Origin of the sequence: Mycobacterium sp. IS-1264 (assembly GCF_001954195.1) — a bacterium.
Classification (GTDB): domain Bacteria; phylum Actinomycetota; class Actinomycetes; order Mycobacteriales; family Mycobacteriaceae; genus Mycobacterium.
Genome location: NZ_MBES01000076.1, coordinates 1 through 57671 on the forward strand (window position 1 = coordinate 1; position 57671 = coordinate 57671).

Sequence of the window (57671 nt, forward strand, 5' to 3'; positions counted from 1 at the left end):
CAACCACCCCCACCCCAACAACCCTGGAACCAACCACCCAAACCCAAACGCAACCCCTGGCCCATCATCGCCGCGGTCGCGGTTGTGCTCGTCGTCGCCGTCGCCGGCGTGGGTATCTGGCTGATGATCCGGCCCAAACCGGCGCCACCGCCGCCGGACCCGATACCGGCCGACCGCCTCAGCGCGCTCCTGTTGGGCCCGTCGGACATCAACTCCATCATGGGCTCGTCGACCATGGAGCCCGGCAAACCCATTCAGTCCATGGATACCTCGTCGGTGACGCTGTCGTCGCCGGACTGCCAGGGCGCGCTCTACACCAGCCAGGATCCGGTGTACGCGGGCAGCGGCTATACCGGGGTGAGCGGACTGGTGTCGTCGGAGCCGGGGGATAACTACGACCATTGGGTCAACCAGGCCGTAATTCGCTTTCCGTCGGCCGATAAAGCCAAGTCGTTCATGCAGACCGCCGCCGGCAAGTGGAAAGGCTGCGCCGGTAAGACGGTGACCGTGACGAACAAGGGCAAGACGTATCGGTGGACGTTCGCCCAAATCAACGGCAGCCCACCGAAAATGACGGTGCTGGATACCCAAGAAGGCGCCGACGGCTGGGAGTGCGAGCGCGCGATGAGCCAGGCGAACAATGTGATCGTCGACGTCAACGCGTGCGGCTATCACATCACCGATCAGGGCGGCCAGATCACCGACAAGATCGTCGGCAAAATCGAGACCGAGTAGTCTTAACGAAAAGTCATACGGCTTGGTCGATTACAGGTCCGGCCCCTCCGCGCGCAGATCATCGACCGCCGACATCGCGTCGCGCAACTTGGCGAGCCACTCCTCGGTGTGCTCACCGACCAGCTTGACCGCCCAGGCCAATGCGTCGGCACGGGACCGGGCGACACCGGCGTCGACCAACGTGTCGAGCACCTGGCGTTCTGGCTGCTTCAAACGCGTCATCACGGGAACAGCGATGTGCGTGAACAGAATTCGCTCCGTGCCGGTCTTGGAGCCGACCTCGACGCCCCAGGAAACCTTGCGCCCGTAGCGATCCTGCGCTTCGTCGGCGATGTTCATCCGCTCGGAGCGCGTCTCCTCCCGGAACCGCGACACCCGGCCTTCGGCGCGGGCCTCACTCTCATCGCCCTCGGGTTCGGCCAGCTTGCCGATGACGGTGATCTCTTCGCGGTCGACGATGACGGTGGGATCGCCGTCGAACCAGCTTTCGGGTAGGCGTCCGGCGAACCATTCCGCGGCGCCGCTGGCATCCGGTTGCTGGGCTTGGTGCCAGCCCCCGGGGCGGCCGTAGCGCCGCCCGCCGGTGTGATGTGATTTCATGATTACATAATTACATGCTTACACCAGTAAGGGAACCGTGTTCACCCGGAGCGAACCGGGGCCGAGGTCGCGCACGCCGGCGACGGCGGCGAGTAGCACCGACGCAACGCGCTGTCCGCCGCGCGAACGATCGCGTCCCGGCGCGGGAAAACCGTTGATATGCAGCGGCGGGGGGCGTATTTTTGGGAGCGAAGCAGGCCCGGAAGCGACCATCTCGAAGTGCCGGAAGTAGGGGAAAGAAACCGGCCGCGTAGGACGTAAAGTCAGACGCCCCCCAGGAGTCGCCCGGGCCTGCCCCTACGTGTCGGAGACTTGTCCGCCCCGGCGAATCCGGAAGAGTTTGACTTCGTTCTTGATGCCCTTGAGGCGGCGCGCCCCCGCGAACGACCCCTGGAAATCACCGGCATCGGCGATGGCCTCCCAGACCGAATCGGCGACCAGCACCGTGCCCGGTCGCGCCACACCCGTGACGCGGCTGGCAACGTTGACCGGACTGCCGAACCAGTCCCCGGCCCGGCTGACCGCCATCCCGGAGGCCACTCCGGCCCGCAACCGGGGAAAGTCGTTGTCGGTGTCGACGGTTTCGACCAGCTTCACCACGACATCGAGCAATGGCGCCGGTTCGGGGCAGACGAACATCACCGCGTCGCCGATCGACTTGATGAACCGCACCGGCGGTGTGGTCACGTCGCGGGCGAGGTAGCCCAGCCGGCTGGCGAGCTGGCCCAGGTCTTCGGCCGGAATCGCCTCGCCGAGCCGGGTGAACCCGACGAGGTCGGCGAATGCGACGGTGACCTGGCGCGCGCCGGGCAGCGGCTTGCCGGCGGCCCGCTCCGCGGCGTTGACCGCCTCGGTTTCCATCGTGTGGCGCAGCTGCATGAACAGCATGTTCTCGACGAGCGGTCCGAGCAGGTGCGCGATCCGGCCGACCAACGCCTTGGAGGCCTTGGCGATTTCCAGCTCGGTGGCTCCTGGCCGCATGATCGCCGAGAGTGCGGTGAAGCGCATGACCTCGGCGGTGCGCGACAGGCCTTCGGCGAGCACCCGGACCACGAGCACTAGTTTGTCGGGATCCAGGCCGAGTTCGAGGAATCGCTGGGTCAACGCGGCGGCTTCGCCGTCGGCGCGCATGTGCACGGCCGCATCGGGGTCGTCGACCCGGGCCAGACCGATGGCACGCTGCACTCGCTGGAGCAGATCCAGGTCGATGCCGTAGGTCTCGCTGATCTCCCGGGTGGACACGTACGTGCCGTCGTCGCCGATCAGGCGGCGGCTGGCCAGCAGCAGCGGCGGGTGGGCCGTCCGAATTTCTTCGGCGGTGATGCCCTGCTCGAGCAGCCATTCCACGAGCTCCGCGCGCTCGGCGCGCGCGGTGCCCTCGAGCCCCTCGAGCAGATCCTCGTCCACGTGGTCGTCCACGTGGCCAAAGTACAACGCCGACGCGCGACGAGGTGAGTGATGACGTGAGTGATGATGTGCGGTGATGAGCGCACCGCTACTCCAGGGGTTCCCGCCGGTTGTCGACGAGCGCGCCTCAGTGCTGGTCCTGGGGTCGTTTCCGAGTGTCCAATCGCTGGCCGCGGGCCAGTATTACGCGAACCCGCGAAATGCGTTCTGGCCAATCATCAGTGAGCTTTTCGGGGTCGACGCGGCCGCGCCGTATGACTCGCGGCTGGTCGCGCTGCTATCACACGGTGTCGCGCTCTGGGATGTGCTGCACCAGTGCCGTCGGGTCGGCAGCGCGGATTCGGCGATCGATCCTAAAAGCTTGGTGGCCAACAACTTTGCCGAGCTCTTCGCCAACTACCCGGCCATCGCGCGGGTTTACTTCAACGGAGCCAAGTCGGCCGACCTGTATCGCAGGCTGGTCCCTCCGGTCGAAGGGATCCACTACGAACGGCTGCCGTCGACCAGCCCGGCTCATGCCGTGCGCCCCGGCGACAAGCTCGCGGCCTGGCGGGTGATTTCGGCGTGAGAGCCAGCACTGTCACGACAGCGGCGGGCGCCGATGGGCCCACGGTCTCGCCGCCTCTATCTGAGCGGACAGCGACAACAGCGTCGCTTCGTCGTAGGGCCGGCCGACCAGTTGTATCGCCAACGGCAGCCCCTCGCCGTCGAGGTCCCACGGCACCGCCGCGGCCGGCTGGCCGGTCAGGTTCCAGACCTGTTGATAAGGAACGCGCTGCCCCGCCGCCAGCAGCGTCCAGGTGGCGCCGCGGCGTTGATAAGCGCCGATCCGCGACGGGCCCGTCGCGTTGCCCGGCGTGACGACGACGTCGACATCATCGAAGATCGACTGGACGCGGTTGCTCAGCGACGCCTCCGCTGCGCGCAGCGCAGCCATCCGCCGATCGGAGAAGAACGATCCCGCCCGCGCCAGATTTCGGGTGCGCGCTTCGAGGCGTTCCGGGTGGGCCAGCGCGTCCGCGTCGTCGCAAATGCCGCGGAGATAGCGGGGCAGGTAGTTCGTGTAGAGCGTGGGTGGATATTCGGGGTCGCGCGTGATGACCTCGTGGCCCAGGTCGCGTAGCAGCGCACCGGCCTCGTCCACCGCCGCGAGCTGTTGCTTGCCCACCCTGGCAGGAAACGGCGTTGGAACCTTGGTGCTCAACGCGATTCGCAGCTTGCCGGGATGACGAGCGGCCGCGGCCACGAACTCTCCTTCGGGACCGGGCACCGTCGTCGTCGCGTCGAGGAACAAGGCGGCGTCCATGACCGACCGGGCGATCGGGCCGTTGACGCTCAGGCCGTACCAGGCGTCGTCATGCGGCTCCAGCGAGATCCGATCGCGTTGCGGCTTCAGCCCGAACAGCCCACACCAGGTCGCCGGGATCCGGATGGAGCCACCGCCGTCGGATCCCAGCGCGAGCGGCGCCAGCCCAGCGGCCACCGCCGCCGCACTGCCGCCGCTGCTGCCACCCGGCGTGCGCGTCAGGTTCCACGGGTTGCGGGTCGCGCCGAACGTCAACGACTCCGTGTAGGGAAACATCATCAGCTCGGGCACATTGGTCTTGCCGATGACCACCGCACCGGCGGCGCGTAGCCTGCGCACCACCTCCCCGTCGGACGTCACCGCGGGACGGTGTCCCCCGCTGCCGAAGGTGGTCACCTCGCCGGCGACGTCGACGTCGTCCTTGATCGCGATCGGCACCCCGAGCAACGGCAACCGCTCGCCCGCGTCGAGGCGGTCCTGCGCCATGGCCGCCTCGTGACGCGCAGTGTCCGAGAGCACCACGCGGTAGCAGCGCAGCTCGCTGTCCAGCCGCGCAATCCGTTCCAGGTAAACCTCGAGCAGCTCCGGGGCGGTCAGTTCACCGTCAGCCAGCATCCGGGCCTGTTCGGCCGCGCCGGCAAAGGCCACATCGCGGGCCACCTCGCGAGCGTCCACTGCGGCAGCGTATCGCCCCGAATGAGCCAGCCAGTACCGTAGGCGACATGTCCTGCGTGTTCTGTGCCGTCGTCGCCGGGGACGCACCGGCCATCCGGATCTACGAAGACGAGGAGTATCTGGCGATCCTCGACATCCGCCCCTTCACCCGTGGACACACCCTGGTGCTTCCCAAGCGCCACACCGTCGATGTCACCGACACCCCGCCTCAGACGTTGGCCGAGATGATCACCATCGGCCAACGAATCGCACGCGCGGCCCGCGCGACCGAGTTGGCCGACGCGACGAACATCGGGATCAACGACGGCCCCGCAGCTTTTCAGACCGTGCGCCACATTCATCTGCACGTGCTGCCGCGGCGCAACGGCGACAAGCTTTCGGTCGCCAAGGGGATGCTGCTGCGCCGCGACCCGGACCGGGAAGGCACCGGCCGGATTCTGCGGGAGGCCCTCGCCCGGATCGACGCGAGTCAGTCAGACTGAGCCGATGGACAATCTGACACTGATGGAGCGCCTGGTACTCGTCCCGTTCCTGCGCATTCACGACACCGTCTACCGGAAGACCGACGGCCGCATCGGACACCGGATACCGGGAATGCCGCCCAGCCTGCTGTTGCACACCGTGGGCGCGAAGACCGGTCAGCCGCGGAGCAGCACGCTGACCTACGCCAAGGACGGCGACTCGTATCTGGTCGTCGCGTCCGCCGGCGGCAACGACAAGTACCCCGGCTGGTACCACAACCTGCGGAAACAGCCGAATGCCGAAATCAACGTCGGGTCCAGGCGATTCCCGGTCACCTCGCGCACGATCGCCCCTGACGACGCCGACTATCCGAGGGTGTGGGAACTCGTCAACAAGAACAACTCCAATCGGTACAGCGGCTACCAGAGCCGGACGTCGCGGCCGATCCCGGTCATCGCGTTGACGCCCGCGTAGAAACTGCACGAGCTGCGGAAAAGCATCAGCAAACCCCGTCGGGCGGTTTATTCTGCCCTAGCGCGGTGAAGCCGGGATGCGTTCACCGCAGAGCGCGGATCGGCTGGAGCGGCGATGACACGCTGGACGGGAAATCCCTGGCGGCGCATCGGCCTGCCCGCGCGCGTCGGTTGGCTCGTCGCCGGGGGCTATGGCGTCGCGGGGCTTCTGGTCGTGGCCTCGTCGATCTCGGGGTGGGAGGGCGCCGACGCGACCCGGCCGGTGGACGAAGCCGTGTTCGCGCTGTGTCTGGTGGCGGCGGCGGCATGCGCCGGCTATGCGGCTCGCTGCTCGACGGAGCGGCGCCGCCGATTCGGCTGGCTGGCACTGGTGGCGGCCCTCGCGGGCTGGGCGATCGGTGAGGTCCTCTGGTCGGTGTACGAGGTGCGCCCGGTGATCGAGCACGCCACTCACCCCGCCGCGGCCGAGGCCGTGTTCACCTTGTATCCCATCGGGGCACTGGCGTCATTGGTCCTGTTGTCCAAACTGTCTCGCCACAGTCCGCGCCGCCTGGTGCTGGACGGTCTGATCGTGGCGACCTCGCTGTTCGTCATCTCGTGGGTATTCGTCCTCGACAAACAGCTGCGCGAGGACACCGGCTCACGGCTGGCCACGCTGGTGGAGGTCTTCGCCGACGTCGTCATCCTGTCGACGGCGATCCTGATGCTGTCACGGGCCCGTCCCGGCGAACCCCCGAGCCGGGCCCTGCTGGGTGGCGGGATCGGGACGATCGCCATCGCCGACATCGCGATGGTTTTCCAGACCGGGGTGGGCAGCTATCACTTGGGCGATCTGTCCGATCTGGGGCGGGTGGCCGGCTTCGGCATGATCGCGCTGGCCGGCCTGACCAGCGTCCACGAGTCACCCGTGGTGTCGCCGCCTAATCAGACACCGTTGCGCGCCCTGCTCTGGTTGCCCTACCTGCCGCTGCTGCTGGCAGCCGCGGTGGGGCTGGGCCACGCGCTGGGCCAGATGGCGCACGGGCCGCTGCTCGCCGCCCTCGGAATCCTCGTCGCCGGCGTGTTGGTCCGGCAATTCGTGGTGCTCCTCGAAAACCAGAGATTGTTGTCCGAAGTCGCGCGGGAAGCGTTTCGTGACAGCCTGACCGGTTTGGCCAATCGGACTCAATTCCTGCGCCGATTGGAACAAGCCGTGGCCCAACGACTTCCGGACGCGACACCCATCGCGGTGCTGTGTCTCGATCTCGACAACTTCAAGTTGGTCAACGACGCCCTGGGCCACCCGGCCGGCGACGAACTGCTGATACGTGTCGCCGATCGGCTTACCGCCGCGCTCGGGGAAAAGGGCACCGTCGCGCGCCTGGGTGGTGACGAATTCGCCGTGCTCATCGAGGGTTCCGTCGAAGAATTGCAAGAGGCGGCGCACCGGGTTCTGCAGGCCTTCACCGCGCCGATCGTGATCGAAGGTGTGCCGGTGGCGGTCCGACCGAGCATCGGTTTCACGATGGCCACCGCCGACTCCAATTGCACGGTGGACCAGCTCATCCGGCACGCCGACTTGGCGATGTATGCCGCCAAACGCGAAGGCGGCCAACGTATCCGAAGCTTCGTGCCCGATCTACCCTTGTCCCATGGGTTCCAGCAGTTCGGTGACCCACCGATGGCGGCCAGCCAAGATCGGGCTAGCGAAGATCGGCTAGCGGATCGACTAGCCACGGCCGTGCACCATGAGAGGGAGCCCGCGGCCGAGCCGATCGCCGAAGTCAGGGCGGCGGCACCGGACCAACCGCACGACACGGTCGACGGCATTCGGTGGCCCCCGACGCCGGTACGAATTGCCTTGGTGCTGTTGCTGATTGGTGTGGTCGCTTTCGCTGCGACGAGCATCCTCGACCCGAATGCCGGTCACAACGTTTTCTCCAAATCCGCCTGCGCGGCGTTGAACCTGTTGGCGGCGGTGGTGATTGCCTCTCGCGCGTATCGCGTGCCGGCCGACCGTTTGGGTTGGGCCCTGATCGCGGCCGGCATGGCGGTTTCGGCGCTGGGTGACATCGTCTACGACTTACGCGTGCCGGACGGACAGTCACCCTCGGTGGCCGATCCGGAGTACGTGCTGTTTTACCCGTTGGTTTATGCCGGCCTCGTGGTAGTCATGCGGGCGCGCCTGACACGGGTGCCGATCCCGATCCGCCTCGACGCGCTGGTGTGCGGGCTGGCCACGGCCGCGGTGGCCGTGGCGCTGTGGACGGGACCCATCCACGCGGCCGCGACCCGGGCCCCGGCGACCGTGCTGATGGGGCTGATCTATCCGTGCGGCGATCTGGTGCTGCTGGCCCTGGTCGCCGGGATGCTGCCGATACTCGGGTGGCGCAACGGATTGCGTTGGGGCCTACTCGTTTTGGGCTTCGTCGGTTTCGCTGTTGCCGACACCGCATACCTGTTCCAGACCTCCGAGGGCACCTACCGAGTCGGCAGCGCGCTCGACGCCCTCTGGCCCGCCGCGTCGCTACTGGTGGCGACGGCGAGTTGGACCCCCAGGTCATCAGTCGTGCCGCTACCGAGGCGCGGACTTGGCTACTACGCCATGCCGGTCGCGTGCACGGTCGCGGCGCTGGGAGTCGTCGTCTTGAGTCAGCACTCACGACTGGCCACGACCCTCGCCGCACTGAGCCTGATCGCGGTCACCGCGCGATTCTCGGTGACCTTCCGGGATGTCAGCATGCAGGCCGAAAGCCATAAGCTCGCCATGACCGACGAATTGACCGCGCTGCCCAACCGGCGTTCCCTGGCGACGGCACTCACCGCGCTGGCCGACTCCGTGCGCGCGGGTCCTTCGCCGGAAGTCTCGCCGGCGCTCTCACACGGTGTGCGGACCTCCTCGCGTCAAGCGCTTCTGATAGTGAAGCTCTGTGAGTTGCACAAGATCACCGACTCGATCGGCCGCCACTTCGGCGATGAACTGTTGTGCCGCATAGCGAATCGAATTGCGAACAGCGTCCGCCGTGAGGATGTGGTTGCGCGCACCGGTGAAGACGAGTTCGCGATCCTGCTGGGCGACGGGCCCGACGTCATTGCCGTTCGCGCACAGGCGGGTCGCTTGCTCGAGGCGTTGATCGAGCCGTTCGCGCTGGATCCGATGACCGTGCAAGTCGACGCCTGCATCGCGATTGCGCTCTACCCGGACCACTGCGACCACCCACAGGAGCTGCTGAACCGCGCCGAAGCGGCCATCCCGCAGGCCAAAACCGCCCACAGCAAGATCGCGGTGTACGAGCCGGCGTTCGAGCTGTATCGCGACAACGACCCCAACCTGATCGACGAACTACGCGCGGCGCTGTTCGAGGGCGACGAACTGACGCTGTATTACCAGCCAAAGATCAACGCGCGCGACGGCAGCGTGCACAGCGTCGAGGCGCTGCTGCGTTGGAACCATCCCACCCGCGGATTGCTGTTACCCGAGGAATTCCTGCCCGCTGCGGACCGCGCCGGGCTGATGCGAAAGGTGGCCAACCGCACGCTCAACCGCGCCCTCGAACAGATCCACTGCTGGCGCGTTCAGGGCCTCACGCTGGCGGTTGCCGTCAATCTCTCGACGACGAATCTGCTCGACCTCGATCTGGTCGGCACCATCGAACGGCTGCTGCAGACCTACGGCCTGCCTCCCGACGCCCTCATCATCGAGATCACCGAGAGTGCCCTCGTCGATTCCGTGCGATCCCGAAACACCGTCGCCGAGTTGCAACGCCTGGGCGTCCGCATCTCGATCGACGACTACGGCACCGGGTGGTCGTCGCTGGCACGCCTGCAGGACGTCTCGGTCGACGAGCTGAAACTCGACCGGATATTCGTGGCGCGGCTGGCCCAAGACCCGCGATCGGTCGCCATCGTGCGCTCCACGGTGGCGCTGGCTCGCAGCCTCGGAGCCGATCTGGTCGCCGAGGGAGTCGAAGACGAGATCACGCTGAGCGCGCTGCGACGATATGGCTGCACGATCACGCAGGGCTTCGTCCACAGCCCGCCATTGCCCGCACCCGAATTGCAGCGTTGGATTGCCAGCCACGCACCCGGTTCGGATTCGAAATCCGAAGCGGGAGTGAGCGACTGATCGGCTAGAAGAGCTCCTTCGCCAGCAATTCCAGGGTCGCCACGCGCGCCGGCGCGGTGGTGGGCTCGGTGCCGCGGCGGGCCGAGGCGACCGGGTTGACCATCACTTCGTCGACGCCGAACCGATCGGCAAGCGCCCGCACCTGTTCTGCGGCCTCCGCGGGCGCACCGAGAACGGCGCGTTGCAGGCCGCTTTCCACGATGCGCTGCTGCTGCGGTGTCAGCTCCGCGACTTGAGCTTCCTCGACCAAGGGCACCGGCCCAAGCGGTTGCCCGGTCCGTAGCTTCGCCATCATCTGCAGGTTGGGCAGCATCAACGCCGTTGCCTCGTCGCGTGTTTCGGCCACCGCGGCATTGACCGTCAGAAATGTCACCGGTTCCGCCGCGAGGTCGCTGGGCCTGAAGCGGGAGCGGTAGAGCTCGAGCGCCTCTTCGGTTCCCTTGCCCGAGAAGTGATGGGCGAACACGTACGGCAGCCCCTTGGCGGCGGCCAGATGCGCCGAATACATCGACGATCCCAGTAGCCACAATCGGGGTTCGGTCGCGGCGGCCGGGGTGGCCTTCAAGGTGTAGTCCCCGGAACGGAGTGGCACCCGCACACCGCGCGCGCTCATCAGTGCCGCCACGTCGTCGAGGTATTCGGGGAAGCGCTCGATATCTTCCTCGCCACGGCCGCCGCGCAGGGCATACGACGTCACGGGGTCGGACCCCGGCGCCCTGCCGATGCCCAAGTCGATCCGACCCGGAGCGGCAGCTTCGAGCAGCGCGAACTGCTCGGCCACCGCCAGCGGCGCGTGGTTGGGCAGCATCACGCCACCCGACCCGAGCCGGACCTGCGAGGTCTGCGCCGCCAGGTAGGCGATCAAGACCGGCGGGCTGGTGGCGCCCACCGACGGCATGTTGTGGTGTTCGGCGACCCAGTAGCGGGTGAAACCCAGACGATCGGCTGCCTGCGCCAATGCCACGGTGGCCGCCAGCGCATCGGAGGTCGTCTGGTCGGTGCGCACCGGGACGAGGTCAAGGACGGAAAGTCGCACGATCGCGTCAACGCATGCGGGCCGGTGAACGTTCCCGGCTCAGGGCTGTCGGGTGTGCACACACGGTGTCGAGTGTGCACTCACAGCTTTGGGCGTGAACACAGGGCGGGATTTTGGCCGATTTTTCGCCCAGGCCGCACACTCAACGCCTTCAGCGCACACACTCAACGCGGAGATCGTTGGCGTCGCACGCTCAGTAGTTTTTGAGGGTGAGCGAGTTCACGATGTTGTCGAAGACATCCTGCGGGATCGGCGCACCGCCGGGGATGTTGTCGATCACCAGCCACTGGTTGCGCTTGACGTAGTCGTGAAACTCCTTGTGGTAGTTGGAGAAGCCGAGCTCGTAGTCCTCACCCGCCGCGGCGAGCTCACCGGCCAGGACGTAGGCGCCCAGCAGCGCGACGCTGGTGCCCTGGCCCGACAACGGCGAACAGCAATACCCGGCGTCGCCGACGAGGGCCACCCTGCCCTTCGACCAGCGGTCCATCTTGATCTGCGCCATCTCGTCGAAGTAGAAGTCCGGCGCGCTCCGCATGTACTCCAGCAGCTGCGGCCGCACCCAGCCGTCGTCGGCCATCCGTCGTTCCAACTCGGCTAGCTGGGCCTCGGTGTCGCGGTAGTCGATCCGCAGGTCGGGCTCCATGAAGCCGACCATGGCCCGCGCCTCGGAGTTGTCGCGCGCGCTGTAGACGCCGACCATGGTGGAGTCCCCGTAATGCCACCGCTGCCAGTAGTCGAGGTCCAAGAAGTTGGGCACGGTGAAGATCGCCGCGTGGGTGCCCAGCCGCTCGATGAATTGCTCCTCCGGGCCGAAGGCCAATCGGCGCACGTTGGAGTGCAAACCGTCGGCGCCGATCACCAGGTCGAAGCTGCGTGCGGCGGCCCGCTCGAACGTCACCGCGACCGAGGCGCCGTCGTCCTCCAACGCGACGATGCTGTCGTCGAACACATACTCGGTGTTCAGTTGTGTTGCCTCGTAAAGCAATTCGACGAGATCGTCGCGCAGCAGTTCGATGTCGGGGTTGGCGATGAGCCCGCCGGTCGGCGTCGATTCGGTGTCCTGGGACAGCTCGTTGCCGTCGCGGTCGACCACGGATGCGCCTCTGATGCGGGTGCGGCGGTGATCGGCGGCGGCCCGCAGCGCCATGCGTTCGAGCACGCTGAGCGCCGGGCCCCGCACGTCGACGGCCTGACCGCCCGGCCGCAGCCCGGGGTGGCGTTCCACGACGGTGACCGAATAGCCATGGTGCGTCAGCCAATACGCCGCGGTCGTACCGGCCACGCTGGCGCCGGACACCAGAATATCGGTCACTTGATTCCTGCCAGCCTCTTCGCGTGGGCGAAGACGTCGTCGAGCATTACCGGAGTCAACCTACCGGTGAACATGTTTTGCTGGCTGGGGTGGTAGCAACCGAGCAGACGCACGCCAGACGGCAGCGTCGCGACGGCGCCATGCCCGAACCGCGGTTTGCGCATTCCGGCGACACCGGGCAGCCGCAGCGCGATCTGCCAGGCGAACCCGCCCAGGGCGACGACGACGCGCACATGGTCGGACACCAATCGCCATTCGGCATCCAGCCACGGCCAGCAGGCGTCCCGTTCCGCGGTGGTGGGCGCGTTGGCCGGAGGCGCGCATCGGACCGGTGCGGCGATTCGAATTGCGTTGGCCTGCAGGCCGTCTGCGGCATCGACGCTGATCGGTGAGTTCACCAGCCCAGCGCGGTACAGCGCCGCGTAAAGCTGGTCCCCGGACCTGTCGCCGGTGAACATGCGGCCGGTCCGGTTGGCGCCGTGCGCGGCGGGCGCCAACCCGACGATCAACACCCGCGGGCGCTCGGATCCCCACCCCGGCACCGGCCGCCCCCAATAGGGCTGGTCGGCGAAGGCTCGGCGCTTGATCACGGCGACGTCTTCCCGCCAACTGACCAGCCGCGGGCAGGCACGGCACACGCTGACCACCGCATCGAGCTCCGGTATCGAAGCGGCCCGGGCCGCCAGCGCCGAAACCTGCGCGGCGTCGGCGGCCACCGGGGTCTGCGGAGTGGCCGGGTCGCCCGGCCAACCGCTACCGGGCGCGACGGGAGAGCCGAACGCCTGGCCGGTATTCGGATGGACGAGCACATGAACATCCTGCATTCACGCGGTGCGGCCGAAAAATTCGGTCGCCCTAAGTGCGACTTTGGCATAAATTCAGCCGCGATATCCCATGAAAAGCACCGGCCCCGCGGTTCTGATCCTGTTCGCCACGCTGATGGCGGCGGCGGGCACCGGCATCTCGATCGTCGCGTTCCCCTGGCTGGCCTTGCAGCACAACGGGAGCGCGCGGGCAGCGTCCGTCGTGGCGGTCGCGATGACGCTGCCGCTGGTGCTGTCCACGCTGGTCGCGGGCACGGCCGTCGACTCCTTCGGGCGCCGCCGGGTGTCGCTGGTCTCCGATTCGCTGTCCGGCACCGCGGTAGCGGCGGTGCCGCTGATCGCGTGGTTCTTCGGTCCGAGAGCGATCAACGTCGTCGACCTGGCGGTGCTGGCCTTCTTCGCGGCCGCTTTCGACCCGGCGGGGACGACGGCGCGGGACTCGATGCTGCCCGAGGCCGCCGGCCGGGCGCGGTGGTCGCTGGACCGGACCAATAGCATTTACGAGGCGATTCAGAACCTCGGCTTCATCGTCGGTCCGGGCATCGGCGGTTTGATGATCGCCACGGTCGGCGGCGTCAACACCATGTGGCTCACCGCCGGGTTGTTCGGGTTGTCGATCCTCGCGATCGGGGCGCTGCGCCTCGAGGGTGCCGGCAAGCCACACCACGCAACCCGGCCGACCGGGCTGGTATCCGGCATCACCGAGGGGCTGCGATTCGTCTGGAATCTGCGGGTGCTACGCACGCTCGGGGTGATCGACTTGTTCGTCACCGCGCTGTACTTGCCGATGGAAAGCGTGCTGTTTCCAAAGTATTTCGCCGACCACCACCAACCCGCGCAGCTGGGTTGGGCGTTGATGGCGCTGGCGATTGGTGGCGTGGCGGGCGCGCTCGGCTATGCGGTGCTGTCGAGATACCTGCGGCGACGCGTGGCCGTGCTGACCGCGACCCTCACCTTCGGTGCGGCCACGGTCGGCATTGCGTTCCTGCCGCCGCTGCCGGTGATCCTGGCGCTGTGCGCGGTGACCGGCGTGGTCTACGGGCCGATCCAGCCGATCTACAACTACGTGATGCAGACGCGGGCCCCGCATCATCTGCGCGGTCGAGTGGTCGGCGTGATGACCGGGCTGACCTACGCCGCCGGCCCGTTGGGCCTGCTGGTGGCGGGCCCCCTGGCGGACGCCGCCGGACTGAAGGCCACGTTCTTGACGCTGGCGGTGCCCATCCTGTTGATCGGGCTCGTCGCCTGCGGGCTGCCGTCGCTGCGCGAACTGGACCGCGCGCCGAGTTCGCTGTCGAACCCTGAGCTTGAAACGGCCTAGGATCGGGCCCGTGAACTCGGATGCGCTGGCCGGCCTGATCGCCGGCCTGCCCGACGGGACCCTCGTCACCGACCCCGCCGTTACCGAGGGCTACCGCCAAGACCGCGCCTTCGACCCGTCGGCGGGCAAGCCGCTGGCCGTCGTCCGGCCACGGACCACCGAAGAGGTCCAGACGGTGTTGCGCTGGGCCACGACCAACCGGGTGCCGGTGGTGCCGCGGGGAGCCGGCAGCGGGCTGTCGGGCGGAGCGACGGCGCTGGACAACGGGATCGTGCTGTCGACGGAGAAGATGCGCGACATCACCGTCGATCCGGTCACCCGCACCGCGGTATGCCAGCCCGGGCTGTTCAACGCCGAGGTGAAGAAGGCCGCCGCCGAGCACGGCCTGTGGTATCCGCCGGATCCGTCGTCGTTCGAGATCTGCAGCATCGGAGGCAACATCGCGACCAATGCGGGCGGGCTGTGCTGCGTGAAGTACGGCGTCACCACCGATTACGTGCTGGGCGTGCAGGTGGTGCTCGCCGACGGCACCGCGGTGCGCCTGGGCGGCCCGCGTTTGAAGGACGTGGCGGGTCTCTCGCTGTCCAAGCTGTTCGTGGGCAGCGAAGGCACGCTTGGCGTCATCACCGAAGTGACGCTGCGGCTGCTGCCCGCACAGAACACCTCGAGTGTGGTGGTAGCCACCTTCGCGACGGTGGAGTCGGCGGTGGACGCGGTGCTCGGGGTCGCCGCACGGCTGCGGCCGTCGATGCTGGAGTTCATGGATTCGGTGGCGATCAACGCCGTCGAGGACACCCTGCGCATGGACCTGGACCGCGGGGCGGCCGCCATGCTGGTGGCCGGCTCCGATGAACGGGGGCGCGCGGCATCCGACGACGCCGAGGTGATCGCCGCCGTGTTCGCGGAAAACGGTGCGACGGAGGTGTTTTCGACCGACGACCCGGACGAGGGCGAGGCCTTCGTCGCGGCTCGCCGGTTCTGCATTCCGGCGGTGGAGGCCAAGGGCTCGCTGCTGCTCGAAGACGTCGGCGTGCCGCTGCCGGCCCTGGGCAAGCTGGTCACCGGGATCGAGCGCATCGCCGCCGAACGCGAGTTGATGATCTCGGTGATCGCGCATGCCGGCGACGGCAACACCCACCCGCTGATCGTGTACGACCCGGCCGATGCCGCCATGACCGAGCGCGCGCACCTGGCATTCGGCGAGATCATGGATCTCGCCGTCGCTCTCGGCGGCACCATCACGGGTGAGCACGGCGTCGGCCGGTTGAAGCGGCCATGGCTGGACGGCTACCTCGGACCTGAGGCGATGGAGCTCAACCGTCGCATCAAGAAGGCGTTGGATCCGCTGGGCATCCTGAATCCCGGTGCGGCGATCTAGCTCTTGCGCCGACTGTGAATCTGGCGACGCGTTCGCGGCGTGTCGCGTCGTGAAATTCACGCTCGGCGGTTGGGGCGTGTGGCTTAGAACGCGAAGCGGTTCAGCACGTCGTAATTGCCCAGTGGCGTGGCGTTGACCAGCCGCCAGAACAGGCGCAGCGGCGCCGACGGTATGCGCTCGTAGAGCGCCCCCACGGCGGACCGCTCGAGGAAACGCAGCCGCGGGTTCCAGCGCTCGAGTTCGCGGGCATCCCGGATGCCCCATTTGGTGATGCCCTTGGTGAGCACCTTGGACAGCCGCGGCCCCAGCGGCGAGGTCGTGTCGAAGAGGAGCTCGCCGCTACCGAACCGATCCGTGAGGCTCTGTAGCAGCGTGCGCACCTGGGGCTCGGTGAGGTACATGACGAGGCCCTCGGCGATCATCAGCACCGGGCGATCGGTCGGTATCTCGTCGAGCCAGTCGTCGGTCACCGACGAGCCGATCATCCGGTAGCCGTCGCGGTCGTCATACAGCTTGCGCCGCAACGCGATTACGCCCGGCTGGTCGACGTCGAACCACCGCACGGTTTCCGGTGGGTGCAGCCGGAACGCCCGGGTGTCCATGCCGCACCCGAGGTGCAGCACGACCGCGTCGGGATGCCGGCGCAGGAAGTCGCCGCTCCAGTCGTCGAACTGTCTGGCGCGCATGGTGACCAGGTACTGATTCGATCCGGGATGCATGACGCGGCGCATGCGGGCCCAGTCGTATTCGATGCGGTCTACCGCCTCCGCGGCCGCCGTGTCACCCAGAATCGGTGCCGGCGAACGGCTTTCGTACGCCCGCAGATACAGCGTGCACAGATTCGTCCATTCCACCGACCCCCACCGCACGTCGCTGAAGTCGACCTTGTCCGTCATTGTCATGACTTTCTCTTTTCCTCCCGATATTCGGTCCACATCCGCATCAGCTGGTCGCGATAGTCCCGGGTGCAGAACTCGCAGAAATCTCGGAAGTCCTCGACGCGCTCCCGCTGCTCGGCGCGGTCCTCCCCCAGCACCGACAGCGCGAACTCGGCGGGCTCGATGCCCAGGCGCATCAGCGACAGCTGCGTTTCCATCACGCTGGTGAACCCCCCCGGCGTGAGCCGGTAGAGGTGTTGACGGTTGGGGCTGGGCAATCGCTCCACCATGCCGCCTTCGAGCAGCTGCCGGGCGACGGTACTGATCGACGCCTTGCTCACCGACAACGCATCGGCCAGCTCGCCCAACGACTGCTGCGGTGGATCGCAGATCAGGAGCCACCCGTATATCCGCCCCATGGTGCGGGTGGCGCCGAGGAGCTCGAAGAACAGCCCCATGCGGTCGACGAATTCGGCCTCTTCCGGTGACATCGGACTCCTAAGTTCGTTCAGTACACACTGAACGTACTGTACGTGATTTACCGCTGCTCGGCATGTTGACATGGCGGCTGGAATGCCTTACACATAAGACATGTCGGTGGATCTGTCTCATAACGCACCCGTCGCGTTCCGGCTCGCCACCGCCGACACCTGGCCCAACCCCTGGCCGATGTACCGCGCGCTGCGCGACCACGACCCAGTGCATCACGTCGTGCCCGAAGGCAAGCCGGATCGCGACTACTACGTGCTGTCCCGGCACGCCGACGTCTGGGCGGCGGCCCGCGACCACGAGACGTTCTCGTCGGCGCAGGGCCTGACGGTCAACTATGACGATCTGGAAATGATTGGGCTGCAGGACAATCCACCGTTCGTCATGCAGGATCCGCCGGTGCACACCGAGTTTCGCAAACTGGTGTCGCGCGGTTTCACGCCACGGCAGGTCGAGGCCGTCGAGCCCAAGGTGCGCGAGTTCGTCGTCGAGCGCATCGAGAGGCTCCGCGCCGACGGTGGCGGCGATATCGTCACCGAGCTGTTCAAGCCGCTGCCGTCGATGGTGGTCGCGCACTATCTCGGCGTGCCCGAGGACGATCGGGCCCAATTCGACGGCTGGACCCAGGCCATCGTCGCCGCGAACACCACCGAAGGCGGCGTGAGCGGCGCGCTGGAAAGCGCCGGCGATGCCGTCGGGTCGATGATGGCCTACTTCACCCACCTGATCGAGCGGCGGCGGACCGAACCCGAGGACGACACCATCTCCCACCTCGTCGCCGCCGGGGTCGGCGCCGACGGCGACATCTCCGGCACGCTGTCGATTCTGGCCTTCACGTTCACGATGGTCACCGGGGGCAACGACACCGTGACGGGGATGCTGGGCGGGTCGATGCCCTTGCTGCACCGGCGCCCGGACCAACGGCGGCTTTTGGTCGACGACCCGGGCCTGATCCCCGACGCGGTGGAAGAACTGCTGCGGCTGACCTCGCCGGTGCAGGGGCTGGCGCGCACGGCCACGCGGGACGCGGCGATCGGCGACACGACCGTCCCGGACGGCCGCAAAGTGTTGCTGCTCTACGCGTCCGCCAACCACGACGAACGCCAATACGGCTCGGACGCAGGCGAACTCGACGTGACCCGCCGCCCACGCAACATCCTGACTTTCAGCCACGGGGCGCACCACTGCCTGGGCGCGGCGGCGGCGCGGATGCAATCGCGGGTCGCGCTGACCGAACTGCTGGCCCGCTGCCCGGATTTCGAGGTGGACGAGTCCGCAATCGTCTGGTCTGGCGGCAGTTACGTCAGGCGCCCGCTGTCCGTGCCGATCACGGTGAACTCCTGATGCCCGACTGGCTGGCCTCCCACCGCAGCGAGGCGGCGGCCGACCGGATTCTCGACGCCGCCGAGGAGCTTTACACGGTGCGCGACCAGGCATCGATCGGCATGAACGAAATTGCCCGGGCCGCAGGCTGTTCCCGCGCGACGCTATACCGGTACTTCGAGAACCGCGAGGCGCTGCGGACCGCCTACGTGCACCGCGAGACGCGCCGGCTCAGCCGCGCGATCGCCGACGAGATCGACGGCATCGAGGATCCGCGCGAACGCCTGATTGCGAGCATCACCGCGACGTTGCGGATGGTTCGCGACAGCGCGGCCTTGGCGGCGTGGTTCGCCGTCACCCGCCCACCGATCGGCGGCGAGCTGGCCGAAAAGTCGGAGGTGATCACCGCGTTGGCCGCCGCGTTCGTGAGCTCGCTCGGTCCCGAGGAGCCCGCCGTCGTCGAACGCCGGGCCCGCTGGGTGGTTCGGGTGATCACGTCGCTGCTGATGTATCCGGGCCGGGACGAGGCCGACGAGCGGGCGATGATCGAGGAGTTCGTCGTGCCGATCGTCACGCCGGTCGGCGCGCGTCGCTAGCCGTCGTCCGGCCGCCCAACGACGTCGCCGCCGCGCAACTATACCCGTGTCTACTAGGGCTTTTTCGTCCAAACCGCTGTCTTGGGCGGCTGCGCAGCGCTATGTTATGGCCCATCGAGTTGTCGCAGAGCGATCGGTGGGGAGCAGACCAGGAGTCGAAGTGCGGGTGTCCGTGTGCGCACGCGACGACGCGCTGCTACCGATAACCATCGGGGCCACTCAGGAAGGACCGACGTGACTTACCCCTGTTTGCCGCCCGAAATCAATTCGGCACGCATGCAAACCGGTGCGGGGCCCGGCCCCATGCGCGCGGCCTCGTCGGCCTGGAGTGGGCTCGCCGGCGAATTGCGGTCGGCGGCGGACTCGTTTGCGTCCGTGACGTCGAACCTCTCGGGCGAGACGTGGCAGGGGCCCGCGGCCGTGGCGATGGCGGCCGCAGCCGCACCCTATGCCGCATGGCTGAGCGCGGCGGCCGGGCATACCGAACGGGCGGCCGGCCAGGCCGCGGCGGTGGCGGCCTCGTTCGAGACGGCACAAGCCGCCATCGTGCCCACGCCGGCGATCGCGGCCAATCGGGCTCTATTGGTGACGCTGGTAAACACGAACTTCTTGGGGCTGAACACCCCGGCGATCGCGGCAACCGAATCACATTACGACGAGATGTGGGCGCAGGACGTGACCGCGATGGCCCACTACCACGCCGGTGCGTCGTCGGCGTGGGCCGGGATGGCTCCGCTCACGCCGCTGCAGGCGAGCCTCCCGCAACTCGTCAGTACGTAAACCTGGTCAGTCGCGCACGCGGGTGAACCGGTGCAGCAGCCAGGCCAAGGGGATGGTCAGGGCCAGCGTCGCGACGTAGAGATACAGCATCGAACCGGTGTAGACGTGGGCCCGGACCACATAGTCCATCGCGAACTCCATGGTCACCAGGTGGATGAGGAAGATCTCGTAGGAGATCTCGCCCAGCCACACCATGGGCCGGCTGGCCAGTAGCCGCGAATACCACCCCTGGTTGCCCAGGGCCAACGGTGCCACCGCCAGCACCGCGATCACAGCGTAGAAGCACGTCTTGTACAGCGCCTCCCCCAGCGTTGCCGGTGACGTGGTGGGCGCGCCCGCGATCGGGGTCGAGACGATGAAATAGCAGATGATCGCCAGCGGTATCGCCACGAACGCATAGCACCGCACGCCCATCCGCTGCAGCACCGTCAGCAGCATGCCGCCCAGGAACCAGGCCAGGTAGGTCGGTAGCCACAGCCGGGCGCCGTCGGGAAACCAGTGATCGGTATGCACCAGGACCAGCCATGCCGGGCTGAGCAACGCCAGCGCCGCCAGGGCGCCGACTACCAGCCTCGGCTGCCAGCGTCGCCGCGAGACGAGCACCAGCAGCACGTAGGCCAGCAAGGGCAGCACCACGTAGAAGGCCGCCTCCACCGCCAGGCTCCACATCTGGGTCAGGCCCTGATGCAGGTACTTGCCGAGATAGCCGTCGGTGTAGATCTGCGTCAGCGTCAGATTGCGCACCAGGCCCGTCCACGAATGCCCGGGATTCGGTCCCGCCTCCCGGAAGTGGTACAGCACGTAGGCAACGAGCACCGTGACGACATAGGCGGGCATGATGCGCCGAACCCGGTGCCACGCATAGCGATTCAGCGACGGCGGCGGGCCGTCGGTCGCGGCCGATTTGACCCACGGGCGGAACAGCAGGAAGCCGGACAGCACGAAGAAGATCGGAACGCCGATTTCCATCCGGGAGCCGACCAGACCCCAGTACCCGTGGGTGTACTTGCCGGTGGTGTAGGCGGCGTGGGTGCCCACGACCAGGAGGGCGGCGACCGCGCGGATGCCGGTCAGCGACGCGACTCGGTCCACGTGGGCGACCTGCTCGAGTCCGCCCTGGGCGTCTCTCTCCTCGGACAGCGTCATCCGGCGCGTTTCTTGCGTGGTTTGGTCTTGCCGGAGCCACGATCCGGCCGCAGGTCGATCAGCACGCCCGAGATACGCGTGCGCTCAAGCTTTTTCACGGTCGCCTTCGGCAATTTGGCCGGCAGCTCCACCAGGGAGAAATCCGGGCCGATGGCGATGTGGCCGAAATCGCTGCGATGCAGTCCGCCCTCGTTGGCGATGGCGCCGACGATCGCGCCGGGGCCGATCTTGTGACGCTTGCCCACCGAGATGCGATAGGTGGCGAAATCCCGTGTCTGCCTTGGTTTTTCATGGGGCCGTTCGCGCCGTTCCCGACGCTCGCGCCGCTCTGGCGGCGGTTCGGGCGCCATCAGGAACTCCTCGCCGTCGCGCGACTGCAGGGCCAGCGCGGCGGCGATGTCGGCCATCGGGATGTCATGTTCGCGTTCGTAGTCCTCGACCAGCTTGCGGAACAGCTCGATTTCCGGACCGCCGAGAGCGCGGGTGATGGAATCGCCGAATTTCGCCACGCGCTGCGCATTGACGTCCTCGACGGTGGGCAACTCGGCCTCGGTGAGCGTTTGGCGCGTTGCCTTTTCGATCGCCTTCAGCAGGTGGCGTTCCCGCGGCGCGACGAACAACAGCGCGGTTCCCGAGCGCCCGGCCCTGCCGGTGCGTCCGATGCGGTGTACGTAGGACTCGGTGTCGTGCGGGATGTCGTAGTTGAGCACATGCGATATCCGCTCCACGTCCAACCCGCGCGCGGCCACATCGGTGGCGACCAGGATGTCGATGCCCTTGGGGCCCCCGTCGCGCAGCGCGGCTATGGTCCGCTCGCGCTGCCCCTGCGGGATGTCGCCATTGATGGCGGCCGCGGAAAAGCCTCGGGCGCGCAGCTTTTCGGCCACCTCCTCGGTCGCCTGTTTGGTGCGCACGAAGACGATCATCGCCTCGAACGGCTCCACCTCGAGCACACGGGTGAGCGCGTCCATTTTGCGTGGCCCGGCCACCTGGATGTAGCGCTGCGAAATGTTCTCGGCCGTAGCGGTTTTCGCTTTGGTGGTGACTTCGAACGGATCGTGTAGATACTTGGCGGTGAGCTTGCGGATCTGGGCCGGCATGGTCGCCGAAAACAGCGCGACCTGTTTGTATTCCGGCGTTTCGGACAGGATGCGCTCGACGTCCTCGGCGAAGCCCATGGCGAGCATCTCGTCGGCCTCGTCGAGCACGAGGTAGTCCACCCGCGATAGGTCGAGCGTGCCGCGTTCGAGGTGGTCGATGATCCGGCCGGGCGTTCCCACCACCACGTGCGCGCCGCGCCGCAGTCCGGCAAGTTGCACGCCATAGGACGACCCGCCATAGATCGACAGCACGTTGATCTTGGGCAGCTGCGCCCCGTAGCGGCTGAAAGCCTCGGCCACCTGCAGCGCCAGTTCCCGGGTGGGCGCCAGCACCAGGGCCTGGGTCGCGTTGCTGGTCACATCGATCTTGGACAGGATCGGGATCGCGAACGCCGCCGTCTTGCCGGTGCCGGTCTGCGCCAGGCCCACCACATCGGAACCGGCCATCAGCGCCGGAATCGTCGCCGCCTGGATGGCTGTCGGTGTCTCGTAGCCAACGTCGCCGATCGCCCGCAAGACGGAGGGATGGATCTGCAGGTCGGCAAACGTCGTAGAAACAGCCTCGGGCGAGCTGTCGGGGAGGGTCATTGTCCCTGAAGTCTAGTGGTGACCGCGAGCTCAGCAGAGCTGAGCGTGGCGGGTCACCACCAGATAGCACCGTGGTGACCGCGAGCTCAGCAGAGCTGAGCGTGGCGGGTCACCACCAGACAGCGCCGTGGTGGTCATGCGCGCAGCGCGGCGGGCGCGGCACGCCTGCCACACCGTCGAGCCCGATGACGGTACGGTGCGCGATGTGTGGTCGCTACCGTGCCCTGCCGAGCCGCTGTCCGCCCTGTCCCTCGCGGTGGTGCTCGGCGCGGCGTTGACGGGCTGCGGCACGGGAGACTCCACGGTCGCCAAGACCCCGCAGGCAACGACGACCACGCCGGCGGCACCCGCCACCGCACCCGGCCAGGCGTCCGGCGCGGCGGCGACGCCCAGCGGCACACCGGCCGATCCGTGCGCGATCAATCTGGCGTCGCCCACCATCGCGAAAGTGGTCTCCGAGCTGCCCCGCGATCCCCGCAGCCAACAGTCCTGGAGCCCGGAACCGCTGGCCGGCAACTACAACCAGTGCGCCCAGCTGTCGGCCGTCATCATCAAGGCCAACACCAACGCCATCAATCCCACCACCCGGGCGGTGCTGTTCCATCTCGGTCAGTTCATCCCGCAGGGCGTGCCCGACACCTACGGTTTCAACGGCATCGACCCGGCGCAGACCACCGGCGACACCGTGGCGTTGACCTATCCCGGCGGCATCAACGGCCTGAACACCGACGTGCGATTCCACTGGAATGGCAACGGCGTCGAGCTCATCGGGAACACCCCCGGCCACTAAGCCGATCGCTAGCCCGGCGCCGCCGAATTGTCGGTCGCCTCACCTACAGTTGCTGCTGTGTTCGTCACCGGCGACAGCATCGTCTACAGCGCATCGGATCTCGCGGCCGCCGCCCGCTGCGAGTACGCGTTGCTGCGCGATTTCGACGCGAAGCTGGGTCGCGGCCCCGCCATCGTGGTCGAGGACGAGCTGCTCGAACGCACGGCCGCCTTGGGCGACCGGCATGAGCAACGCGAGCTCGACCGGCTGCGCGCGGAGTTCGACGATGCGGTCGCGATCATCGGCCGTCCGGCCTACACGCTCGAGGGGCTGACCGCCGCCGCCGAGGCGACCCGGCGCGCCATCGCCGACCGCGCGCCGGTGGTGTATCAGGCCGCGATGTTCGACGGCCGCTTCGTGGGATTCGCCGACTTCCTGGTCGCCGACGGCGAGCGATATCGCCTCGTCGACACCAAGCTGGCCCGCTCCCCCAAGGTCACCGCGCTGTTGCAGCTGGCCGCCTACGCCGACGCGCTGGCCGGCATGGGCGTCTCGGTCGCGCCGGACGCCGAACTGCGACTGGGCGATGGGTCTGTCGTGCGCTATCGCGTCTGCGACCTGATCCCCGTCTACCGGTCCCAGCGCGCGCTCCTGCAACGCCTGCTCGACGACCACTACGCCGCGGGCACCGCGGTGCGCTGGGAAGACGACGGGGTGCGGGCATGCTTTCGTTGTCCGCTGTGCGAGGAACAAGTGCGCGCCACCGACGACCTTCTGTTGGTCGCCGGCATGCGAGTAAGCCAGCGGGACAAGCTCATTGACGCCGGCATCACCACGGTCGCCGGGCTGGCCACGCACCGCGGGCCGGTGCCCGATCTGACGCCCGGCACACTGGCCAAGTTGACCGCTCAGGCGAAACTGCAAGTCCTGCAACGCGACACCGGTATCCCACGATTCGAGATCGCCGATCCCCAGCCCCTGGCGCTGTTGCCCGAGCCCGACCCCGGCGACCTGTTCTTCGACTTCGAGGGCGATCCGCTGTGGACCACCGACGGCCACGACTGGGGTCTGGAATATCTCTTCGGCGTCTTGGAAGCCGGGGCCGCGGGCACGTTCCGGCCGCTGTGGGCGCACACCCGGGTCGACGAACGCAAGGCACTGACGGATTTTCTGGCGATGGTGGCCAAACGCCGCAAGCGTCGCCCCAACATGCACATCTACCACTACGCGCCGTACGAAAAGACCGCCCTGCTGCGCCTTTCCGGTCGGTACGGCGTCGGCGAGGACGAGGTCGACGAGTTACTGCGCAGCGGGACGTTGGTCGACCTGTATCCGTTGGTGCGCAAGAGCATTCGCGTGGGCGCCGAATCGTTCGGCCTGAAGGCGCTGGAGCCCCTCTACATGGGTGCGCAGCTGCGCTCCGGAGACGTCACCACGGCCGCCGATTCGATCACCTCCTACGCCCGGTACTGCGAGCTGCACGACGCCGGCCGCGTCGACGAGGCCGCAACCGTGCTCAAGGAGATCGAGGACTATAACCACTACGACTGCCGGTCGACACAGGAACTGCGCAATTGGCTACTCGTACGCGCCTGGGAATCCGGCGTCACACCCGTTGGCGCGCAACCGGTTCCCGACGGCACCGCCGTCGAAGACCGCGACCAGTTAGCGGTGGCGCTGTCGACATTCGCCGGCGACGCCGCCGTCGGCGACCGCACCGCGGAGCAGACCGCTGTGGCGCTGGTCGCCGCCGCACGCGGCTACCACCGGCGCGAGGACAAACCGTTCTGGTGGGCGCATTTCGACCGGTTGAACTTCCCGGTCGAAGAGTGGGCGGACAATACCGACGTCTTCGTCGCGGACCACGCGGCGGTGGACGTCGACTGGCACCTGCCGCCCCGCGCGCGAAAACAGCAACGACGAGTCCGGCTGCGTGGCGAGCTCGCACGCGGCGACCTGATGACCAACGTCTTCGCCCTCTATGACGCCCCAGCCCCGACGGCCATGACCGACAACCCCGACCGACGGGCGGCCGGGCGGGCCGAGGTCGTCGAGGCCGACGATCCCGCGTTGCCCACCGAAGTGGTCATCGTCGAGCGAGTGGGCAATGACGGCAACACCTTTCACCAGCTGCCCTTCGCGCTGACTCCCGGCCCACCCGTTCCCACCCTGGCGCTGCGGGAATCGATCGAATCGAGCGCCGCCGCGGTGGCCGCCGGGCTGCCGCACCTGCCGCGCGCCGCGATGATCGACGTCCTGCTGCGCCGCGCGCCCCGAACCCGCAGCGGCGCTCCGCTTCCACGCGGCACCGACACGGCCACCGACATCACCGCGGCGGTGCTGGACCTGGACGCGTCGTACCTCGCGGTGCACGGGCCGCCGGGAACCGGCAAGACATACACCGCCGCCCAGGTGATCGAGCACCTGGTGACGCAACATTCCTGGCGCATCGGCGTGGTGGCGCAATCGCACGCCACGGTGGAGAACCTGCTGGACGCCGTGATCGACGCCGGCCTGGAACCCACCCGGGTCGCCAAGAAGCGCTATGACCGCCACGCCCCGCGCTGGCAGGAGATCGACAGCGGCGACTATGCGGCCTTCATCGCCGGCTCCGCGGGATGCGTGATCGGCGGCACCGCATGGGATTTCGCCAATCCGGCCCGGGTCCCGCACGGCAGCCTGGATCTGCTGGTCATCGACGAGGCGGGCCAGTTCTGCTTGGCCAACACGATCGCCGTGGCACCGGCGGCCACCAACTTGCTGCTGCTCGGCGACCCGCAGCAGCTGCCACAGGTCAGTCAGGGCACCCATCCGGAGCCGGTCGACACTTCGGCGCTCGATTGGCTGGTCGACGGCCACCGCACGTTGCCCGACGAACGCGGATACTTCCTGGACCGCTCGTACCGGATGCACCCGGCGGTCTGCGCCGCGGTCTCGGCGCTGTCCTATGAGGGCCGATTGCATTCCCATGACAAGCAAACCGCCGCGCGGCAGCTGGACGGATGTCAGCCCGGCGTCCATGTGCTTCCCGTTGCCCACCAAGGAAACTCGATCGAAAGCCGCGAGGAAGCCGACGCGATCGTCGCCGAGATCCAGCGTCTGCTCGGGGCCGCGTGGACCGACGAGCGCGGCACCAGGCCGCTGACCGCCGCCGACGTGCTGGTGCTCGCACCGTACAACGCCCAGGTGGCGCTGGTGCGCCGGCGGCTCGCGTCGGCCGGTATGGGAGCGGTCCGGGTCGGAACTGTTGACAAGTTCCAGGGCGGGCAGGCGCCGGTGGTCTTCATCTCGATGACGGCCTCATCCGTCGACGAAGTGCCGCGCGGGATCTCGTTCCTGCTCAACAGGAATCGGCTCAACGTCGCGGTCAGCCGGGCGCAGCACGCGGCCGTGATCGTGCGCTCGGAGCAGCTGACCGAGTACCTGCCCGGCACGCCCGCGGGCCTGATCGACTTGGGCGCTTTCCTGGCGCTGACGGCGACGGGCTAGCGACCGGACGAATGCCGACCGTAGCCGGTGGGCTCGTCGTCGGGATCGGGTCGGTAGTGCTGTCCTCGCGGCGCCTCGCCGGCGGACTCGAACGGCGCGGACTCGAAGGGCGCAAACTCGGCGACGGGGCGGAAGCTGCGCCCGATGTCAGAGCCGTTGTGCGCGAAGCCGATAGGTTGCGCTCGCGGCGCAGCTATCGGCGCCTCTGGTGGGGGCGCGATGTCCGGCTCGCGATGCAGGATGAACTCGACGTAGTCGTCGTCATCGTCGTCGTAGTCGTGGTCGACGAGGTCCTCATCGGCCGATGCCGACGACGCGACACCGACCACGAAGAGCGCGGCAACGATCCCGAACAGCGCGATGAACGCGGGCAGCAGCAGCGATTGTGACATCGCGGCGGAGAACGGCTCGCGGAGGAAGCCGGGCAGCTGCAGGGTGACAGCACCCTCGGCAGCGTCGCCGGTGGTTGCCCGCGCCGGCATCTGGGCACTGATCCGCCACGTCATGAACGCGGCCATCGCCGCGCTGCCGAGCACGGCGCCGAGCTGGCGCACCGAGTTGTATACGGCGGAGCCCGCGCCGGCCAGATGCCCCGGCAGGTTGCGCGTCGCGGTGGCGGTCAACGGCGACCACACGAACGCGCTGCCGATGCCGATGACGCCGAACGGCAACAGCAGCCGCCAGATCGGCGTGTCCGGGGTCATCTCGAACACCAGCCACGTGAGCCCGATCGCCACCAGCGAAAAGCCGAAGCCGAGCACGGGCCGCGGGTGATATCGGTCGACCATCACGCCGGCGAACGGCGCCAGCACGCCGTTGGCGAGCGCCACCGGCGCGATCACCAACGCCGAGCGCGTGGGCGAGAGCCCGCACACCGCCTGCGTGTAGAACATCAGCGGCAGCATCGTGGCCGTCGACGCGAACGCGATGACGGCCGCCCCGGCGTTGCAGAGGCTGAAGTCGCGGTCGGCAAAGATGTCCAGCGGTATCAGCGGCTCGCGCGTGTTGACGGCCTGCCAGTAGACGAACACCGACATGCATCCGACACCGGCGACGATCGTCGCCCAGATCCACGGTTGCCATTCCGCGGCCTGGCCCTCCTGCAGGCCGAAGACGATCAGGAACATGCCGATCCCGGACAGCGCGACACCGATCAGGTCGAATCGGTGCGCCTCGGTCGGCAACGCGGGCACCAGCCACAGCGCAATCCCCAGCCCGATGACGCCAATGGGGACGTTGACGAAGAAAATCCACTGCCACCCCAGGCCGCCGACCAGCGCTCCGCCGGCCAGCGGCCCGACCAGGGTGGCGACGCCCGCGGTGGCGCCCCACAGGCTGACCGCGACACCGCGCCGCTCCGGCGGGAAGATGCGGGTGATGGTCGACAGGGTCTGTGGGGTGAGCACCCCGGCGCCGATGCCCTGCACCACGCGGGCGGTGATCAGCATGGCGACACTGCCGGACAGCCCACACCACAGCGACGCCGCCGTGAACAACGCAAGACCGGCCAGGTAGAGGTTTTTGGTGCCGAACCGGTCCCCGAGCCGGCCGGCGACCAGCAACACCACCGCATAGCCCAGCAGATAGGCGCTGGTCACCCAGACCACGGAGGCGTACCCGGTGTGTAAGTCGGCCATGATGGTCGGGTTGGCGACCGCGACGATGGTCGAGTCGACCATGATCATGAAAAAGCCGATCATCATCGCCCAGAGCGCGTTCCACGGGTTGGCGTTTGACGGGAGCGTGAAACTCCAGCGCCCGGTGGGCTCGGCACGACGAGGCCCTGCGCGCCGGGTTTCCCCGGCCCACCTGGGCGACGCCGTGGTCATGCCCTCACCTCGCTTCAGCTCCCCGACGATGCTCTCCGGTCCATTCGGGCGCCGCATCCCCCGAACTGGTCGACCGGCGTGCCCCATGAGCGGGGTGCTACACCCTGTATCCAGCGTGCATTATTCCGCGCGAGGCAATTAGCGGCAGCCGCGGATCGAATGCCAGGCGAAAAGGCGCGCTTTCCGGCCCCGCTCGTGTGCAGCAAAATGCGCGTTAGCCTGAAAGGACGCAATAGGTCAGGGAGTTGGTCTTGAAAAGATCCGAGAGAAGGTCCGAACGCGGGTTTGCGCCCGATGCGCTGCCGGCCGCGGAGGGCGGTCGGCCCAAGGCATCCGCGCGCGCATTGGCGCAGGTCATCGAGCGTAGCTCCCGGCTCCAGGGCCCGGCCGCGGCGGCCTACGTGGCCCGGCTGCGGCGGGCCCACCCCGGTGCCAACCCGGCCGAAATCGTCGCCAAGCTGGAAAAGCGCTACCTGGCCGCGCTGACGGCCAGCGGCGCCGCGGTGGGTTCCGCGGCCACATTCCCCGGGGTCGGGACGTTGACGGCGATGACCGCCGGCGCCGGGGAAACGGTGTTCTTCCTCGAGGCCACCGCGGTGTTCGTGCTGGCGAACGCCGTGGTGTATGGCATTCCGGCCGACCACCGCGAACGGCGCCGCGCCCTGGTGCTTTCCGTTTTGGTCGGGGACGACAGCAGGCGCGCGATCGGCGAGTTGATCGGACCCGGGCGCACCAACGGTGGCTGGCTGGCGGAGGGCATGGCCACGCTGCCGCTGCCGACGTTGTCGCGGTTGAACACGCGGATGCTCGGATACTTCGTCAAGCGGTACACCGTGCGACGTGGCGCGCTGATGTTCGGCAAGATGCTGCCGGTCGGCATCGGCGCCGCGGTCGGCGGCGCCGGCAATCGCATGGTGGGCAAGAAGATCGTTCGCAACGCCCGCCAGGCATTCGGTGTCCCGCCGGCGCGCTGGCCGGCCCCCCTGCGCGTGCTGCCGCCCGTCCACGAAGCCGGCTAGCCGCCGAGCGTGAATGGTCCGTCTAGCGAATTGCGGGGGAAGCGATAGCCTTTATGGGTCGGAAACGTCGAGGAGCGCCGCGGGTGTGAAGTGACGGGTCAACCGGGGTGCGAGAAGTCGCAGGCGCCGCGCAATGCGCTTGCAAAACAAAGGAATTGAGGCGAACAGCGGCCGTGAGCAACATAAGTTCACCATTCGGGCAAAACGAATGGCTGGTCGAGGAAATGTACCGCAAGTTCCGCGACGACCCGTCGTCGGTGGACCCGAGCTGGCATGAGTTCCTGGTCGACTACAACCCCGAGCCCGCCTCCGACACACCCCCGAGCGCGCCGGCCGACGGACAGGCCGAAGCAAAGACCGCTGCGCCAGAAGCCAAGCCGGCTGTGCCAGAAGCCAAGCCCACGCCACCCGCGGGCAATGGCGCCGCGGTGCCCGCGGCACCGGCCAAAGCCCCTACTCCCCCGCCGGCCGAGGGCGACGAGTTGCAGGTACTGCGTGGCGCCGCCGCGGCCGTCGTCAAGAACATGTCCGCCTCGTTGGACGTGCCGACGGCGACCAGCGTGCGGGCCGTTCCGGCCAAGCTGATGATCGACAACCGGATCGTCATCAACAACCAGCTCAAGCGCAACCGCGGCGGCAAGATCTCCTTCACCCACCTGCTGGGCTATGCGCTGGTGCAGGCGATCAAGAGTTTCCCGAACATGAATCGCCACTACGCCGAGGTCGACGGCAAGCCCACCGCGGTCACACCCGCCCACACCAACCTGGGCCTGGCGATCGACCTGCAGGGCAAGGACGGCAAGCGCTCGTTGGTGGTCGCGGGCATCAAGGGCTGCGAAAACATGCGGTTCGCGGAGTTCGTCTCCGCCTACGAGGACATCGTGCGGCGCGCCCGCGACGGCAAGCTGACCGCCGAAGACTTTGCGGGAGTGACGATTTCGCTGACCAACCCCGGCACCATCGGCACCGTGCACTCGGTGCCGCGGCTGATGTCCGGGCAGGGCGCCATCATCGGCGTCGGCGCGATGGAATACCCCGCCGAGTTTCAGGGCGCCAGCGAGGAACGCATCGCCGAGCTGGGTATCGGCAAGCTGATCACGCTGACTTCGACGTATGACCACCGCATCATCCAGGGCGCGGAATCCGGCGACTTCTTGCGCACCATTCACGAGATGCTGCTCTCGGATGCCTTCTGGGACGAGATCTTTCGCGAGCTGAGCATCCCGTATCTGCCGATCCGGTGGAGCACCGACAACCCCGACTCGATCGTCGACAAGAACGCCCGCGTCATGGAGTTGATCGCGGCCTACCGCAACCGCGGGCATCTGATGGCCGACATCGACCCACTGCGGTTGGACGGCAGTCGCTTCCGCAGCCACCCCGACCTCGAGGTGCTGACCCACGACCTGACGCTGTGGGACCTCGACCGGGTGTTCAAGGTCAACGGCTTCGCCGGGGCCGAGTACAAGAAGCTGCGCGACATCCTGGGCCTGCTGCGCGACGCCTACTGCCGGCACATCGGCGTGGAGTACACCCACATCCTCGAGCCCGAGCAGCAGGCGTGGCTGGAAGAGCGGGTCGAGACCAAACACGTCAAACCGACTGTGGCCGAACAGAAATACATCCTGAGCAAGCTCAACGCGGCCGAGGCCTTCGAAACCTTCCTGCAGACCAAGTACGTCGGGCAGAAGCGGTTCTCGCTCGAGGGCGCCGAAAGCGTGATCCCGATGATGGACGCGGCCATCGACCAGTGCGCCGAGCACGGCCTGGACGAAGTGGTCATCGGAATGCCGCACCGCGGCCGGCTCAACGTGCTGGCCAACATCGTCGGCAAGCCGTACTCGCAGATCTTTTCCGAATTCGAAGGCAACCTGAACCCGTCGCAGGCGCACGGCTCCGGCGACGTCAAGTACCACCTCGGCGCCACCGGCGTGTACCTACAGATGTTCGGCGACAACGACATTCAGGTGTCCCTGACCGCGAACCCGTCGCACCTGGAGGCCGTCGACCCGGTGCTGGAAGGTCTGGTCCGCGCCAAGGAGGACCTGCTGGACAAGGGCGACAGTGAGGACGGCTTCTCGGTGGTGCCGATGATGCTGCACGGGGACGCCGCCTTCGCCGGCCAGGGTGTGGTCGCCGAGACGCTGAACATGGCCCTGCTGCCCGGTTATCGCGTCGGCGGCACCATCCACATCATCGTCAACAATCAGATCGGCTTCACCACCGCGCCGGAGTACTCCAGGTCCAGCGAGTACTGCACCGATGTCGCCAAGATGATCGGGGCGCCGATCTTCCACGTCAACGGCGACGACCCGGAGGCGTGCGCGTGGGTGGCGCGGCTGGCCGTGGACTTCCGGCAGAAGTTCAAGAAGGACGTCGTCATCGACATGCTCTGCTACCGGCGGCGTGGCCACAACGAGGGCGACGACCCGTCGATGACCAACCCGATCATGTACGACGTCGTCGACACCAGACGCGGCGCCCGCAAGAGCTACACCGAGGCCCTGATCGGCCGCGGCGACATCTCGATGAAGGAGGCCGAGGACGCGCTGCGCGACTACCAGGGCCAACTGGAGCGGGTCTTCAACGAGGTCCGCGACCTAGAGAAGCACGGCGTGCAGCCGAGCGCCTCGGTCGAGGCCGACCAGATCGTGCCTGCGGGGCTGTCCACCGCGGTGGACAAGTCGCTGCTGGCCCGCATCGGCGACGCGTTCCTGGCGGTGCCGGAGGGTTTCTCCGTGCACCCGCGCGTGCAGCCCGTGCTCGAGAAGCGCCGGGAGATGGCCTACGAGGGCAAGATCGACTGGGCCTTCGGCGAGCTGCTGGCCTTGGGGTCGCTGGTCGCCGAGGGCAAGCTGGTGCGGCTGTCCGGACAGGACACCCGGCGGGGCACCTTCTCCCAGCGGCATTCGGTGATCATCGATCGCTACACCGGCAAGGAATTCACGCCGTTGCAGCTGCTGGCGACCAACCTCGACGGCAGCCCGACCGGCGGCAAGTTCCTGGTCTACGACTCCCCCCTGTCCGAATACGCCGCCGTGGGCTTCGAGTACGGCTACACCGTGGGCAACCCGGACGCGGTGGTGCTGTGGGAGGCGCAGTTCGGCGACTTCGTCAACGGCGCGCAGTCGATCATCGACGAGTTCATCAGCTCCGGTGAGGCCAAGTGGGGCCAGTTGTCCAACGTGGTGCTGCTGCTGCCGCACGGCCATGAGGGGCAGGGACCCGACCACACCTCCGCCCGGATCGAACGCTTCCTGCAACTGTGGGCGGAGGGTTCGATGACGATCGCGGTGCCGTCGACGCCGTCGAATTACTTCCACCTGTTGCGCCGGCACGCGCTCGACGGAATCCAGCGTCCGCTGATCGTGTTCACGCCGAAGTCGATGCTGCGCAACAAGGCCGCGGTCAGCGACATCAAGGACTTCACCGAGATCAAGTTCCGCTCGGTGCTGGAGGAACCCACCTACGAGGACGGCATCGGCGATCGCGGCAAGGTCCGGCGGATCCTGCTGACCAGCGGAAAGATCTACTACGAGCTGGTCGCACGCAAGGCCAAGGACAACCGGGACGACGTCGCGATCGTGCGCATCGAGCAGCTCGCGCCCCTGCCGAAACGCCGGCTGAATGAAACCCTCGACCGCTATCCGAACGCCGGCGAGTTCTTCTGGGTGCAGGAGGAGCCGGCCAACCAGGGCGCCTGGCCGCGGTTCGGCCTGGAACTGCCCGAGTTGCTGCCGGACAAGCTGACCGGCCTCAAGCGCATCTCCCGCCGGGCCATGTCGGCGCCCTCGTCCGGGTCATCGAAGGTGCACGCCGTCGAGCAGCAGGAGATCATCGACACCGCGTTCGGCTGAGCTCTTCGGCCCGGTGCGGCCGATACCCCGGGTACCGGTTAACCTCAACGGGAGCCGACACGAGGAGGGTGCTCATGCAGGGATTCGCCGGCAAGGTCGCGGTGGTGACCGGCGCGGGTTCGGGTATTGGGCAGGCGCTCGCCATCGAGCTGGGACGTTCGGGGGCCAAGCTGGCGATCAGCGACGTCGACACCGAAGGACTGGCGCAGACGGAAGAGCAGCTGAAGGCGATCGGCGCGCCGGTCAAATCCGACCGGCTCGACGTGACCGAGCGCGAGGCCTTCCTGGCCTACGCCGAGGCGGTCAACGAGCATTTCGGCAAGGTGAACCAGATCTACAACAACGCCGGCATCGCCTTCACCGGTGACATCGAAATCAGCCAGTTCAAGGACATCGAACGGGTGATGGACGTCGACTTCTGGGGAGTCGTCAACGGCACCAAGGCGTTTCTGCCGTACGTGATCGCCTCCGGCGACGGCCACGTCGTCAACATCTCGAGCGTGTTCGGGCTGTTCTCGGTGCCGGGCCAGGCGGCGTACAACGCGGCGAAGTTCGCCGTCCGCGGCTTCACCGAGGCGCTGCGACAGGAGATGAACCTGGCCCGCCACCCGGTGGCGGTGACAACGGTGCACCCCGGCGGCATCAAGACCGCGATCGCGCGCAACGCCACCGCCGCCGAGGGCCTCGACCGCGACGACCTGGCCAAGCTGTTCGACAAGCGACTGGCCCGGACCAGCCCCGAGCGGGCAGCCAAGATCATCCTCGAGGCGGTCCGCAAGAAGAAGGCCCGGGTGCTGGTCGGCACGGACGCCAAGCTATTGGACGTCATGGTGCGGGTGGCGGGCCCGTATTACCAGCAGCTGTTCGGCCCGGTGATGGGCCGCTTGATGCCCAAGCCCTGACCCTCAGCGGCCCAGCGGGTGTTCGGCCAACCACCCGCCGGCCACCGCACGCGGGTCGGCGCCGCCGTCCACCTGCCGGCGCATGTCGGCCAGGGCCGCGGTGTCCAGCACGCCGGCCACTTCGTTGATCGCCAGCAATTGCCGGTCTTTGAGCGCATTGCGGCGATACAACGGCACCACGTTCTCGGCCTGGATCAGTGCCGGCTTCCCGTCGGCCAGCGCGACGAGGTCGCCGGGAATGGCGGGATCGGCGGTGGTGGTCCATCCCGCGGTCAGCTGTCCGGCCCGCACGGCGGCGAACATCGTTGTGTCATCCGGGAATTCGCGCGGCGTGGCGAGCCGGCAGGTGCCGACCGACGCGGGCGCATGGCGGCCGGCGACGATGCCGAGAGCCAGCCCGTCGCAGTGTTTCGGCAGTGCGCTGAGGTCCGCGCTGAGATCGGTTCCGGCCCAGGCCTTCGCGGTGGATTGACTCACCAGCAGCACGGGTTTGTCCTCGGCGGCGGTGGTGTAGTCGCCCGCCAAGACGCCCTCGGGCAACGCCGCGATCATCGCGCGGTAGACGGCCGCGTCGGAGAGCACCGCTGCGCCGGGCTGCAGGGTCCGCAGCACCTCACCGGTCAACGCGGGGACGATGGTGACCGCGCCGGAGTCCAGTCGCGCCATCGGGTGGTCAGCCGCCTCGGTTCGCGCACCGAAGCCGTAGGAATGCAGGGCGGCGGCGTAGACGGCGGCAAGCAGCATCGACTGGGAGTCGCGGCCGGATCCAACCACCAACTCGGGCGCCGGGCGGTGGTCCTGGGTGTGGGTCGCGCAGCCGGCCGCCCAGAGAAGCACAGCGAGTGCGGCGGCGATCAGCGGCGCTACCGGCCGGCGGGTTTTCACCCCGGGCTGTCAGCGGCGGTGGCCACCGCGGCCGAAACCGCCTCCCCGACACGCAGATCCAGCGGACTCGGGACGATCCGGTCGGGCGCCAGGTCGTCGCTGACGACCGAGAAGATCGCCTCGGCCGCGGCGATCTTCATGCTCTCGGTGATTCGGCGAGCGCCGGCGTCCAGCGCGCCGCGGAAGAGCCCGGGGAACGCGAGCACGTTGTTGATCTGGTTGGGGAAGTCGCTGCGGCCGGTGGCCACCACCGCCGCGTACCTGGCGGCGACGTCGGGGTGAATTTCCGGGTCGGGATTCGACAGCGCGAACACGATTCCGCCGGGTGCCATGGTGGCGATCAATTCTTCGGGAACCACACCCGCCGACAGCCCGAGGAACACGTCGGCCCCGGCGAGCGCCTCGACCATGCCGCCGGTGAGACCGTCGGGATTGGTGCATCGCGCCAGGTCGGCCTTGACGACGTTCATGTCGTCGCGGCCGGTGTGCAGGATGCCACGCGAGTCGAGCACGGTGATATCCGAAACTCCCGTTGCGAGAAGAAGTTTCGAGCAGGCCACGCCGGCCGCGCCCGCGCCCGATACCACCACGCGCAGGCTCGACATGTCACGGCCGAGGACCTTGCTGGCGCCCATCAGTGCCGCAAGCACGACGATCGCCGTGCCGTGTTGGTCGTCGTGCATCACGGGGCAGTCCAGCGCTTCCACGGCGCGGCGTTCGATCTCGAAGCAGCGGGGCGCGGAGATGTCCTCCAGGTTCACGGCACCGAACGTCGGGCGCAGGCGCACCAGGGTGTCGATGATCTCGTCGGGGTCCTTGGTGTCCAGCACGATCGGGATCGCGTCCAGCCCGGCGAACTCTTTGAACAGCCCGCATTTGCCTTCCATCACCGGCAGCGACGCGGCCGGTCCGATGTCACCGAGGCCCAGTACCGCGCTGCCGTCGCTGACCACGGCCACCAGTCGGCTCGCCCACGTGTAGCGCGACGCCAGGGTGTGGTCGGCGGCGATCGCACGACTGACTTGCGCCACGCCCGGGGTGTAGGCGATCGACAGCGCGCGCTGCGTGTCCAACGGGGTCGTCAGGCCTAGGGAAAGCTTGCCGCCTACATGTGCCTCGAAGATGTCCGCGTCGGTGATGACGCCGTCCTCGGAGCGAGTCTGTATCGATTCAAGCAATTCGGACACGGGCCCAGGGTACTGACTACCCGTTAGTAGGCCTAATTTGGGACCTGGGTCAGATCAGGCCAAGCTCGGTGACCGCTTTGCGCTCGTCGGCCAGTTCGGCGGTCGACTTGTCAATGCGGCCGCGGGAGAAGTCGTCGATCTCCAGACCGGTGACGATGCTCCAGTTGCCGTCCTTGGTCGTCACCGGGAACGACGAGATCAGGCCCTCCGGCACGCCGTACGAGCCGTCGGACACGACGGCCATCGAGACCCAGTCGCCGTCCGGACTGCCCAGCAGCCAATCCCGGGCCGCATCGGTGGTGGCCGAAGCGGCCGAGGCGGCCGACGAGGCGCCGCGCGCGTCGATGATCGCCGCGCCGCGCTTGGCGACGGTCGGGATGAAGTCGTCCTCGATCCAGCTCTGGTCGCCGACGACCTCGGCCGCGTTCTTCCCCTTGACCTCGGCGTGGAAGATGTCGGGGTACTGGGTGGCCGAGTGGTTGCCCCAGATCGTCATCTTCTTGATGTCCGTGACGGCCGCACCGGTCTTCTTGGCCAGCTGCGAGATCGCCCTGTTGTGGTCGAGGCGGGTCAGCGCGGAGAAGCGCTCCTTCGGGATGTCCGGCGCGTTGCTCAGCGCGATCAGTGCGTTGGTGTTGGCCGGGTTGCCGGTGACGCCGATGCGGATGTCGTCGGCGGCAACCGAGTTGAGCGCCTTGCCCTGCGCGGTGAAGATCGCGCCGTTGGCCTCCAGCAGGTCGCTGCGCTCCATGCCCGGCCCGCGCGGACGTGCGCCGACGAGCAGCGCCAGGTTCACGCCGTCGAAGATCTTGTTGGGGTCCGCGCCGATTTCGACACCCGCCAGCAGTGGGAACGCGCAGTCGTCGAGCTCCATCACGACGCCCTCGAGCGCCTTGAGCGCCGGCTCGATCTCGAGCAGCCGCAGCTCGATCGGGCGCTCGGGCCCCAGCAGCGAACCGCTGGCCAGGCGGAACAACAGGCTGTAGCCGATCTGGCCGGCGGCGCCGGTGACGGCGACCTTCAGAGGACTTGCACTCACTTCTGGTACTCCTATGGAGAAAGTCGGTTCATGGGTATTTCGGTCCGCGTCGAAACTAGCGCACCCCCATGCGGCGGCAGTCATGCACCCGCGGCTGCCAGGCACTTTCTCCTGCCTTGTCGTGCCCGGACGCGTAGCATTGACCACCGCTCGCCCAGGCCTGCGCAGTGATTGGAGGTTGAGGTGTTCCAGGGATTCGACGCGTTGCCGGAAGCGCTGAGACCGATCGCGAAGCCGCAGCCCACACATCAGCATGCGCACCCCGAGCCGCGGCCCGCCGAGCCGCTGGTCGACTGCGGTGTCTACGTCGAAGGGCACCGGATGGCGGGCAAGTACAGCTATACGGCCGCGTTGGACAAGGTCCGCGAAATCGAAGTCACCGGCCAGTCGGCGTTCGTGTGGATCGGGCTGTACGAGCCCGACCAGACCCACATGCAGGAGATCGCGGACGTTTTCGGCCTGCACCCGTTGGCGGTCGAGGACGCGGTGTGTGCCCAGCAGCGACCAAAGCTGGAGCGTTACGACGACACGATGTTCCTCGTCTTGAAGACGGTCAACTACGTGCCGCACGAGTCCGTTGTGCTGGCTCACGAGATCGTCGAAACCGGCGAGGTGATGATCTTCGTCGGCAAGAACTTCGTGATCACCGTCCGCCACGGCGAGCACGGCGGCCTGTCGGACGTGCGCAAGCGGTTGGACGCCGAGCCCGAGCATTTGCAGTTGGGTCCGTTCGCGGTGATGCACGCCATCGCCGACCACGTCGTGGATCACTATCTCGAGGTGACCGCGCTGATGGAGACCGACATCGACGGCATCGAGGTCGTCGCGTTCGCGCCGGGCAGCAAGCTCGATGTCGAGCCGATCTATCTGCTCAAACGGGAGGTCGTCGAGCTGCGCCGGTCCGTGAACCCGCTGTCGGCCGCGTTCCAGCGCATGCAGACCGAGGGCAAGGACCTGATCTCGAAGGAAGTCCGGCGCTACATGCGCGATGTCATCGACCACCAAACCGCGGCCGCGGATCAGATCGCCAGCTATGACGACATGCTCAACTCGCTGGTGCAGGCCGCGTTGGCCCGAGTCGGCATGCAGCAGAACAACGACATGCGGAAGATGGCGGCCTGGGCCGGTATTTTGGCGGTCCCCACCATGGTTGCGGCCATCTACGGGATGAACTTCCATTTCATGCCCGAGCTGAACTGGACGTGGGGTTATCCGGCCATCATGGCCTTGATGATCGTTTCCTGCCTGGTCCTGTACTTCCAATTCCGCAGGAACAACTGGCTGTAGGGCTTAGTGCCCCGCACCAGCGTCGAGTGTGCTTACTGGGCTGCGGGTGTGCGTCCAGGTCGCCGTGGGCGCACACTCGATGAGGCGCATCAGTTGGGTTGCGCCGCAGGGCGATTCGGATCCAGCACGTCCACGCCGTCGTTCTGCCACGCCTGACGCATGGCCTCGGCGCCCTTGAGCCGCACCCAGGCCGCTTCGGTCGCGGTGATGGGGGTCGCCGATAAAAACTCGACCGGGTCGCGCGGCGGCTCCAGCGGCAGATCCGGAATGTCGCTGCGGCCCAACAACACCGCGGTGAACGGCGCGCGCCCCGAGGGCCGCGCCCACAACGGCGAGCCGAGGTCGATCAGCGCGTCGGCGGCCAGTATCACGCCGTCGACGGCGGGCGTGGCCGCCAGGATGGCAAGGCTGCGAGCGATGCCGGTGACCGGACCGGGATCTTGCAGCCGCAGCACGACCTCGGCGCGTGGGCCGCGCAAATGATCGACGAGGATTTCGGTCGGATCGCCCATCGGATGGCGCGAACAGCCCAGCGACACATAGTGCGTCAATCCGTCGCCCCGGAACCGCAACACCTCGATGGTCTCGGTGCCCAGAAATGTCACGCTCGCCGAATCGGGCTCGGACTCGATCCCGGCGTCGGCGAAGTAGCGGCGCAGATGCGCCCGCACCTGATCCAGCTGCTGTGTCACTCGGGTAGTGGCACGGTCAGGTTGACCCCGGAGTCCGCATCGAAGACAGCGAGTTTGGTGGTGTCGAACGCCAACTCGATCGAGCCCCCGATCGCCGCCTTCGACTCCGCGGGAACCCTTGCCACGAACTGGTTTTCGTGCACTTCGCCCTGCGCCTCCAGCTCGTCCAGCTGAGCCGCGTGCACGGCCGGGCCCGTGGTGGTGAAGTACAGGTACTTGTCGGCGCCCAGCGATTCGACCAAGTCGACCTTGACCTCGAAGGTCAGCGCCCGGATGCGTTGGTAGGCATCGATCAGCGCGGCATCGGCCAGATGCTCGGGTCGCACCCCGACAATGACGTTTTCCGGTTCGGGGTGCGCCGCGATGGTCTCCTGGACATCCGGCGTCAGCGTCACCTCCCCGACGGGCAGGGTGAGTCCCGTCGGTGTCAGGGTGGCGGGGAAGAAATTCATCGCGGGCGAGCCGATGAAACCCGCGACGAACAGATTGGCCGGGCGCTCGTAGAGCTCGTCGGGGGTGCCGATCTGCTGGGCGACACCGCCGTGCATCACCACCACGCGGTCTCCCAGCGTCATCGCCTCGGTCTGGTCGTGGGTGACGTAGACGGTGGTGGTGCCCAGCTTGCGCTGCAGTCGGGCGATCTCGCCGCGCATCTGAACCCGCAGCTTGGCGTCCAGGTTGGACAGCGGTTCGTCCATCAGGAAAGCCTTGGGATGGCGCACAATTGCCCGGCCCATCGCGACGCGCTGCCGTTGCCCACCCGACAACTGGGACGGCTTGCGGTCCAGGAGCTCGGTCAGGTCAAGAATTTTGGCGGTCTCGGAGACCTTCTGCGCGATGTCGGGCTTCTTCATCTTCGCCAGTGTCAGCGGGAAGGCGATGTTCTGCCGCACGGTCATGTGCGGATAAAGCGCGTAGGACTGGAACACCATTGCGATGTCGCGGTCCTTGGGCGCCTTCTCGTTGACCCGCTCGCCGTCGATACGCAACTCGCCCGACGAGATATCCTCAAGCCCGGCAATCATATTCAACGTCGTCGTCTTGCCGCAGCCCGAAGGCCCGACCAGAATCAGGAACTCGCCGTCGGCGATGGTGACATTCAGGTCCTGCACCGCTATTGCCCCGTCGGCGTACGTCTTGTTCACGTGCTCCAGCACAATCTCGGCCATCGCGCTACCCCTTCACAGCGCCAGAAGTCAACCCGGCGACAATCCGTCGTTGGAAGATTAGAACAAAGACGATGATCGGGATCGTGATCACGACGGCACCGGCCGCGATCGATCCGGTCGGCTCCTCGAACTGCGAACTGCCACCGAAGTTCACGATCGCCACCGGCGCGGTGATCGCGGCCTTGGTGGCGGTCAGCGACAGCGCCAGCAGCAGGTCGTTCCACGCGAAGATGAACACCAGGATCGCCGCGGTCACCAGTCCGGGCGCCGCGAGCGGGACGATGACCTTGCGGAAAGCCTGCCCCGGCGTCGCGCCGTCCATCTTGGCCGCCTTCTCCAGATCCCAGGGCACCTCCCGGAAGAACGCCGATAGCGTGTAAATGGCAAGGGGCAACGCGAAAGTGATGTAGGGCAGGATCAAGCCCGGCCAGGTGTCGAACAAGCCGAGGAACCGCTCGATGTTAAACAACGGCGTGACCAAGGAGATCGCCGGGAACATGGTGATCAACAGCGCGGCGCCGACGAGCGCGCGCTTGCCGGGAAAGTTCAACCGGGCTATCGCGTAGGCCGCCATCGCACCCAGCACGACCGCGATTAGGGTGGTGATCAATCCGATCCCGATGGAGTTGATCAGCGCCGAACTGAAGATGTCGCCCCGGAAGATGCCGCGATAGTTGGCCAACGTCACCGACGACGGAATCAGCTTGCCGTCCTTGACCGTTGACGTCGGTTTGAGCGACAGGCCGAGAATCCACAGCACCGGAAGCAGCGCGTACACCACCACGGCCGTGTCGACGACCGCCCACACGGCGGTGCGGCGCCTATCCATCGACGCCACCGCCCGGTGCCGCGGCGCCGAAGACTTTGATGTAGACGAGCGCGATCACACCCACGCAAATGAAGATCAGCACGCTGATCGCCGAGCCGATCCCGACGTTGAAGCCCTTGAACAGGTTGTCGTAGCCCAAGATTGACACCGATCCCGTGTTGTTGGCGCCGTTGGTCAGCACGTAGATGTTGTCGAAAATGCGGAATGCGTCCAGCGTGCGGAAGAGCAGCGCTACCACCACCGCGGGCTTGATGATCGGCAGGATGATCCTGGTCAGTCGCCGCCACGCGCCCGCGCCGTCGACCTGGGCAGCCTTCAGCAGATCCTCGGGCACCAAGGCCAGACCGGCCAGCAACAGCAGCGCCAGGAACGGCGTGGTCTTCCAGACCTCGGCAATGACGACGATGCCCAGCGACGGGATGCGCTCGGTCAGCGGCGCACTACCCTGCGGCAGCAGGTTGGCCAGATATCCGGTGCCCGGCGTCCAGGCGTAGTACCAGCTGTACGACGCGACCACCGTGACGATGCCGTACGGGATGAGCACCGCGGTGCGCACCACGCCCTTGCCGACCAGCGTGCGATGCATCACCAGCGCCAGCGCCAGGCCCAGCACGAACTCGATAGACACGGACACCACTGTGATCGCCAGGGTCACGGCCAGCGCCGTCCACCAGTAGCGATCGCTCAAGATTGTTTGGTAGTTGCCCAGGCCGATGAAAGCGGTGTCGTTTGGAGTGGCCAGGTTGTTGCGCTGCAGGCTCAGCCAGATCGCGTAGCCGATCGGATAGGCGGTCACCGCAACCATGAGCACCGTCGCGGGTGCGACGAGCATGAATGCGAGTCGCCGTTCGGAGGTCTCAACGGCGCGGGTCACGGCAGCAGCCCCTTCCCGTCGATGGCCTTCTGCACCTGGGCGGTGAGCCGGTCGGCAGTGGAGTCCGGGTCGATCTCGGTGATGGGGCTCAGCGTCGACGCGAGCCGGATGGCCACCGCCTGATAGGCCGGCGTGGCGGGGCGGACCGCGGCGTCGGTGAGCTGCTGGCGAATGACGGTGTACATCGGGTACTTGGCTTGGAATTGCGGATCGGAATACAGCGAGCTCCGCACGGCCGGCAGGCCGCCCGCGATCGCAACGTACTTCTGGCTCTGCAGGCTGCGCAGGCAGCGGACTGCTTCGAACGCCTCGGCGCGGTGACGGGTGGTGCTGGCCACCGCCAGGTTGAGCCCGCCAATCGTCACCCGGGCCGGCCTGCCGGGCGCGATGCCGGGGTAGGGCGCGAAACCGAACACCTGCTTGCTGGCGTCGTAGGCGATGCGGAATTGCTCGTCATTGGGTACGAACGCGCCGACGCCGTTGACCGTGCCGGCCAGTTCGGGATTCCGGTTGAGCGGAAGGAAGTCCACGCCCCCCTTCACCGCGTTCTCCAGCATGGACGGCAGCACGAATGGCCAGTTGACTTCCAGTGCGGCCCTACCCTGTTCGACCGCCAACCGCGCCGCGGCCTCGTCGGTGCGGGTGATCGACGGATCGGCGCCGGGCGCGGTGGCCACCGATTTGAGAATGCGCAGCGCGTTGACCGTGGCGGCGCGGTGGGTGGGCGTGTCGGTCAGGGTGACCTGTCGGCCGTCCTCGGAGAGCACCTGACCGCCGCCGCTCACCAGCAGCGTGTTGAACCACACCACCAGCCCCTCGGCCTCGTTGGCCTGCACCGCGATCCAGCTGGGCAGCCCCGCCGCGTGCAACCGGGCCGCCTCGGCCACCATACCGTTCCAATCGCTCGGCGGCTGATTGACCAGATCCGGCCTGTACCAAAGTAATTGGGTGTTGGTAGCCATCGGCGCGGCATACAGCTTGTGCTTCCACCGGGCCGTCGCCAGCGGCCCGGGCAGGGTATCGACGGTCGCGTCGGTCTCGGCCCGCCCGGCGGGGTCGTCGGAGAGCGGCAGCGCCCAGCCCGCCTCGGCGAACTCCGCGGTCCAGATGACGTCCAGCGCCATCACGTCGAGGCTGCGGTCGCGACTGGTCAGCCGGCGGGCCAGCTGCAATCGCTGCTCGCCGGGCGCGCGGGCGAGGCTGATCTGTGCGATGGCGAACCGGCCGCCGAGTTCTTCGGTACAGCGATGGGCCACCTCGGCGAACGTCCCGCCGTCTGTGGCCGGCGTGTAGAAGCTGATCACCAGCTGATGGCCGGTCGAGCCGCAGGCCGACATCGATGCGATCGTCAACGCCGCCAGCAGGATTGCGCGCAATGCGCGCCCGCGACGACTCACTGGATCTGCCTCCGCGCGTCAGATGGCCAGGCGCGCCAACAGATCCCGCGCTTTCTCTGCGTTTTGGGGATCGCAGAGCACGTCGTAGCGGCCGGCCACCAATTGCATCGTTGAGCTGAAATCCCTTGTGCCGCGGGCCATTGAGTACGGAACCGCCGAGGTGATCAACCCGAAGAACACGCCGGCGACTAGGCCGGTGGCCAGCGCGGCCCACGGGTTCGGGCTGAAGAAGCCGAGCACCAACCCGATGAACAGTCCGAGCCAGGCGCCGCTGAGCACCCCGCCGCCGAGCACCTTGGGCCAGGTAAGCCGGCCGGTGACCCGCTCGACCTGCATGAGATCGACGCCGACGATGGTCACCTGCTGGACCGGGAATTGCTGGTCGGATAGGTAGTCGACGGCCCGCTGCGCCTCGGCGTAGGTGGGATAGGACCCGACCGGCCAGCCCTTGGGGGGAGTCGGCAATCCGGGCACACCGCGCCGCCCGGCGCCCGGACCGGTGGGCGTCGCGCCGGGAACCTGCCCGGGCTGGAATGGATTAGTCATCGCCGCTCATTCTCCTCCGGCCTGGAAACGGCTGCATCCCTGACCCTCCCACCCTATCGATGGCTTGCGGCCGCGCCCTCCACCAGCGTGGCGGTTAGATTGATCGGCATGACGGCTCCCGGCGGCGGCGAGAACGCCCACGACGACGCGGCGCGTCCGCCGCGGGCCGGCGAGCCAGGCGGCGAGCAACCGCCTTGGCAACCTCCCTGGGATGCGCCGGCTCCGCCGCCCGCGGCGGACTACCCACCGCCCTATCCACCGCCGAGCTACCCGCCCGGCTATACAGCTGGGTATCCGCCCCCCGCCTACGGGCCGCCCCCGGAATACCCGCCGCTGGACTATCCGCCGCCGGGCTATCCCGCGCCGGGCTACCCTCAACCTGGCTATCCCGCGCCGGGCTACCCCCAACCTGGCTATCCCCCACCGGGCTATCAGGGTTATGGGCCGCCGCCGGAGATGCAGCCTGGGATGAACGGGCTGGCGATCGCCTCCCTGATCTCGTCGTTCACCGGCGTGTTCTGCTGCATCGGCGGGATCCTCGCCATCGTGCTGGGCGCGATCGCACTCGGCCAGATCAAGCGGACTCACCAAGACGGCTACGCCCTGGCGGTCGCGGGCATAGTGATCGGCGTCGCCACATTGATCGTCGTCTTGATCGTCGCGATCTTCGCGATGCATCGTTAGCGGCGCGGGTCGCTGACACCGCGGCTGCCGTGCGGCCAGCGGCTGCCTAGGCTCTGTTGCATGGGATCGGTCAACCGGGTGTACGCCGCGCGGCTCGCGCGAATGTTGGTGCTGGGTCCACTCGGTGAGAACTTCGGGCGCGTGCGCGATGTCGTGATCAGCATCAGCATCGTGCGTCAGCAACCGCGGGTGCTGGGGCTGGTCGTCGACCTGGCCACCCGCCGGAGCATCTTCATTCCGATACTGCGGGTCGCCGCGATCGAGCCCAACGCGGTGACCCTCAACACCGGCAACGTGTCCCTGCGTCACTTCGAACAGCGGCCGGGCGAGGTCCTGGTGATAGGCCAGGTGCTCGACACCCCGGTCAAGGTCAACGACCCGGAACTGCCGGAGCTGGCCGGCGTCGACGTCGTGGTCACCGACCTGGGAATCGAGCAGACGCGAACCCGGGACTGGATGGTGCACCGGGTGGCCGTCCGCGGCCAACGACGGCTGGGGCGGCGCGGCCCCGTGCACGTCGTGGACTGGCAGAGCGTGCAGGGACTGACACCGTCTGCGCTGGCGTTGCCGGGTCAGGGAGTGGCCCAGCTGCTCGAGCAATTCGACGGGCGAAAACCAGTCGATGTCGCCGACACGATCCGCGGGCTGCCGCCCAAGCGGCGCTACGAGGTGCTGCGGGCGCTCGACGACGACCGGCTGGCCGATGTGCTGCAGGAGCTCCCCGAACTGGATCAGGCCGACGTGCTGTCGCAGCTGGGCACCGACCGATCGGCCGATGTGCTGGAGGAGATGGACCCGGACGACGCCGCTGACCTGCTCGGCGTGCTGAATCCAACCGACGCCGAGATGTTGCTGACCCGCATGGACCCCGACGAATCCGAACCGGTGCGTCGGCTGCTGACGCACTCCCCCGACACCGCGGGCGGCCTGATGACCTCGGACCCCGTCGTGCTGACACCGGACACGTCGGTCGCCGAGGCGCTGGCCCGGGTCCGCGACCCCGACCTCACCGCCGCGCTGTCGTCCATGGTGTTCGTGGCGCGTCCGCCGACGGCCACCCCGACCGGGCGCTACCTGGGCTGCATTTCGTTGCAGCGACTGCTCCGTGAGGCGCCGGCGGAGTTGGTCGGGGGGATCGTCGACAGCGATCTGCTCACCCTGACACCGGAGACCCCCCTGGGCGCGGTGACCCGCTACCTCGCCGCCTACAACCTGGTATGCGGACCGGTGCTCGACGACCAGAACCATCTGTTGGGCGCGGTAACCGTGGACGACCTGCTCGATCACCTGCTGCCGCACGACTGGCGCGTCGACGTGCAGCAGCTGGACACCGCCGGCCGTATCGAACAACGACTGGGAGGATCCGCGTGAGCAGATCCACGGCACCGCGAAGGCTGTATACCCCGCGGACGTCGCGCAGGTATTCGCCGCGGCTGGACCCCGAGACCGTCGGCCAGATCACCGAGTCCATCGCGCGGTTCTTCGGCACCGGCCGCTACCTGCTGATTCAGACCATCATCGTGATCGGGTGGATCGTGCTGAACGTATTCGCCGCCTCCCTGCGCTGGGACCCGTATCCGTTCATCCTGCTCAACCTGGCCTTCTCCACGCAGGCTGCCTACGCGGCGCCGCTGATTCTGCTTGCGCAGAACCGTCAGGAGAACCGCGACCGGGTCGCGCTCGAAGAGGATCGCCGGCGCGCCGCGCAAACCAAGGCCGATACCGAGTATCTGGCCCGGGAGCTGGCCGCGCTGCGCCTGGCCGTCGGCGAGGTGGTGACCCGCGAGTACTTGCGTCACGAGCTCGAGGATCTCCGCGCTTTGCTGACCGATCTGCAGCGGGAAACCCCGGACGAACAGACCGCGCAGGCGCGCGACGACCTGGAGCGGGCCACCAAGAAATCAAGATGAATCGCAAATCAACCATTGCGCCACTCCCGTAACGGGAGTTATGTAGGGTGACAAGTTCACGAGGCTAAGAAGAGGTTTCCGGCAGCTCACATACTCATCCGACAGCTCACATACTTAGGACGGTCGAGTGCGCATAGGGGGACGCTGGGGTGCACGCCCGGCCGCCGCGGCGGCCGCGAATCGGGCAGCCGGCGTAACGCGGACACCGGCATTCGGGGTAGCGGTGATCACTCCGTTGGTATTAGCCGGGGCGGTTGGCGCGGCGGCTCCGCCGCTACACGGAAAAGGCCCGATCCCGTCCGTGCACGCCGTCATCAGCCCGGTAGCTGCGGTTTCCCCCGCCGTGCCCGACCTGTCCGGCCCGGCCGTCATCGCGATCGACCACGCGCCGACCGCCTTCCACGTCGCCGCGGGAGCCGCCTCGGCACCGCCGCCGCCGAGGATCGTGAACGCGCCCGGCGCACTTGGCATCCCGATGATCGCGCTGACGGCCTACCGCAGTGCCGAACAGAAGATGGCCGTCGAGGCCCCGGGGTGCGGCATCAGCTGGAACCTGTTGGCGGGGATCGGGCGCATCGAGTCGGGCCACGCCGGCGGTGGCGCCGTCGACGCGCGCGGCACCGCGGTCGTTCCGATATATGGACCCGCTCTTGATGGCACGCTGCCCGGCAACGAGGTCATCCTGCAGAGCAGCGTCGGCAACCGCCCCAGCTACGCCCGCGCGATGGGACCCATGCAGTTCTTGCCCGGGACGTGGGCGCGCTACGCCTCGGACGGCAAGGGCGACGGCACCGCCGATCCACAAAACCTGTTCGACGCCACGCTCGCGGCCGCCCGCTACCTGTGCAGCGGCGGGCTCAACCTGCGCGACCCGGCACAAGTGATGTCCGCGATCCTGCGCTACAACAACTCGATGCCGTACGCCCAGAACGTGCTGGGATGGGCGGCCGCGTACGCGACCGGCGTCGTCCCGGTCGACCTGCCGCCGATCACCGGGCCGCCGCCGCCGCTCGGCGACGCGCACGACGAGCATCCCGAGGGCCTGGGCCCCAACCTGCCGATGAACATCAATGGCCTGCCCATTGACGATCCGCTGGCGCGGATGCCGCTGATCGACTTCGGCCCGCAGCAGCCTCTCGGCCAGCCACCGATGTTCCCGTGGCAGTCGCCCAACACCGGAGCACCGGCGCAGACGCGACAGCCCGGCTGCACGCTGATCTGCATCGGCCCGCAAAACTCGCCGCAAGCCGGGCCGCAGTTCGGCCCGCCGGCTCCCCCGCCGGCGCCCCCACCGCCACTAGCCCCACCACCGCCGGATGCCGTCCCGCCGGCCGCGCCGCCGGTGGCCGGCCCCGCCGCGGCTACGCCCAACGCCGCGGGAGCTCCCAACGCGGCGGGATCGCCGAACGCCTCGGCGTCACCCAGGCCGGCCGGCCCGGCGTCGAACGCCGCGGCCAACCAGCCGGCAGTGGCCCCGGCGGCCTGACCCGTCGGCCGACCGGCCGCAGCGCGAGCCGCCTACACTCGGCGGTGATGTCCCGTCATGACCCCGCAGGTTCGCAAGCGGACCTGAGCGCAACCATCCGCACCGCCCTGAGCAAGGTGATCGACCCCGAATTGCGGCGTCCCATCACCGAACTCGGGATGGTCAAGAGCATCGACGTCGCCCCAGACGGCGGCGTGCACGTGACGATCTACCTGACCATCGCCGGCTGCCCGAAGAAGAGCGAAATCAGCGAGCGGGTAACCCAAGCCGTCGCCGACGTTCCCGGCACCGGCGCGGTGAAGGTCAGCCTGGACGTGATGAGCGACGAACAGCGCACCGAGCTGCGCAAGCAGTTGCGTGGCGATGCCCGCGAGCCCGTCATCCCCTTCGCCCAGCCGAGCTCCACGACCCGCGTCTACGCCGTCGCCTCCGGCAAGGGCGGCGTCGGCAAGTCGACCGTCACCGTGAACCTCGCCGCGGCGATGGCCGCCCGCGGCCTGGCGGTGGGCGTGCTCGATGCCGATATCCACGGCCATTCCATTCCGCGAATGATGGGCACCACCGCCCGGCCCACCCAGGTCGAGTCGATGATCCTGCCGCCGATCGCCCACGAGGTGAAGGTCATCTCGATCGCGCAGTTCACCGAGGGAAACACGCCGGTGGTATGGCGGGGCCCGATGCTGCACCGCGCCCTGCAACAGTTCCTGGCCGACGTCTACTGGGGCGATCTGGATGTGCTCCTGCTCGACCTGCCGCCGGGCACCGGCGACATCGCCATCTCGGTGGCCCAGCTGATCCCGAACGCCGAGATTCTGGTGGTGACCACACCCCAGCTGGCCGCGGCCGAGGTCGCCGAGCGGGCCGGCAGCATCGCGCTGCAGACCCGTCAGCGCATCGCCGGCGTCGTGGAAAACATGTCGGGGCTGATGCTGCCGGACGGCTCGACGCTGCAGGTCTTCGGCGAGGGCGGCGGCCAGCAGGTCGCCGAACGGCTCTCGCGCGCAACCGGCGCCGACGTGCCGCTGCTGGGCCAGATCCCGCTGGACCCCGCGCTGGTGGAGGCCGGTGACGCCGGCCTCCCGATCGTGCTGAGCGCGCCCGACTCGCCGGTGGGCAAGGCGCTACGCGGCGTCGCCGACGGCTTGTCGACGCGGCGGCGCGGCCTGGCCGGAGTGTCGCTCGGCCTCGATCCGACCAAGCGCTGAGTGCTTAGGTCGCGTCGGTGTCGAACGGCGTGTGACCGGGAACCTGCGGCTGCGCCGCCGGCGAGGAAGGCTCCGCCGGCTTCGCGGGCGCGCCGTTCACCGGGCGCTCGAAATTGCCGGTGAGGAAAGAATCGTCGCCGTCGAGCAGGTGTTTGGTGAGCGCGGCGCGGGGTGTCATGCCGCGTAGCCGCTGCAGCTCGCTCAGCGGGGCACGCAGATCGTCGAACTCGGGTCCCAGGTCCTGACGCAGCTGGCTGGTCATGCCGCCGAGGTAGTCGCGGGCCTGCCGCAGCGCGTTGGACGTCCACCGGATCGCGCCCGGCAGCCGCTCCGGTCCCAGGATCACCAACCCGACCACGACGAGGACGAGGATGTGCTCCCAGCTCAGGTTCGCGAACACCTAGCCGTTATCCCCGTCCGGTTTCACGGTCAGCGTGACGTGCCGACCGTCGCGGACCACCTCGACCGGGGAGTCCTGCCCGACGTTGAGCTGCCTCACCGCGACGACGAACTCGTCGGCGTCGGCGACCTTGCGGTTGCCGACCTTGACGATCACGTCGTTCTCCAGGATCCCGCCCTTCTGCGCGGGGCTGCCCGCCTTGACGTTGGCGACCTGGGCGCCGGACGCGATCGCGTTGCTCACCGACCGGGTGCTGACCCCGAGCGTCGGATGCACGATCTTGCCGTCCTTGATCAGGGTCTGGGCGACCTCTCTGGCCTCGTCGATCGGGATCGCAAAGCCCAGCCCACTTGCGCTGTCCGACAACGACTTACCCGCGGTGTCGATGCCGATCACCTGGGAATCCATGTCGATCAGTGGGCCGCCGGAGTTGCCGTGGTTGATCGAGGCGTCGGTCTGGATGGCGTCGATGACGGTATCGGTGTCAGAGCCCTCCCCCGACAACGGCACAGGACGGTGCAGCGCGCTGACGATGCCGTGCGTCACGGTGCTGCGCAGCCCCAGCGGCGAACCCGCGGCAAGGACCTCGTCGCCGACGCGCACCTTGTCCGAATCGCCGAGCCGGGCCACGGCCAGGTTGTCGACGTTGTCGACCTTGAGGACGGCCAGGTCGGTCTTGGGGTCGCGCCCGACGAGGTTGGCGGGCACTTCCTTGCCGTCGTTGAACACCACCGTGGTCTTGAACTGGCTCGGGTTGTTGGCAGCCTCGGAAATCACGTGGTTGTTGGTGACGATGTAGCCACGACCGTCGATGACGACGCCGGAGCCCTGCATGCCCTCCTGGTCGCTCTTCGACTCGATGGTCACCACGGAATCCGCGGTCGCGGCGGCCACCTTCGCGAACCGGCCCGCCGGTCCTTCGTTGTTGCCCGGGGTCGACAGCGTCACCTTCGAGGTGGTGAACGCCTCGACGACTTCGGCCGTCTTGCGGCCGACCACCCCGCCGATCAGCCCGATCACCAGCGCGATCAGCACCAGCACGGCCAGCGCCAGGTAGGACACCCTGCCGCCGAACAGCACGTCGCGCACGCCCAGCTTGCCGCCGTAGCCAAGCGCGGAGTGCGGTGCCGGCGGGGTGACCGCGGGGGTCCCAAGCGCGGCCGCGGCCGCGGGGTCTCGCCATGGATCGTCGAGCTCGTCCGGCCCGGCGCCGTCGGTCTCGGCCGTCAGCGCACCGGCATCGACGGGGTGGCGTTGCAGCGACTCGCCGACCCCGACCGGCCGGCTGAACGCCTCTTCCAAAACGGGGTCGGCCGGTTGATCGTGCGGCGAAAACTCGGACTGTTCCCGGTACTTCTGCGGGCGCACGCGCTCCGCCACGAAGGACCCCTGCTGCCCCGCGGGGCGACCGAACGCCTGCCGCGAGGCGGGGTCGACCGGTGGCCGGGATATGGGGCGCGGCGCGAGGCGGTTGCCGCCGTTACTGCCGCTGTCGTTGCCTTGGTCGGAGGTCACTTGATCCTCTTAAATCCTCGTCTGAGCGCTCGAAAACTGCCTAATACAGGGCCCTTTACCGGGCGAGCACCAGGCACGGCATTGTCCGTGTCCACCCTAGTATCCACGGTTTTCTGATTGCGGGGACTCAAGCTAGGAGCGCTTGCGCCGGTTGCGCGCGTCGCGGTTGGCGAATCCGTCGGGCAGCTGGGATGTGTCGTCGGGCGAACTGTGCGGAATATCGGCCAGCATTCCTAGCAACCCGCTGGGGATGCGGATCGGCTGCGAGTCGCGCAGCGCGCTGCGCGCCCGGCTCTGATCTTCGACTTCGGCCGCGCATTGCGGGCACAGCGAGAGGTGATGGGCGGCCCGCAGATGGGCGTTCATCCGCAGCTCGCCGTCGACGAAGGCCGCGATCGCCTCGACGGACAAATGCTCGGTCGAGCCGAACCGGCGCGGCGCGCCGACGGGCGCATCGCTTTGGGAGGCGAATTGGGCGGGGAGCCAGGAGAACGCGCGGCGGAACACATGTCCTCGCTCGGACATCACCAGCTCCTTTCGCTGCTACGTACCCCTCGAATGTAGCGCGACGAAGCGCCGAACACCCGCCTCGAGACCCCAACGCTGCGCTATTGTCACCGCGCGTCACCGCGCGTGGGCCGACTCGGGCCGCGGGTGACCCGCCGTATTACGCCGACTTGGTGTGCAGCGCACCGCCGTTTTCGTGGTGCGCGGCCAGATAATCGCGCAGCGCCTGACGCCCGCGGTGGATGCGGCTGCGCACGGTGCCCAACTTGACGCCCAGGGTGGCACCGATCTCCTCGTACGACAGACCTTCGATGTCACACAGCACCACCGCGGCACGAAATTCCGGCGGCAGCGAATCCAGGGCGGCCTGCAGGTCGGGCCCGAGCCGCGAGTCGTGGTAGATCTGCTCGGGATTCGGTTCGTCGGCGGGGACCCGGTCGTAATCCTCGGGCAACGCTTCCATCCGGATGCGGGCGCGCCGGCGGACCATGTCGAGGAACAAGTTGGTGGTGATGCGGTGCAGCCAGCCCTCGAAGGTGCCCGGCTGGTAGTTCTGCACCGAGCGGAAGACCCGGATGAACGTCTCCTGCGTCAAGTCCTCGGCGTCATGCTGGTTGCCCGACAGCCGGTAGGCCAGCCGGTAGACGCGGTCGGCATGCTGGCGCACCAGCTCGTCCCACGACGGCATGGTGGCCTTGTCCCCGGTCGCATCGAACACCGCCGTTCCCTGCAACGCGTCGGGCGTTTCCACCCACTCGTCGTCTCGGCACTCCTGCGCGTGAGACATGCTGCTCGGGCTCAAAAGAGTGGTGATGATTGGGTCCTCCGGGTTTGCCCTGGCATCAGGGTCTGATAATTCGTCAGCGGCAACGCGAAGTCGCCACTGTGTATTCCCGGTCCAGTACCCGCCGCGTTCCATAGGCAAACCGTCGCGCATCGGCGTATGCGCGGCATAGGAGCACACTGAGGTTTGCCTGAGAAACCAGATCGTTACCTGCGATACGCAGGGCGTATCCACCGCGCAGTGAGCTTCGTCGCGCCGCGGCGTCCGGGCGTGTCGGCGCCGTCGGCTCACGCGCCCGGCTCAGGCGCGCCTGACCTACTGCACCGCGAATCCGGCATACGCTGCCGGTCATGGACGGTACCGATAACGGCGCGGTGGCCCCCGACCATGCGGCCCCCAGCCGAGCCGAGGCACTTTCCGCGCACGCCGAGGGGTCGATATCGGAAGACGCGATCCTGGCGGGCGCCCGCGAGCGCGCCATGGACATCGGCGCCGGGGCGGTCACGCCCGCGGTCGGTGCGCTGCTGAGCCTGCTGGCCAAGCTGAGCGGCGGCAAGGCCGTCGCCGAAGTGGGCACCGGCGCGGGAGTCAGCGGACTCTGGCTGCTGTCGGGCATGAGCGACGACGGCGTCTTGACCACGATCGACATCGAGCCCGAGTATGTGCGGCTCGCCAAGCAGGCCTTCGCCGAAGCCGGCATCGGGCCGTCGCGCACCAGGCTGATCAGCGGCCGCGCCCAAGAGGTGCTCACCCGGCTCGCCGACCAATCGTATGACATGGTGTTCGTCGACGCCGACCCGATCGACCAGCCCGATTACGTCGTCGAGGGCGTGCGGCTGCTGCGACCCGGCGGCGTCATCGTGGTGCACCGAGCCGGGCTGGGCGGCCGCGCCGGTGATCCCGCCGCGCGCGACGCCGAGGTGGTCGCGGTTCGCGAGGCGGCCCGGTTGATCGCCGAGGACGAGCGGCTCACCCCCGCGCTGGTGCCCCTCGGCGACGGCGTGCTCGCCGCGGTCCGGGACTAACCGCGCCCCTGATTTCTTTACGGATTCCTAACGGCGTACCTCATTGACGTCCGGCTGAACGGCTGTTTAGTGTACTGAACATGCGTTCAGCCGACCTCACCGCCGCCGCCCGGATCCGCGACGCGGCGATCGAGCAGTTCGGTCAGCGCGGCTTCGACGTCGGGCTGCGCGCGATCGCCGAAGCGGCGGGGGTGAGCGCCGCGCTGGTCATCCATCACTTCGGCTCGAAGGACGGCCTGCGCAAGGCGTGCGACGACTTCATCGCCGAAGAGATCCGCGAGACCAAGTCGGAGACGATCCAGTCGAACGACCCGGCCACCTGGTTCGCGCGGCTGGCCGAGATCGAGGAATTCGCCTCGATGACAGCCTACCTGGTGCGCAGCATGCAGACCGGCGGCGACCTGGCGAAGATGTTGTGGCAGCGAATGATTGACAACGCCGAAGAGTACATGGAAGAGGGCGTGCGAGCCGGCACGGTCAAGCCCAGCCGTGACCCTAAGGCCAGGGCAAAATATCTCGGCATCACCGGAGGCGGCAGCCTCCTGCTCTACATCCAAATGCACGACACGCCAACCGATCTTCGTGCGGTCCTGCGCGACTACGCCCGGGACATGATCCTGCCGGCCCTCGAGATCTACACCGAGGGCCTGATGGTCGATCGCACCATGTATGACGCATTTCTGGCCGCAGATGATCAAGGAGAATCACATGGCAGCTGAAAACACACCCATCGAAATCCGGGATCTGACAAAGAATTTCGGAGCCGTGCGAGCGCTGGCCGGCCTGAACCTGACGGTGCGCGCGGGAGAGGTGCACGGATTCCTCGGACCCAACGGCGCCGGGAAGTCCACCACCATCCGCATCCTGCTGGGCCTGGTGAAGGCCGACAGCGGAACCGTGCGGTTGCTGGGCGGCGACCCGTGGACCGATGCCGTCGAGTTGCACCGCCAGATCGCTTACGTGCCGGGCGATGTCACGCTGTGGCCCTCACTGACCGGCGGCGAAACGATCGACCTGCTGGCCCGAATGCGCGGCGGAATCGATGACAAACGCCGCGACGAGCTGATCGAGCGCTTCGACCTCGACCCGCACAAGAAGGCGCGCACGTACTCGAAGGGCAACCGCCAAAAGGTCTCCCTGATTTCGGCTTTCTCGTCGCGGGCCGGGCTGCTGCTATTGGATGAACCCAGCAGCGGGCTGGACCCGTTGATGGAGAACGTATTTCAGCAGTGCGTCGCCGAGGCCCGCGACCGCGGTGTGACGGTATTGCTGTCCAGCCACATCCTGGCCGAAACCGAGGCGCTGTGCGAACGGGTGACCATCATTCGGGCCGGCAGGACCATCGAGAGCGGTTCGCTGGACTCGATGCGCCATCTCAGCCGCACCTCGATCAAGGCCGAAATGACCGGTGATCCCGGTGATCTCACTCGGATCAAGGGCGTCGAGGACATCAGCATCGACGGCAATACGTTGCGTGCCCAGGTCGACAGCGAAAGCCTGGGAGAACTCATCCGGGTGCTCGGCGACGCCGGCGTGCGCAGCCTCGTCAGTCAGCCGCCGACCCTCGAAGAGCTCTTCCTGCGCCACTACGACACGGCCGGCGACTGCCAGCGCGAACGCAGCGGAAGGAAGGTTTCGGCGCTATGAGCACCACGGTTCTGGAGCGGCCACGCCCCTCGGCGCACCCTGGGCCGCAACGCAGTTCGAATTTCTCCGGAGCGCTTGGGATGCTGCGCCTGTATTTGCGCCGCGACCGGATCTCGTTGCCGCTGTGGGTCCTGCTGCTGTCGCTCCCCTTGGCGACGGTGTACATCGGCAGCATCGAAAAGGTCTACCCCACCCAGGCCGGCCGCGCCGGATTTGCGGCCTCCATCATGGCCAGCCCGGCCCAGCGTGCGCTCTACGGTCAGATCTACAACGACAGCCTTGGGGCAGTTGGCATTTGGAAAGCGGGCATGTTTCATGTGCTGATCGCGGTGGCCGTCATCCTGACGGTCATCCGGCACACCCGCGCCGACGAGGAGACGGGCCGGACCGAGCTGATGGACTCGACGGCGGTCGGCCGCTACGCCAGCCTCACCGCGGCACTGATGTTGTCGTTCGGGGCGTCGATCGCGACCGGCGCGATCGGCGCGGCGGGATTGCTCAGCACCGACGTCCCGCGCGGCGGGTCATTGGCTTTCGGGGCGGCGCTGGCCGGCTCCGGCGTGGTCTTCACCGCCGTGGCGGGGGTGGCCGCGCAGCTATCGCCGAGCGCGCGATTCGCCCGCGGTGTCGCGTTCACGGTGTTGGCGGCGGCGTTCACGCTGCGCGCCATCGGCGATGCCGGCTCCGGCACGCTGTCGTGGCTCTCGCCGCTGGGCTGGTCGCTGCAGGTTCGGCCCTATGCGGGCGAGCGCTGGTGGGTGCTGTTGCTGCACCTGGCGACAGCGGCCGCGCTCACGGCGGTGGCGTATCGGCTGCTGGCCGGCCGCGACGTCGGCGCAGGGCTCGTCGCCGAACGCGCCGGCCCGGGTAGGGCCGCGCCGGGTCTGGGCAACGTCTTCGGGTTGGCCTGGCGGCTGGACCGCGGCGCCCTAGTCCTGTGGACCGTGGGCCTGTGCCTGTACGGCCTGGTGATGGGCAGCGTGGTGCACGGCATCGGCGACCAACTGGGCGACAGCACCGTCGCGCGCGACATCGTCGCGCGGATGGGCGGCACCAGCGTCCTGGAGGAGGCGTTCATCGCGGTGGCGTTCGCGATGCTGGGCATGGCGGCGGCCGCCTTCGCCGTCTCGCTCACCTTGCGCCTGCACCAGGAGGAATCCGCCCAGCGAGCCGAGACCACCCTGGCCGGTGCGGTGTCGCGCACCCGTTGGCTGGCCAGCCATCTGATCGCCGCGCTGGGCGGCTCCGCGTTCGCGATGCTGGCCTGCGGCGTGGTGGCCGGACTCGTGTACGGCGCCGCGGCCGGCGACGTCGGCGGCAAGTTGGCGACCGTCGTCGCAACCGCGGCGGTGCAACTGCCCGCGGTCTGGCTGCTGGCCGCCGTAACGGTCGCATTGTTCGGTCTCGCACCGCGATTCACGCCGGTGGCGTGGGGCGTGCTGGTCGGATTCGTCGCCCTGTACCTGATCGGTTCGCTTGCGGGCTTCGGGCAGTGGGTGCTCGATCTCGAACCGTTCGCCCACATTCCGCGGGTCGGCAGCGACTTCACCGCCGTGCCGCTGCTGTGGCTGCTGGCTATCGACGCGGCACTGATCGTCGTGGGAGCCATCGCTTTTCGACGGCGTGATCTACGGCAGTAGGGAGGACACCATCGTGAAAACCGCTGTTAAGTTAGTGGTTTCGAGCATTATCGGGCTTGCCGTCCTGGGCTTTATCCTGTTCTATCCGGCGGGCACGTTCGACTATTGGCAGGCGTGGGTTTTCATCGCGATCTTCACGATTGCGACGCTCGTCCCGAGCGCGTATCTGGCCCGGACGAACCCGGCGGCCCTGCGGCGGCGCATGCACGGCGGGCCGCTGGCCGAAGCCAGGACGGTTCAGAAGTTCGTCATCATCCTGGCCTTTGCCGGACTCTTCGGGATGATCGCGTTGAGCGCGCTCGACCACCGGATGGGTTGGTCATCGGTGCCGGCGGTGGTGTGCGTCCTCGGCGACGTCCTGGTGGTAACGGGCCTGACGGTGGCCATGTTCGTGGTGATCCAGAACAGTTACGCGGCCGCCACGGTCCGGGTGGAGGAAGGTCAGAAGTTGGCCTCCCGTGGCCTGTACAAACTGGTGCGACACCCGATGTACACCGGAAACGTGATCTTGATGGTGGGCATCCCCCTGTCGCTGGGTTCCTACTGGGGGCTGTTGGGTCTCAC

Annotated in this window: 50 protein-coding genes (1 of these 50 running past the window's edge); 26 read left to right on the forward strand and 24 right to left on the reverse strand. The window is 67.8% G+C overall.

The annotated features are described in order from the left end of the window. Positions 1–735 (forward strand): sensor domain-containing protein (locus A5744_RS19830; RefSeq protein ID WP_139331431.1); only part of this gene is annotated, 735 nt, incomplete at its 5' end. Between the two features lie 30 nt (positions 736–765). Here the strand turns inward: A5744_RS19830 and A5744_RS19835 are convergent. Together A5744_RS19835 and A5744_RS19840 are read right to left on the reverse strand one after the other, a co-directional pair. Further along, positions 766–1335: a hypothetical protein gene (locus A5744_RS19835; protein WP_076063958.1), complete on the reverse strand. Its 570-nt coding sequence runs from the start codon at positions 1333–1335 to the stop codon at positions 766–768. 297 nt (positions 1336–1632) lie between these two features. Further along, on the reverse strand, positions 1633–2769 hold the full coding sequence (locus A5744_RS19840; protein ID WP_076063960.1) for an adenylate/guanylate cyclase domain-containing protein: 1137 nt from the start codon (positions 2767–2769) through the stop codon (positions 1633–1635). 49 nt (positions 2770–2818) lie between these two features. Between A5744_RS19840 and A5744_RS19845 the strand changes: the two genes are divergently transcribed. Continuing rightward, positions 2819–3310, forward strand: a complete 492-nt coding sequence (locus tag A5744_RS19845; protein ID WP_076063962.1) for a DNA-deoxyinosine glycosylase — start codon at positions 2819–2821, stop codon at positions 3308–3310. A 12-nt stretch (positions 3311–3322) separates the two neighbouring features. On the opposite strand, the gene A5744_RS19850 is transcribed toward A5744_RS19845, so the two are convergent. Beyond that, the gene (locus tag A5744_RS19850; protein ID WP_139331434.1) at positions 3323–4708 is read right to left on the reverse strand and encodes an amidase; all 1386 of its coding nucleotides are present in this window, start codon (positions 4706–4708) and stop codon (positions 3323–3325) included. A gap of 62 nt (positions 4709–4770) precedes the next feature. Here A5744_RS19850 and A5744_RS19855 point away from each other — a divergent pair, with 62 nt between their 5' ends. The 3 genes from A5744_RS19855 (at position 4771) to A5744_RS19865 (ending at position 9763) form a co-directional block, all read left to right on the forward strand. Beyond that, positions 4771–5205: an HIT family protein gene (locus tag A5744_RS19855; RefSeq protein ID WP_076063966.1), complete on the forward strand. Its 435-nt coding sequence runs from the start codon at positions 4771–4773 to the stop codon at positions 5203–5205. A gap of 4 nt (positions 5206–5209) precedes the next feature. Beyond that, complete coding sequence (locus tag A5744_RS19860; RefSeq protein ID WP_076063968.1) at positions 5210–5659, forward strand: nitroreductase family deazaflavin-dependent oxidoreductase; 450 nt, start codon at positions 5210–5212, stop codon at positions 5657–5659. Between the two features lie 114 nt (positions 5660–5773). Further along, positions 5774–9763, forward strand: coding sequence for a diguanylate cyclase (locus A5744_RS19865; RefSeq protein WP_083679348.1), 3990 nt, complete (start codon positions 5774–5776; stop codon positions 9761–9763). A gap of 4 nt (positions 9764–9767) precedes the next feature. Here the strand turns inward: A5744_RS19865 and A5744_RS19870 are convergent, their stop codons facing one another. The 3 genes from A5744_RS19870 to A5744_RS19880 form a co-directional block, all read right to left on the reverse strand. After that, positions 9768–10799, reverse strand: a complete 1032-nt coding sequence (locus A5744_RS19870) for an LLM class flavin-dependent oxidoreductase (protein WP_076063970.1) — start codon at positions 10797–10799, stop codon at positions 9768–9770. 193 nt (positions 10800–10992) lie between these two features. After that, on the reverse strand, positions 10993–12111 hold the full coding sequence (locus A5744_RS19875; protein WP_076063972.1) for an FAD-binding protein: 1119 nt from the start codon (positions 12109–12111) through the stop codon (positions 10993–10995). Further along, on the reverse strand, positions 12108–12935 hold the full coding sequence (locus tag A5744_RS19880; protein WP_076063974.1) for a uracil-DNA glycosylase: 828 nt from the start codon (positions 12933–12935) through the stop codon (positions 12108–12110). The genes A5744_RS19875 and A5744_RS19880 overlap by 4 nt, the downstream gene beginning before the upstream one ends. Positions 12936–13005: 70 nt before the next feature. Between A5744_RS19880 and A5744_RS19885 the strand changes: the two genes are divergently transcribed. Continuing rightward, on the forward strand, positions 13006–14256 hold the full coding sequence (locus A5744_RS19885; RefSeq protein ID WP_076063976.1) for an MFS transporter: 1251 nt from the start codon (positions 13006–13008) through the stop codon (positions 14254–14256). Positions 14257–14266: 10 nt separating this feature from the next. Further along, positions 14267–15634 carry an FAD-linked oxidase C-terminal domain-containing protein gene (locus A5744_RS19890; protein ID WP_076063978.1) on the forward strand — a complete coding sequence of 456 codons (1368 nt, stop codon included), beginning with the start codon at positions 14267–14269 and terminating at the stop codon, positions 15632–15634. Between the two features lie 83 nt (positions 15635–15717). Here A5744_RS19890 and A5744_RS19895 read toward each other — a convergent pair whose 3' ends face one another. Both A5744_RS19895 and A5744_RS19900 read right to left on the reverse strand, forming a co-directional pair. Beyond that, entirely contained in the window at positions 15718–16530 is an 813-nt protein-coding gene (locus tag A5744_RS19895) for a class I SAM-dependent methyltransferase (protein ID WP_170874545.1), read from the reverse strand. A gap of 2 nt (positions 16531–16532) precedes the next feature. Then, positions 16533–17003 carry a MarR family transcriptional regulator gene (locus A5744_RS19900; protein ID WP_076063982.1) on the reverse strand — a complete coding sequence of 157 codons (471 nt, stop codon included), beginning with the start codon at positions 17001–17003 and terminating at the stop codon, positions 16533–16535. A 100-nt stretch (positions 17004–17103) separates the two neighbouring features. On the opposite strand from A5744_RS19900, the gene A5744_RS19905 reads away from it, so the two are divergent. The 3 genes from A5744_RS19905 (at position 17104) to A5744_RS19915 (ending at position 19700) form a co-directional block, all read left to right on the forward strand. Further along, complete coding sequence (locus A5744_RS19905) at positions 17104–18345, forward strand: cytochrome P450 (protein ID WP_076063984.1); 1242 nt, start codon at positions 17104–17106, stop codon at positions 18343–18345. Beyond that, on the forward strand, positions 18345–18920 hold the full coding sequence (locus A5744_RS19910) for a TetR/AcrR family transcriptional regulator (protein WP_076063986.1): 576 nt from the start codon (positions 18345–18347) through the stop codon (positions 18918–18920). The genes A5744_RS19905 and A5744_RS19910 overlap by 1 nt, the downstream gene beginning before the upstream one ends. 234 nt (positions 18921–19154) lie before the next feature. Continuing rightward, positions 19155–19700: a PPE family protein gene (locus tag A5744_RS19915; RefSeq protein ID WP_240563120.1), complete on the forward strand. Its 546-nt coding sequence runs from the start codon at positions 19155–19157 to the stop codon at positions 19698–19700. Between the two features lie 6 nt (positions 19701–19706). Here the strand turns inward: A5744_RS19915 and A5744_RS19920 are convergent, their stop codons facing one another. Both A5744_RS19920 and A5744_RS19925 read right to left on the reverse strand, forming a co-directional pair. Further along, positions 19707–20846 carry an acyltransferase gene (locus A5744_RS19920; RefSeq protein ID WP_076063990.1) on the reverse strand — a complete coding sequence of 380 codons (1140 nt, stop codon included), beginning with the start codon at positions 20844–20846 and terminating at the stop codon, positions 19707–19709. Next, complete coding sequence (locus A5744_RS19925; protein WP_076063992.1) at positions 20843–22534, reverse strand: DEAD/DEAH box helicase; 1692 nt, start codon at positions 22532–22534, stop codon at positions 20843–20845. The genes A5744_RS19920 and A5744_RS19925 overlap by 4 nt, the downstream gene beginning before the upstream one ends. A gap of 196 nt (positions 22535–22730) precedes the next feature. Between A5744_RS19925 and A5744_RS19930 the strand changes: the two genes are divergently transcribed. Further along, positions 22731–23324, forward strand: coding sequence for an LppP/LprE family lipoprotein (locus tag A5744_RS19930; RefSeq protein WP_076064056.1), 594 nt, complete (start codon positions 22731–22733; stop codon positions 23322–23324). Between the two features lie 57 nt (positions 23325–23381). Continuing rightward, complete coding sequence (locus A5744_RS19935; protein WP_076063994.1) at positions 23382–26792, forward strand: TM0106 family RecB-like putative nuclease; 3411 nt, start codon at positions 23382–23384, stop codon at positions 26790–26792. On the opposite strand, the gene A5744_RS19940 is transcribed toward A5744_RS19935, so the two are convergent. Next, positions 26789–28621 carry a DHA2 family efflux MFS transporter permease subunit gene (locus A5744_RS19940; protein WP_076064058.1) on the reverse strand — a complete coding sequence of 611 codons (1833 nt, stop codon included), beginning with the start codon at positions 28619–28621 and terminating at the stop codon, positions 26789–26791. The two genes, A5744_RS19935 and A5744_RS19940, sit on opposite strands and share 4 nt — an antisense overlap. Positions 28622–28920: 299 nt before the next feature. Here A5744_RS19940 and A5744_RS19945 point away from each other — a divergent pair, with 299 nt between their 5' ends. From A5744_RS19945 to A5744_RS19955, 3 genes are all read left to right on the forward strand, one after another. Beyond that, the gene (locus A5744_RS19945) at positions 28921–29640 is read left to right on the forward strand and encodes a hypothetical protein (RefSeq protein WP_076064060.1); all 720 of its coding nucleotides are present in this window, start codon (positions 28921–28923) and stop codon (positions 29638–29640) included. 173 nt (positions 29641–29813) lie between these two features. Next, the gene (locus A5744_RS19950) at positions 29814–33497 is read left to right on the forward strand and encodes a multifunctional oxoglutarate decarboxylase/oxoglutarate dehydrogenase thiamine pyrophosphate-binding subunit/dihydrolipoyllysine-residue succinyltransferase subunit (protein WP_076063996.1); all 3684 of its coding nucleotides are present in this window, start codon (positions 29814–29816) and stop codon (positions 33495–33497) included. Between the two features lie 74 nt (positions 33498–33571). Beyond that, the gene (locus A5744_RS19955; protein ID WP_076063998.1) at positions 33572–34399 is read left to right on the forward strand and encodes an SDR family oxidoreductase; all 828 of its coding nucleotides are present in this window, start codon (positions 33572–33574) and stop codon (positions 34397–34399) included. Between the two features lie 3 nt (positions 34400–34402). On the opposite strand, the gene A5744_RS19960 is transcribed toward A5744_RS19955, so the two are convergent. The 3 genes from A5744_RS19960 to A5744_RS19970 are packed head-to-tail and all read right to left on the reverse strand — an operon-like array spanning position 34403 to position 37510. Further along, the gene (locus A5744_RS19960) at positions 34403–35284 is read right to left on the reverse strand and encodes a glycine betaine ABC transporter substrate-binding protein (protein WP_076064002.1); all 882 of its coding nucleotides are present in this window, start codon (positions 35282–35284) and stop codon (positions 34403–34405) included. Then, on the reverse strand, positions 35281–36471 hold the full coding sequence (locus A5744_RS19965; RefSeq protein WP_076064004.1) for an NADP-dependent malic enzyme: 1191 nt from the start codon (positions 36469–36471) through the stop codon (positions 35281–35283). The genes A5744_RS19960 and A5744_RS19965 overlap by 4 nt, the downstream gene beginning before the upstream one ends. Before the next feature lie 49 nt (positions 36472–36520). After that, the gene (locus A5744_RS19970) at positions 36521–37510 is read right to left on the reverse strand and encodes a malate dehydrogenase (protein WP_076064006.1); all 990 of its coding nucleotides are present in this window, start codon (positions 37508–37510) and stop codon (positions 36521–36523) included. Positions 37511–37693: 183 nt separating this feature from the next. Between A5744_RS19970 and corA the strand changes: the two genes are divergently transcribed. Continuing rightward, on the forward strand, positions 37694–38797 hold the full coding sequence (gene corA / locus A5744_RS19975; RefSeq protein ID WP_076064062.1) for a magnesium/cobalt transporter CorA: 1104 nt from the start codon (positions 37694–37696) through the stop codon (positions 38795–38797). A gap of 89 nt (positions 38798–38886) precedes the next feature. Here the strand turns inward: corA and A5744_RS19980 are convergent, their stop codons facing one another. The 6 genes from A5744_RS19980 to A5744_RS20005 all read right to left on the reverse strand — a co-directional run bounded on the left by A5744_RS19980 (position 38887) and on the right by A5744_RS20005 (position 44304). Then, positions 38887–39489 carry a suppressor of fused domain protein gene (locus A5744_RS19980; protein ID WP_076064008.1) on the reverse strand — a complete coding sequence of 201 codons (603 nt, stop codon included), beginning with the start codon at positions 39487–39489 and terminating at the stop codon, positions 38887–38889. Next, the gene (gene ugpC, locus A5744_RS19985) at positions 39486–40658 is read right to left on the reverse strand and encodes a sn-glycerol-3-phosphate ABC transporter ATP-binding protein UgpC (RefSeq protein WP_076064010.1); all 1173 of its coding nucleotides are present in this window, start codon (positions 40656–40658) and stop codon (positions 39486–39488) included. Before ugpC ends, A5744_RS19980 begins: the two co-directional genes overlap by 4 nt. 4 nt (positions 40659–40662) lie before the next feature. Next, positions 40663–41487 carry a carbohydrate ABC transporter permease gene (locus A5744_RS19990; RefSeq protein ID WP_076064064.1) on the reverse strand — a complete coding sequence of 275 codons (825 nt, stop codon included), beginning with the start codon at positions 41485–41487 and terminating at the stop codon, positions 40663–40665. Beyond that, positions 41480–42319 (reverse strand): sugar ABC transporter permease, encoded by an 840-nt coding sequence (locus tag A5744_RS19995; protein ID WP_076064066.1) that lies wholly within the window; start codon positions 42317–42319, stop codon positions 41480–41482. Before A5744_RS19995 ends, A5744_RS19990 begins: the two co-directional genes overlap by 8 nt. A 38-nt stretch (positions 42320–42357) precedes the next feature. After that, positions 42358–43698, reverse strand: coding sequence for an extracellular solute-binding protein (locus A5744_RS20000; protein ID WP_083679352.1), 1341 nt, complete (start codon positions 43696–43698; stop codon positions 42358–42360). 78 nt (positions 43699–43776) lie between these two features. Further along, positions 43777–44304: a general stress protein gene (locus A5744_RS20005; RefSeq protein WP_076064014.1), complete on the reverse strand. Its 528-nt coding sequence runs from the start codon at positions 44302–44304 to the stop codon at positions 43777–43779. Between the two features lie 108 nt (positions 44305–44412). Between A5744_RS20005 and A5744_RS20010 the strand changes: the two genes are divergently transcribed. The 5 genes from A5744_RS20010 to A5744_RS20030 all read left to right on the forward strand — a co-directional run bounded on the left by A5744_RS20010 (position 44413) and on the right by A5744_RS20030 (position 49589). Then, positions 44413–44988 (forward strand): DUF4190 domain-containing protein, encoded by a 576-nt coding sequence (locus tag A5744_RS20010; RefSeq protein WP_076064017.1) that lies wholly within the window; start codon positions 44413–44415, stop codon positions 44986–44988. Between the two features lie 60 nt (positions 44989–45048). Then, on the forward strand, positions 45049–46359 hold the full coding sequence (locus tag A5744_RS20015; RefSeq protein WP_076064019.1) for a CBS domain-containing protein: 1311 nt from the start codon (positions 45049–45051) through the stop codon (positions 46357–46359). Further along, positions 46356–46898, forward strand: coding sequence for a DUF1003 domain-containing protein (locus tag A5744_RS20020; protein WP_076064021.1), 543 nt, complete (start codon positions 46356–46358; stop codon positions 46896–46898). Before A5744_RS20015 ends, A5744_RS20020 begins: the two co-directional genes overlap by 4 nt. 127 nt (positions 46899–47025) lie before the next feature. After that, the gene (locus A5744_RS20025; RefSeq protein WP_083679350.1) at positions 47026–48384 is read left to right on the forward strand and encodes a lytic murein transglycosylase; all 1359 of its coding nucleotides are present in this window, start codon (positions 47026–47028) and stop codon (positions 48382–48384) included. A gap of 47 nt (positions 48385–48431) precedes the next feature. Next, positions 48432–49589 (forward strand): Mrp/NBP35 family ATP-binding protein, encoded by a 1158-nt coding sequence (locus tag A5744_RS20030; protein WP_139329405.1) that lies wholly within the window; start codon positions 48432–48434, stop codon positions 49587–49589. A 4-nt stretch (positions 49590–49593) separates the two neighbouring features. Here the strand turns inward: A5744_RS20030 and tatB are convergent, their stop codons facing one another. From tatB to sigE, 4 genes are all read right to left on the reverse strand, one after another. Beyond that, positions 49594–49989, reverse strand: coding sequence for a Sec-independent protein translocase protein TatB (gene tatB / locus A5744_RS20035; protein WP_076064025.1), 396 nt, complete (start codon positions 49987–49989; stop codon positions 49594–49596). Continuing rightward, positions 49990–51504, reverse strand: a complete 1515-nt coding sequence (locus tag A5744_RS20040) for a trypsin-like peptidase domain-containing protein (RefSeq protein WP_076064027.1) — start codon at positions 51502–51504, stop codon at positions 49990–49992. 132 nt (positions 51505–51636) lie between these two features. After that, positions 51637–52029 (reverse strand): anti-sigma E factor RseA, encoded by a 393-nt coding sequence (gene rseA, locus A5744_RS20045; protein ID WP_076064030.1) that lies wholly within the window; start codon positions 52027–52029, stop codon positions 51637–51639. A gap of 142 nt (positions 52030–52171) precedes the next feature. After that, entirely contained in the window at positions 52172–52930 is a 759-nt protein-coding gene (gene sigE, locus A5744_RS20050) for an RNA polymerase sigma factor SigE (protein WP_076064032.1), read from the reverse strand. A 215-nt stretch (positions 52931–53145) separates the two neighbouring features. On the opposite strand from sigE, the gene A5744_RS20055 reads away from it, so the two are divergent. The 5 genes from A5744_RS20055 to A5744_RS20075 all read left to right on the forward strand — a co-directional run. Continuing rightward, entirely contained in the window at positions 53146–53820 is a 675-nt protein-coding gene (locus A5744_RS20055; protein WP_076064034.1) for an O-methyltransferase, read from the forward strand. Positions 53821–53900: 80 nt separating this feature from the next. Then, on the forward strand, positions 53901–54539 hold the full coding sequence (locus A5744_RS20060) for a TetR family transcriptional regulator (RefSeq protein WP_076064036.1): 639 nt from the start codon (positions 53901–53903) through the stop codon (positions 54537–54539). After that, a complete protein-coding gene (locus A5744_RS20065) occupies positions 54529–55467 on the forward strand; it encodes an ABC transporter ATP-binding protein (protein ID WP_076064070.1) in 939 nt (312 codons plus the stop codon). Before A5744_RS20060 ends, A5744_RS20065 begins: the two co-directional genes overlap by 11 nt. Then, the gene (locus A5744_RS20070; protein WP_139331432.1) at positions 55464–57107 is read left to right on the forward strand and encodes an ABC transporter permease; all 1644 of its coding nucleotides are present in this window, start codon (positions 55464–55466) and stop codon (positions 57105–57107) included. The genes A5744_RS20065 and A5744_RS20070 overlap by 4 nt, the downstream gene beginning before the upstream one ends. A 13-nt stretch (positions 57108–57120) precedes the next feature. Further along, on the forward strand, positions 57121–57671 hold the 5' portion of the coding sequence (locus A5744_RS20075; RefSeq protein WP_076064071.1) for an isoprenylcysteine carboxylmethyltransferase family protein. 124 nt of this gene lie beyond the right edge of the window; only the first 551 of its 675 coding nucleotides appear in the window; the start codon lies at positions 57121–57123; its stop codon lies off the right edge, out of view.

Coding starts and splice junctions, on each gene's coding strand:
- A5744_RS19995 (WP_076064066.1), bottom strand. CDS start 42,319: ATGCTCGTCGCACCCGCGACGGTGCTCATGGTTGCGGTGACCGCCTAT.
- A5744_RS20005 (WP_076064014.1), bottom strand. CDS start 44,304: ATGACTAATCCATTCCAGCCCGGGCAGGTTCCCGGCGCGACGCCCACC.
- A5744_RS19865 (WP_083679348.1), top strand. CDS start 5,774: ATGACACGCTGGACGGGAAATCCCTGGCGGCGCATCGGCCTGCCCGCG.
- A5744_RS19845 (WP_076063962.1), top strand. CDS start 2,819: ATGAGCGCACCGCTACTCCAGGGGTTCCCGCCGGTTGTCGACGAGCGC.
- A5744_RS20070 (WP_139331432.1), top strand. CDS start 55,464: ATGAGCACCACGGTTCTGGAGCGGCCACGCCCCTCGGCGCACCCTGGG.
- A5744_RS20000 (WP_083679352.1), bottom strand. CDS start 43,698: ATGTCGGCCTGCGGCTCGACCGGCCATCAGCTGGTGATCAGCTTCTAC.
- A5744_RS19900 (WP_076063982.1), bottom strand. CDS start 17,003: ATGTCACCGGAAGAGGCCGAATTCGTCGACCGCATGGGGCTGTTCTTC.
- A5744_RS19895 (WP_170874545.1), bottom strand. CDS start 16,530: ATGACGGACAAGGTCGACTTCAGCGACGTGCGGTGGGGGTCGGTGGAA.
- A5744_RS19990 (WP_076064064.1), bottom strand. CDS start 41,487: ATGGATAGGCGCCGCACCGCCGTGTGGGCGGTCGTCGACACGGCCGTG.
- A5744_RS19835 (WP_076063958.1), bottom strand. CDS start 1,335: ATGAAATCACATCACACCGGCGGGCGGCGCTACGGCCGCCCCGGGGGC.
- A5744_RS20055 (WP_076064034.1), top strand. CDS start 53,146: ATGGACGGTACCGATAACGGCGCGGTGGCCCCCGACCATGCGGCCCCC.
- A5744_RS19905 (WP_076063984.1), top strand. CDS start 17,104: ATGTCGGTGGATCTGTCTCATAACGCACCCGTCGCGTTCCGGCTCGCC.
- A5744_RS20010 (WP_076064017.1), top strand. CDS start 44,413: ATGACGGCTCCCGGCGGCGGCGAGAACGCCCACGACGACGCGGCGCGT.
- A5744_RS19940 (WP_076064058.1), bottom strand. CDS start 28,621: ATGACCACGGCGTCGCCCAGGTGGGCCGGGGAAACCCGGCGCGCAGGG.
- A5744_RS20015 (WP_076064019.1), top strand. CDS start 45,049: ATGGGATCGGTCAACCGGGTGTACGCCGCGCGGCTCGCGCGAATGTTG.
- A5744_RS19880 (WP_076063974.1), bottom strand. CDS start 12,935: ATGCAGGATGTTCATGTGCTCGTCCATCCGAATACCGGCCAGGCGTTC.
- A5744_RS19910 (WP_076063986.1), top strand. CDS start 18,345: ATGCCCGACTGGCTGGCCTCCCACCGCAGCGAGGCGGCGGCCGACCGG.
- rseA (WP_076064030.1), bottom strand. CDS start 52,029: ATGTCCGAGCGAGGACATGTGTTCCGCCGCGCGTTCTCCTGGCTCCCC.
- A5744_RS19860 (WP_076063968.1), top strand. CDS start 5,210: ATGGACAATCTGACACTGATGGAGCGCCTGGTACTCGTCCCGTTCCTG.
- A5744_RS20065 (WP_076064070.1), top strand. CDS start 54,529: ATGGCAGCTGAAAACACACCCATCGAAATCCGGGATCTGACAAAGAAT.
- ugpC (WP_076064010.1), bottom strand. CDS start 40,658: ATGGCCGAGATTGTGCTGGAGCACGTGAACAAGACGTACGCCGACGGG.
- A5744_RS19955 (WP_076063998.1), top strand. CDS start 33,572: ATGCAGGGATTCGCCGGCAAGGTCGCGGTGGTGACCGGCGCGGGTTCG.
- A5744_RS19855 (WP_076063966.1), top strand. CDS start 4,771: ATGTCCTGCGTGTTCTGTGCCGTCGTCGCCGGGGACGCACCGGCCATC.
- A5744_RS19885 (WP_076063976.1), top strand. CDS start 13,006: ATGAAAAGCACCGGCCCCGCGGTTCTGATCCTGTTCGCCACGCTGATG.
- A5744_RS20030 (WP_139329405.1), top strand. CDS start 48,432: ATGTCCCGTCATGACCCCGCAGGTTCGCAAGCGGACCTGAGCGCAACC.
- sigE (WP_076064032.1), bottom strand. CDS start 52,930: ATGGAACGCGGCGGGTACTGGACCGGGAATACACAGTGGCGACTTCGC.
- A5744_RS20060 (WP_076064036.1), top strand. CDS start 53,901: ATGCGTTCAGCCGACCTCACCGCCGCCGCCCGGATCCGCGACGCGGCG.
- A5744_RS19925 (WP_076063992.1), bottom strand. CDS start 22,534: ATGACCCTCCCCGACAGCTCGCCCGAGGCTGTTTCTACGACGTTTGCC.
- A5744_RS19920 (WP_076063990.1), bottom strand. CDS start 20,846: ATGACGCTGTCCGAGGAGAGAGACGCCCAGGGCGGACTCGAGCAGGTC.